Origin of the sequence: Novipirellula sp. (assembly GCF_041583735.1) — a bacterium.
In the GTDB taxonomy this organism is placed as follows: domain Bacteria; phylum Planctomycetota; class Planctomycetia; order Pirellulales; family Pirellulaceae; genus Novipirellula.
In genome coordinates, this window is record NZ_JBFHFD010000009.1 from 1 (window position 1) to 47267 (window position 47267).

Consider the following 47267-nt stretch of genomic DNA (forward strand, 5'->3'; position numbering starts at 1 on the left):
AATTCTCTTCTGCGAGCATTGCCGGCCCCGCTTTCACCACGCCGAGCATCGGCACACTCGTCATCGATGCGAGCGTTTGGCTCGGCCGGCGAAGCACCCGCAAACTGCGAGCCTTCCTGGGCTGGCGAGCGACATAGCCTTTGCGTTCCAGTTGCAGAACCAATTGATGGGCGCTGGCGGCGCTGATGCCAAGCCGGTCGCCGAGTTCGGTCATCGTCGGTGCGATGCCATGGCGATCGATCGCGGCGGACAGTACGTCGAGTGCTCGCGATTGGCCTTCGGTGATTTCGGTTTGGCGTGGTCGTCCCCGGCTTGGTTTGGCTCGCTTCATGAATCGGCATCCTTGGCGGTTGAATGTGGCGGCTTGAATTCGCGCTGATAGACTTCGTTTCGTGCTACAACTAATCTAGTCCTACCGATTATTCCGACAAGCTAAATTTTGCTAGCAAACCATTGAGCACCGTAATTTGCAGGGAAAAAATCTTGAATTAGCGCTGATAAACGAAGTGGACATCGGACCGCGATGCGATCCCCGGTCAGTTGAAGGCGGGTTCGTTTGCGCAGCCGACTGACTTCGGCGGTGTGCCGGGTGCAGGTTGGCTTTGAACATCGGTTTGCCGCCGATGTTGGTTGTCTTGATTCCTTCGACGGCCGGTACGAACTCATAGACCGAGGACTGAAACCACGGCCGACCGCTGTGATCGCAAAGCGACCCTAGAAGCAGCGGCATGACGAAGTGAGCACGCGGTTCATTGAGGGCATGGGCCAAAAAGCTCAGTTCGTGTGAACCTCGTTGCTCCATCATCCAATTTGCCCCCGGCGCCGCCGTGTTCTCGATCACGATCTGCTGGTAAACTCCGCTATGTACCCGATGGATGGTACGACCGTGGCGGATCAAGGGTGAACCGAAATGAAGCTACAGCTGTTGCCGACGCCGTGATGGAACACGCAGAAAAGCGTCCGCAAATGTCGCTCGGCGTCGCAACTTTTAGTGCTGCCCAGCGGGATGCAATCATTGACGAGCTTGAAGTTCGTCGAAAAGAGAATCCTTCCGTTGAGGAGTTCTTTACCTTCGGCGGAATGGCACCCTTTTTCGTAAAAAGCCTCGAGAATGTTCAGGGCGATGAACGGGATGTCATCTTCATTTCTGTCGGATACGCAAAAGATCAAGACGGCTATTTCGCCCAAAATTTCGGACCTCTCAATCGCAAAGGCGGAGAACGACGCCTCAATGTGTTGATTAGCCGTGCGTCGGCTGCCTGCGAAGTCTTCACTTCGCTCAAAGCGGACGACATCGACTTAAATCGCACCCAGAGCGAAGGTGTTTCAGCTCTGAAGATGTACCTCAACTACGCGGAGCATGGTCGATTGGATGCGACGCAGTCTCACGGCGACGCGGACAGTATTTTTGAAGAGCAAGTTGCAAAAGCTCTGCGAAATCGAGGGCTTGATGTTGATCATCAGATCGGTGTGGGAGGATTTTTGATTGACTTGGCCATCCGAGACCCGGAGAGACGAGGTCGATACTTGCTGGGCATTGAATGTGACGGTGCCCAGTATCACAGCGCCAGATGGGTACGAGATCGCGATCGAATTCGTCAACAAATCCTTGAGTCGAGAGGGTGGATTATCCACCGAATTTGGAGCACGGATTGGTTCCAGCGACCTGAAGAACAATTGGCAAAAGTGATCGATTCGCTCGCGGATGCGAAAAAACACTGGGACGAAGTCGACAAAGCAGAAGCTGAGGCCGCGACAGTCATTCAACAGAGAGTAACGGTAAAGCCAATCGATGAAGATTCATTCTGGGAGCGGGTCGAGGTTTGCGAATCTGACGAGGACTACAAGGAGGGCAGCAATTCTTACCGAGAGGCAGCATTTGACGTCCGCGGTTTCGACGGTGGACCAGCAGATCTAGCAGAAAACCAACTTGCTGCACTAATCGATCGAGTCGTTCAGATCGAATCACCAATTCACATCGACGAAGCCGGACGTCGGTGCATTTCGATTCTCGGTCGCGGCCGTCTTGTCGCTTCCTTGAAAAGGAAGCTGACAGCGGCTGCAACGTTGTTGGCCGGCCAGCAAAAGCTTGAGCGGCGAGGCGACTTTCTGTATCGCTATCAACAAAAGGATTTTCCTGTGCGAAACCGGCGAGATGCCGACAACGCGGCACTTCGGAAGGTCGAGAATATTGCGCCGGAAGAATTGCGTGCCGCTATCGTCGCGGTGGTTCGCGATCACATAGGGACCGACGAGGCCGAGACATTCAGTTCCGTCGCAAAGGCATTCGGTATGAGCAACAGCCAGCCGTTTCAGGCGGCCATTCGAACTGAGCTAGGTCACTTGGCTGAGGAGAATGCGATCGAGGAGCGAGCTGGCAAATTGTTTGTTGGCTAAGGTCGGACCATCGCCCGACCCAGGCGTGTAAACCGAGACCGGGATGTCAAACAGAGACACAGAGAGTTCTCGGGGTTGTCTCTGGGGTGCGGGACGAACCTGGGTGGTTGGATTCGGCAGCCCGGACTCTCTCCGCGAAAGTTGGGACTTGGGATTTGGTAGCCGTGGTGGCGAAAGACCGCGAAAAAGGGGGCGGAAACGAGAAACGCCCGCGGGTCATGCTGGACCGACGGGCGTTAACTGGTTCGCGAGAGTTTTCGCTTTTTGAAATTTAGCTCCCCGATCCCAGCCGTCTCCGGAACAAGTCTCGGTTTGCTAAATCTTGTAAACCAATTAACGGTAAGGTATTACAGCATATCCGTCCGGTTCGATCAATGCCTTTTTCGATCTGGAAGTTCGAGGAAGTTTGCTGGGCGGGTTAACAGTAATCTGTTAACCAGATGCAAAATTGTCTTGCCCAACAGACAAACCGCGTTGGGGTTAACAGCCAGAGACTCCAGGAACACACACGCGAGCGTGACGATTCCCCAAGTTGTGACGTATGCTGTTCGTTGATTGATGGGCGTTCAACCTGATTTGAGCTCGCCCGATTTGGATCGTCGCTTAGCCTCTTCGCTTCATCGCGGTACAGCCATTAGTGAGCTCTGCTGTGCCACGAGGCCCGCTTATGCAACGTTCAGTTTTCGAATGTTGCGGACGGCTTCCTTAATGGCTTGGAATTCTCCGGGCGTACTTCCGATCACCAGACGCATCAGTTCCGGCATGTCCTTAGGATGCCGCTTCACCATTCCGTCAACGTCCTCCGGAACGCGATCGGCAAGAGCAATCCATAGATCGGCGTCCTCACCGAGGATTTTGGCAATTCGCCGAACGCGATTGGCCGTCGGTGGGTTGAAGTGTCCTTTCTCGACTTGGGATAGATACGTAGGCGACACCCCAATCATGCCTGCGAACTTCCGAAGCGTGATCCGCTTCTCCATCCGTCTTTCTCGCAACCGAGCTCCAAACGTAGTCGTTCGCACTTTCTCTCTCAATGTTGTATACACGTTATTGGCCTCTTTTTCCTAACAAATTCATCCGATCTGCTCATTGAACACGGCTGCGTTGACACGTTTGGTCACATTGATTCACTTTTCGATTGTTCGTTGTAGTTCGTTTCACATTTGATGGCGCTCGCAATTCGGATGGACGAAATGCTGCGGCGCGGCGAGGCACAGGACACGATCGAACTTGCCGAGTTAGGCAAAGTCTCGCAACCCCGTCTCACTCAGATCCTCAACCTATCGCTGCCGAGTTATCGAGATTCTTTGCATCATGAAACGTGATGACGACCCGCACGTTACGACGAGTAGAATAGCATCATGACTCCGCAAGAATGATTCATTCGTGAACGGATGCATGCCGGCGTGTGATTAATCGTTGCAGTTTTAGGGTAACCATCATTTAGGAACTGCTATCTCTGGGGCACACTCACGTTTTTGTTGAGTTTTTGGCTGCTTTTTAGAGGTGCAGATGGAAACGCCCCCGATCTTGGACGAGATGATTCGACGTGTTGTCGCTGGTGACCTTGACGCTTTCGCGGAAATTATTCGTGTTTGTCAGCGACCGGTTCGTGCTTGGATTGTTTCGCGATGTCCACCGGGCGGCGATGCAGATGATGTTGCGCAGCAAACCTTCGTAGCGGCTTTCAATCGGATTGACGAGTACGAGATCGGGACTGACTTTCGGGCGTGGCTGTTCACGATCGCTCGCTATCAATTGATGGCTGAATGCACTCGACTTAGAAGGATGGCTGACTACCACAGCCGATACGTGCCGCATGCACTGAGTCAGGAACTAGATCGGCGAGCGGAAGGCGTTGCTGAAGAACTCGCTCGTTTGTCACACCTACGTGAGTGTTTGCAAACGGTCGAAGGCAACGCACGAGACATTCTCGACTTGCGTTACGCCAAGGAACTCTCTCTGGCCGAGATCGCCGAGCGGTCGAATCGGAGTGTTGGGGCTATCAAGAAGCACTTGTTCGTTCTGCGGCAGAAATTGCACGACTGTATCGAAAAGAAGTTCGCCGAGGAGGCAGTCTAATGTCTCAGCAATTTGACGAGTTGTGGACGCGATTCCTGGAAGGCGAATTGGACGAGGAGGGCCTAGCCTCGTTGCAGGATTTGTTGGCGTCTGATTCCGAGCTGCTTGTGCGTGCGGGCGACCTTTACGAAGAGCACAGGCTACTTGGATTCGCCCTACAACCGTTTGACGATAAGCAATTTATCAACGACACGGTTTCAATTGTCGAAAATGACGGCCAGCAATTCGTTGGGGACGTCCTTTCGGAGCTTCGCGGAAGGCCGGGAACCGTAGTGCCGAAAGTAAACACCTGGGGGTGGCAGCAGTCTTTTCTGGCGGTCGCCGTAGCGGTTTCCATTTTTTTTGGTGGGCTGGCTTGGTTCTTTGCTAGTCGTGTACATGAGCCAGCCGGTGGCAACCTTTTCGCACAGTCAACAGCAGAACGCTACATTGCAACCGTGCTACTTGAGGACAATTGCACCTGGGGCGCAAGCGGCTCTCCTGCCGAGGGCCGACGTCTTTCATCGCAAATGCTCAATTTAAAGTCGGGCCTAGCTGTGATCCGGTTTGACGGCGGCGCAGAAATTGTGATGACTGGCGAAACCTCTCTTCTGCTCCAATCGGCCGGCAGTGCTGAATTGTTGTTGGGCGATGTTGTGGTCAGAGCGGAGGAGGAAGCGGAAGGGTTTACGCTTACAACACCGACAAGCGAAGTGATCGATCTTGGAACGGAGTTCGCGGTCAAGGTGAATCGTGTTGGCGACACGGAAGTGCATGTGCTGGATGGCGAAGTCAGCTATCGGCCAATTGATGCTGCGGACGAACTAGCCAAAATCTTGCAGGCCGGTGAAGGCATTGCCATCGACAAAAGCGGCCGCCCGCGTGCGGTTCCAATGAATTCGCCACGGTTTCAAGAATTCATTCGGCGTGTGAATCCAACTTCGCGATCTGATTTACTGACCGCCTATGAAGGATTCAACTATTCGCCTGGCATCCTTCCCTTAAAAGACAGCGTGGTTGGCAAAGGCTGGGCTGGACCATGGCGAAAGCGTTTACCAAAGGAGCGTACACTTCCGGCAGAGGATTTCTCGCCTGATCATTTTGAAATCGTTCATGGCGAGATGAACGTTACATGGCCCGTTCCTGGCGGTCGGCTTGGTTCGCTCAAGTTACCCGAAGGGGGAGTCTACTATGTGCGACCTCTGGCGGAGCAGATCAGGCTTGACCGCGATGGCGTCGCGTTCTTCAGTCTAATGGTTCGAGAAACCGAGCGTCGAACGGACAGCGATCAGCCGCGAGAACGTTTGCGACTGACATTGCGTTCGTCAGCCGATTTTGACGGTCAAGCGATCAGTTTCGGACACGGCCCCGGTTATCGACCAACCGTCAGGACAGGTGCTGGCATTTTACATACCAGTCCCCTGGTACTCCCAGCCGAACAAACCACGCTTTGGATCGGCAAGATTGTGGCACGGAAGCAAGGCGAGGATGAGATCTATTTCCGTGTCTACGGAGAATCGGATGTCTTGGACTATGCCGAACCAGCGACGTGGCATGTCGTGACGCGCGATGTGCAATTGGACGCGAATTTGGATCTCATCCTGCTCAGCAGTGAAGGCAAGACAGCCCGTTTAGTGGATGAACTGCGAATCGGCCCCACGTGGCGAAGTGTGGCTCCGATGGTGGAGAACGTAAAATGAAAAGACTGTCTCTACGTTCCTTCCGGGAGAGCCCGGCTCTCATGCCCGCAGAGGGCTCTCCCCGACCAGTTGCCCTGCGCCCGACCCTCCCGCGTGGCGGGAGGGCGAAGCAAAATCGCAAGCTCGAAACCTGCAAGTCGGGCTACGCGATCAATCGCATCGACGACATCCCGCCACTGCATGCGCAAGACCAACAGCGAGAGGCTGCCGACACCATGTTGCGTTTTTCAAGTATTGCGAGATTGACCGTCGTCATGTCGGTCCTTCTCACCATGTTTACGTTTCCAATGCCCGAAACGTTTGGCGAAGAAATCAACGCCATTGAACGCTCCGAGATTCTGTTCGTTCGCCGCATCGCTCCTTTACTTCGCGACAAGTGTGTCGCCTGCCACGGCAGTGATCCAGAGTTCATTGAAGGTTCGTTGGACCTCCGATCTGCCAGCGCGTTGAAGCGAGGCGGTGATAGTGGCGAGTCTGCAGTCGTGCCGAACAAACCTGATGAAAGTCCGATCTATCTTGCATCGCGGCGAGATCACGACGACTGGTCAGCGATGCCGCCGAAAGAATCGGAGAAGTTGAGCGACGAACAACTTCAGTGGCTGCATGATTGGATCGAGTCGGGTGCCAGGTGGCCTTCCCAAGAACGACAGGCAGCGATTCATGCGGAGTACACAGATGCCTGGTCAGTCGAGGATGGCATTAGCGTCAAAACATCCGGCGGTTTGGCCGACGACTGGTCAAATCGAAAATACGACCCGGCAGGGTTGTGGGCGTATCAGCCGATCCGCAAAACCGAGTTCACTGATGCAGAACTTCGCGACCGAAACCCTATCGACATTTTTATCGAACGCGCGTTGCCGAAGGGACTCTCAGTCGCGCCGTCGGCGTCGCGTCGCACGCTCATTCGGCGAGCAACATTTGACCTGACCGGGTTGCCGCCAAAGCCGGAAGAAGTCACTGCGTTCGTCGATGACGAACGATCGGATACAGATGCCTTCGCTGATGTCGTCGACCGTTTGCTGAAGTCGCCTCACTACGGCGAGCGGATGGCGCAGCACTGGCTGGATGTCGTGCGTTACGCCGATTCGTCGGGATTTGCCAACGACTACGAACGCGGCAACGCGTGGCGCTATCGAGACTATGTCATTCGTTCGTTCAACGACGACAAGCCTTACGATCAGTTCGTGCGTGAACAGATCGCGGGCGATGAAATCATGCCTCACGATCCGGAGGGTCAGGTCGCGGTTGGTTTTCTGCGAATGGGGCCGTGGGAATTGACCGGAATGGAAGTCCCCAAAATCGCGCGACAGCGGTTTCTGGATGATGTCACCAACAGCGTTGGCGAGACGTTTCTGGGGCACTCACTGCAATGTGCTCGCTGTCACGATCACAAGTTCGATCCCGTGCCAACGCGTGACTACTACAGCATTCAAGCAGTCTTCGCGACCACGCAACTGGCCGATCGCGAAACCCCGTTCAGCGAAAAGGAAAACGTCGCGGGTTTCGACGAACAGCGATTCCTTGGGCAGCGGCGCGAGGCACATATCGATGTGCTGATTCGGACACACGAGCGTCTGCTTGAGAATGGACAAAAGTGGTTCACGGAGAAGATCGAGCAGGGCGATACCGAATTTGTCGAGTATCGCCGGCGCTGGGACGAGGCGATTGCAAAGGCTCAGAACGAGAAACGTATTGAACCGTTCGGCCACGTTCGTAACCTGTTCGTCGAGCAGGGTATTCCGCAGGATCAATTTCCGTCAAAGCACGTTGGTTTGACGCCTGACGAGATCGGCAGCATGACGGTCGCTCGCAAGGGAATGGAGCGATTGAAGTGGGAACTGGACCGCTATCAGCCGGTCGCACTTTCGGTTTACAACGGGCACACACCCGATATCGACGCGGTGTATGCTCCGTTGCGAATGCCGAAAGATCCAAAAAAGGGTGAGTTGGAAGAATCGTGCATTCTGACCGGCGGCGATCCATTTGGTTCCGGCCCGCTGGTGACTCCGGCGGTGTTGAGCGTCATCGAAGATCAGGCGGCGGCCGATATTCCGACGGACGTGGAAGGTCGCCGAACGCAGTTCGCTCGGTGGGTGACCAATCCCGCGAACCCATTGACATCGCGCGTGATCGCCAATCGCGTGTGGCTGTGGCACTTCGGTTCACCGATCGCCGGAAACCCCAACAACTTCGGTTCCACCGGCGGACGACCGACGCATCCTGAGTTGCTCGATTATCTGGCAGCGACATTTGTTGATGAGGGTTGGTCGTTCAAATCGCTGCACCGACGCGTCATGCTGTCGGAAGCATACCGACGCAGCAGTTCGCATCCCGATCCCGAATCACTTGGGAAGCTCGATCCGGAGGGAAAGTCGATCGCCGTCTTCCGTCCGCGACGCCTATCCGCCGAAGAACTGCGTGATTCGATGCTCGCGGTCACCGGCGAATTGAACCCAACCCTCGGCGGCATCCCGTGTCGGCCGGAAATCAACATCGAAGTCGCACTTCAGCCGCGGATGGTGATGGGAACGTTCGCGCCGGCGTGGATACCCAACCCAAAACCGCAGCAGCGACACCGCCGCAGCATCTACGCCATGAAACTTCGCGGTCTGATGCACCCGATGCTGGAAGTCTTCAACTCGCCCGCTCCCGATTTCTCCTGCGAACGGCGAGAAGCATCCACCGTCACGCCACAGGTCTTCAGCCTGTTCAACGGACAAAACTCGTACTCCCGCGCGTTGGCGCTGGCGAATCGAGTGTCGAAGGAAGTCGACGGCAATAACTTCCAGAACAACGTGCAAGAGAGTGAGCACGCGATCCGACGTTGCTTTGAACTGGTTCTGAGCCGCCAACCCTTCGACGACGAAGCCACCGAATTTATGGCTCACTGGCAGAAGCTGAAATCCACTTTGCCCCAGCAGGCTCGCCCCAGCCCGCCGGTGCTGACGACGGTAAAGCGCGAGGCGGTGGAAGAGAACACGGGCGAACGTTTCACATTCGACGAACAACTCTTTTCCAACCACGAGTTTGAACCCGACCTGCAACCAAGTGATGTCAATCGAAACATCCGAGCACTCGCCGACATTTGTCTGGTGATGCTCAACTCCAACGAATTTGTCTATGTGTACTGATTGGCAATAACATGAACACGAACTACCTCAATCGACGCGAAAGCCTGTTTCGTCTCGGCACATCTTTGGGAAGCATTGCCTTCGCTTCGCTGCTCGCCGAACACTCTGGGGCCGATGACAAGCCGAACCCGCTTGCACCGAAAAAGGGTCACTTCCCCGCGAAGGCCAAAAACTGCATCTTTCTGATGATGGAAGGCGGGCCGTCACACGTCGACACTTTCGACCCCAAGCCCGCGCTCGAAAAACTGCACCTCAAGGAATTCACTCGTGAAGGTGAAATGAAGTCCGCGATGGAAAGCGGTAAACGCTACTATGTGCAAAGTCCGTTCAAATTCCGTAAGCACGGTCAGAGCGGAGCCGACATGGCGGACAACTGGGAACGTCTTTCCGAGGTTGCCGACGACCTGTGCTTCTTTCGCGGTTGCCAAGTCGACAGCGTCAATCACCCGACCGCGATGTACCAGATGAACTGCGGAAATCGCTTTGGCGGCGATCCGGGACTAGGTGCGTGGGTCACCTATGGACTAGGCAGCGAAAATCAGGACTTGCCCGGTTTTGTGGTCCTGCCGGAAATCTCCTATCCGCAGGGCGGCGCGGCGAACTGGAGCAACGGATACCTTCCCGCGTTCTATCAGGGCACGCCGCTGCGACCGAAGGGATCGCCGATCCTTGACCTGTCACCGCCGGAAGGCATTTCGCCCGAGCGGCAGCGCATGAACCTTGACTTACTCACGTCGATGAATCGCCGTCACGCTCAGCAGCATCCTCAACATGAAGAACTGGCTGCGCGACTGGAGAGCTACGAACTTGCCTTTCGCATGCAGACGGAAGTGCCCAACGCCATCGACATTTCTGACGAATCACAAAAGACGCTCGAAATGTACGGCGTCGGCAACGACGCCACCGATGCGTTCGGTCGAAAGTGTCTGCTGGCTCGTAAGATGGTCGAAAAAGGTGTTCGCTTCGTACAGCTGTTCAACGGTTCGTGGGACAGTCACGACTACATCGAACGAGCCCACGGAAACCTTGTACGCGGAGTCGACCAGCCGATTGCGGCATTGATCAAAGACCTCAAAGAACGCGGCCTGCTGGAGAGCACGCTCATCGTCTGGTGCGGTGAATTCGGAAGAACACCCGACAATGGTGTTCGCGGAGGAGTCGCCTACGGACGCGATCACAACCCTCACGCCATGACGATCTGGCTGGCCGGCGGAGGCTGCAACGCAGGCCACACCATTGGAGCAACCGACGAGTTAGGGATGACGGCTGTCGACGAAGTTCATCACGTTCGCGATTTCCACGTGACGCTCCTGCGACTCCTTGGCCTCGACGACAACAAGCTCACCTACTACCACGCTGGCCGTTTCAAGCAGCTGAGTCAATTTGGCGGCAAGGTCATTGAGGATCTTATCGCATGAATACGGTAACAACGAAGGACGATTACGGTTTGTGCCTGCAGATCATGCGGACAAGTCGCATGATCACATGGCTGGGCATTATCTGCGGATATTGCCTGCTGCCGCCAGCAGTTTGCGCGGAAGACGAAACTGGATCACCAGTTGGTCATGCGTTTATTCAACAGCACTGTGTTCACTGTCACGAGAATGGAAACGCAGAAGGTGGGTTGATTCTGGCCGACATGAAGCTGGATGCTGATGACCCGGTGAATCTTGCGAAGTGGGCGAAGGTTCATGATCGCGTTGCTGCTGGGGAAATGCCACCGGAAGATGAGGAGCGGCCAGACAAGGAAGACATCGCGAGTTTTGTTCGGAAGACGGCGGAAGCTCTGAACGCAGCATGGATGCAGCGATATGCAAATCGCGGACGAGTCGGCGGGCGTCGACTCAATCCAATTGAATACGAAAATACGATGCGGGATCTTTTGGCAGCTCCGTGGTTGGAACTCAAAGAGATGCTGCCTCCCGATCCGGAGTCGCACGGGTTCGACAATGTGGCCGCGGCACAAGAGATTTCTTATGTGCAACTCGCTCGCTACCTGGAAGCCGCTGAAGTGGCGATTGACGGTGCGATGCGCTTGCGACCCGCGCCCAAGCCGACGACCGTCCGTACGTGGTTCAGCGAAGAAGGTCGCTACCTCGGCAAGGATTGGCGCGAACGAATCGGCAGCCTGGAAAACAAGCCCGAGTGGACTTGGTTTTGGCAGGAACCCAACAGTGCGCAAACGCCGCGACACATTCGCAACACGTCGCAACGAATTCCGGGATGGTATCGCTTCCGCGTTCGGTGTCGGGCGGCGCTGTGGGACAAAGGCGAGCTGCTGCCACCCGAAGAAGGACAAGTCGCGTGGATGTTAACCGCCGCAAAACGCGTGTTGGCAAAATTCGATGTGCCTGAAGGCGAAGACGGAGGCATTGTCGAATTCACGGCGTGGCAACGCGAAAACGAGTTACTGGACTTCTTTTGTGCGACGATGGACGATCGACAGGTTTCGTTCAAAACAAAAGAAAAGGATCCCAAGAGCCAACGGGAAGCTCACGAAGGGTTCATGCAAACCTATCGTGGTCACGGCATCGCGGTTGATTGGTTTGAAATCGAAGGCCCATTCGCCGATGAATCTTGCGAAGGAGATGCGGATAGTCAAACGTGGCCCTCCGAAAGTTACCGGCGACTGTTCGGTGAATTGCCAATGCGCAAGTGGACAGAAGACAGCGGCTTGCGCCCACCCGAACCGCTCAATCGGCCTGACCTTACCGCCAACAAACACGGGCTTCGAGAAACGTTTCAGTTGCCGCCTGACATGATGATGGTGGTCTCGGAGCATCCACTCGAAGATGCTGAGCGACTTTTGCGGTCATTTATGAAGCGAGCGTATCGACGAGCACCGGAGGAATCTGAAGTGCAGCGTTGTCTTGCGTTCGCCAAAGGTCCCATCAATGACAAGGCGTGCTTTCAGGACGCGATGCGATTGGCTTATAAGGCCGCGCTCTGCTCACCTGACTTTTTGTATCTGCAAGAGAACACCGGCGAACTCGATGGCAATGCGCTCGCGTCTCGGCTTTCCTATTTGCTGTGGCGTTCGTTGCCAGACGAAGAGCTTTTGGCAGCCGCGTCCTCCGGAGAATTGCTGACCGACGCGGGACTGAAAAGCCAGTTTGATCGAATGCTCGGCGACCCGAGATCGCAGCGTTTTGTTGGTGACTTCACTGGCCAGTGGCTTGATTTGCGAAACGTACACGACACATCGCCGGATCGGTATTTGTTTCCCGAATACTTTTCGGACAACCACGTGGTTGATTCGGGAGTCGCTGAAACCGAAGCAACGTTCACAAAAATGCTTCGAGACAACCTGCCAGCGAAGACAATTGTCGATTCCGATTTCGTGATGATTAACGAGCGTTTGGCGACGCTGTATGGACTCGACGGCGTGAAGGGACAAGCAATCCGACCAGTCGCACTACCGCCCGATTCACCATACGGCGGACTCCTGACGCAATCGAGTGTGATGAAGGTGACGGCCAATGGTCTGACAACATCACCGGTGCTGCGAGGTGTGTGGGTGATGGATCGTATTCTCGGAAATCCGCCATCGCCACCGCCGCCGGGGGCTGGTTCGATTGAACCCGACACGCGAGGTGCAACCACCGTGCGCGAGCTGTTAGCGAAACACAGCCGAGACGTATCGTGTGCAAGCTGCCACAAAGCGATCGACCCACCGGGCTTCGCGCTAGAAAACTTTGACGTGATGGGCAAGTGGAGAGATCACTATCGCAGTTTCGAGAAGGGCGAGAACGTTGATTTGATAGTTGCCCTTCGCAAGGTTCAATACAAACGGGGGCTGCCTGTCGATGCGTCGGGCGTGACTCAGGAAGGGCAAGCCTTCAAAGACATCCACGAATTCCGTCGCTACCTCGCCGGGCAAGATGAACAACTTGCTCGCAACTTGACGCAGCGGTTCATGACATTCGCGACCGGTGCGGGCATCTCGTTCGCCGATCGCAGCGTTATCGAGGGCATTCTGCTTGAAACCAAGGACGATGGTTTTCCGGTTCGCTCATTGCTCCAGCAAGTCGTCCTTAGCAACACATTTCGATCTAAGTAGGAAGCGAACTCATGACCAAAGTCTCTCAACCTTCAATCAGTCGTCGAACGGTCCTGCGTGGCCTAGGCGTTGGAATAGCGCTTCCGCTGCTCGACGCGATGACTCCGGCGTGTGCTGCAAGCGAAGCATCGGCAGGGACGCAACGCCTCATTGCAATCCAAACGAATCAAGGCATTTTGCCGAAGTACTTCTTCCCCAAGGGTAACGGCCGCGACTACGAAGCGTCACCGTACTTGCAAATTCTGGACAAGTTCCGAGACTCGATGACGGTCTTTTCAGGCGTCTCGCATCCGGAGGTCGACGGAGGGCACTCCGCCGAGAAGTGCTTCCTTACAGCAGCACCGCATCCGGGGATGGGCGGATTCCGCAATTCCATTTCTGTCGATCAGTACGCTGCAGAACGGATCGGTCACCTGACTCGATTTCCCTCACTAGCACTGTCGGTGGGCACAAAGCAGAGCCTGTCGTACACGCAGTCTGGTGTTCAGATTCCCGGCGAAGAATCTCCCTCGCGACTATTCCGCAGACTGTTTGTGCAAGGATCAAAACAGGAAGTAGACGCTCAAGTCGCCAAGCTACGCAGCGGACGCAGCATCTTGGACTCCGTCGGCGAACGAGCTCGCCAGTTGGGACGTCGAGTCGGGCCATCGGATCGCGAGAAGCTGGACCAGTTCTACACCGGTGTACGCGACTTGGAGAAACGCCTGCATAAGAGTGAGCAGTGGGAGCAGCAACCCAAGGTCAAAGTATCGATGGAGACGCCTCAAGACTTCAAAGACCCCGGCGCATTGATCGAGCGAACTCGAGTGATGTTCGATCTGGCCCGCATCGCGATGGAGACCGATTCGACACGTTTGATTTCGATCTACATTCACCAGAACGACGCCAAGCCAAACATAGCTGGCGTCGACACTGGGACGCACCCGCTGACACACCATGGCAACCAGCCTGAAAAACTTGACCAACTGAAACTGATCGAAGAAGCCCAGTTCAAAGAACTTGCAAATCTGCTGGCAGGTTTGGCTGATTCCGACGTTGGGGCCGGTTCACTGCTCGATCAAACATCCGTCATCTACGGCACATCACTCGGCAACGGCAACTCACACGCCAACAACAACCTACCAGTGTTAATCGCGGGTGGCGGATTCCGCCATGCCCAGCATCTCTCTCTTGGTGGCAGCCACGATTATCCACTGCCAAATTTGTTTGTCAGTGTGCTGCAGCGACTGGGAATAGAAACCGATCAGTTTGCCACTGCTACAGGCACCATGCGTGGATTGGAGTTGGCATGAAAAACCGAAAATTAGTTACCCATCTCTCTACAGCAGTTGTTCTGTTTGTAATGACCGGCGTCACCGTCCCTGTCGCATACGGAGACGAACATTCTCTTGCCGAGCCTAATCACTGGAATCAACTCTTCAACGGACAGAATCTCACCGGCTGGACCGTTCGCAGCGGCACCGCCAAGTTTGAAGTCGTTGACGGCATGATCGTCGGCACCACGGTTCGAATGAGCCCCAATTCGTTTCTTTGCAGCGAACGTGAGTACGCGGACTTTGAATTGGAGTTAGAGATGCACTGCGATCCCGGATTGAATTCTGGCATTCAGGTCCGTAGCCAAATCGCTGACGACGGAACGCAGGTCACAATCACTAAGAACCCGAAGCAGCCAAAGACGATTACTCTGCCGAAGGATCGCGTTTACGGATATCAAATCGAAATCGCAAAAGCCGAGTCCGGTCGCAGCGGCGGCGTCTATGACGAAGCGCGTCGATTCGTCTTTCTTGATGACTTGGATGGAAAGCCCGAAGCCCAAGCCGCGTTCAAGGATGACCAATGGAATCGCATTCGCATCCGCTGCGTTGGCGACCGTATCCAAACGTGGGTGAACGATATCGCGTGCGCCGACGTGCGAGACAAGATGGACCGAAAGGGCATCATTGGTTTACAGGTTCACGGCAACATCGCGGTGACTGGCCGCGTCATCAACAAGGAATACCACAAGCACCAAATTCGATTTCGCAACATTCGGATTCGCGAACTGGAAACTGCGGCAGCCGACGGACGCAAGGCCACACCGTTTTCAGGAACACCATTCAAACTGCCCGGTCGCGTTGAAGCTGAGGAATTCGACCACGGTGGTGAAGGTGTGGCTTATCACGACACCGAAGCACTGAACAAGGGCAGCGGGAAGCTAAATCTATCCCGTGGTGATGACGAGGCTTCATTTCGTCGAAGCGAAGGCGTTGACCTTTCTTTTACGAAAAAGCCGCACGGTCGATTTTCGGGTGATATCACCTTTTCAGGCGATGCAGAACCACCGGGATCGCTCTATCTGGGATGGACCGCGCCGGGCGAGTGGCTTCGATACTCCATCGACGTTCAGCAAGCCGGCCGCTACGTCGTGTCTGGGCATGCCTCGGCGAACAATCAGGACTCAACGTTGGAGCTGCATTTCAGCGGTAACAACCAGAGCTGTACGGTCGCGTTGCCGCATACCGGCAGTGCTCATCGATGGGCGACCGCAGAGAATCTTGGCAGCGTCGAGCTTTCTTCCGGTCTCCAAACCATGACGCTGAAGGTTGGCGATACGGGTGGCTTCAATGTCGACTGGCTGGAGTTTACTCGCCAACCTGAGCCCACCGCCAACACCGAGAAAGATGATCGGCGTCCCAACATTCTGCTGATCGTAGCGGACGATTTGGGTTTCAGTGACTTGGGTTGCTATGGCAGTGAAATCGAAACGCCAAATCTGGATCAACTTGCTAAGAATGGCCTGCGGCTGACTCAGTTTTACACGACAGGCCGTTGTTGCCCTTCGCGTGCGAGTTTGCTTACCGGGCGGTATCCGCACAGCGTGGGCCTTGGTCACATGACCAAAGACATCGGTCAGCCTGGCTATCGAGGACAAGTCTCAAAGGACGCAGGGACCATCGCCCAGCAAATTTCCGGTGCAGGATACCGTTCGTTCCTATCTGGCAAGTGGCATCTCGGAACCGATGACCCGACTCAGCACGGCTTTGAGGAATTCTACGGTACGCTGACCAGCGCGAAGACATTCTGGGATGCGGATCATTACTTGCGCTTGCCGGAAGAACGAAAGTCGCGGCGATACGGAAACGATGAATTCTACGGAACGGACGCTCTCGCCGACCACGCGATCGATTTTCTGGATGCGGCACGCGAGACGCCTGACAAGCCTTGGTTTCTATACGTTGCGTTCAATGCTCCTCACTTCCCGCTGCAAGCTCCGAAGCCGCTCATTGCCAAGTACGCCGACCGCTATGTCGATGGTTGGGATGTAGCGCGTCAGCGGCGATTCGATCGCATGAAGAAACTTGGCATTGTTCCGAAAGACACTGCCTTGACTCCGCGTAGCCCCCATTTCGATTGGGGCGAATCTGAGCCCGCTGAAAACCCGCCGTGGGACTCGCTTGATAAAGACCGACAGGCCGATTTAGCCAGACGCATGGCGATCTATGCCGCGATGGTCGATTCGATGGACCAGAACATCGGTCGCGTGCTTGACGGCTTACGTGAATGTGGCGAGCTAGAGAACACCTTGATTATTTTTACGTCCGACAACGGAGCCTGTGCGGAATGGGATCACTTTGGATTCGATGTGAAATCAAGTCCGAACAACAAGCTTCATCTTGGTCACGAGATTGAGAAGATGGGATCGCCCGGTACCTTCCACAGTGCCGGATCGGGATGGGCCAATGTTTCCAACACTCCGTGGCGGCTTTACAAGCACTACAACCACGAAGGTGGCATTGCCGTCTCTTGCATCGTGCATTGGCCAGCGCGAATGCGAGAAAAATCCTCGCGTCGCGGGGCGATCGACGACACGCCATCACACCTCATCGACGTCCTACCGACGTTGCTGGATGCTGCGTATCGGCGGCATCCTGCCGCCGGAAAGGATCGGGAAACGGCGGCTGGAAGCCACCGAGACGAGGGCGAGAGCCTCCTGCCATTGCTTGACGGAAAGACGGTCGCTCGGCGCAGACTTTTCTTTGAACACGAAGGGAACCGTGCGGTTCGTGATGGGCAGTGGAAGTTGGTAGCACTGAGGAATCAGCCGTGGGAACTGTACGACATGCAGGGGGACCGTACCGAGTTGAACAACCTGGTCGCCATGCTTCCAAATACGGTAGCAAGACTGTCAAACGCTTGGGATGAATGGGCCGCGAAGAACCATGTCACGCCACTTCCTGATGATTATCAAGTCGATTATGTGCCGGCACGAGCATCGAAAGAATTAAAGCCAGAACAGCTCACGTCCGGCCCGGTCCGTAGACTTGCTGATGGGTTCCGGTTCACCGAAGGCCCGGCATGGGATGGTGACGGCAATTGGTACTTTTCTGATATCCCCAACAAAACGCTCCATCGCATGTCTGAAGACGGCAAGTTTGAGCTGGTTCGCATTGGCGAGCAGGCGTCCAACGGAATCGTTGTCGATACCGAGGGTCGATTGATCTTTTGCGAAGTGGGTGGGCGGCGCATCGTGTCGCGATCGGTTGACGGCAAAGAAACGACGCTCGCGGATTCTTGCGATGGCAAACCGATTGGGATGCCAAATGATCTGTGGCTTGCTCCTTCCGGTGGCATCTACTTCACCATTCCAGTGACCAACAAGCAGCGCGCGAAGGTCGTTCCGCCAGAAGCCGTCAACGCGACCGTTTGCTTCATCTCGCCGGATCGCAAAACTGTGCGTGAGGTCGGATACGATCTGAAGAACGCAAATGGCATTGTCGGCAGCAGTGACGGCAAAAGCTTGTACGTCGCCGATCCGCGATCACAAATGTGTTTTCGCTACTCGATTGGTGCTGACGGAAATCTTTCTAATCAGCAAATCGCGGCGACACGGTTTTCGGATGGTCTGACGCTCGATGAAGCGGGCAACCTGTACACGACATCAAAAGAAGGCGTTCGAGTGTTCTCACCGGACGCCAAAGAGATCGCATTGATTCAAGTTCCTGAAACCCCGGCCAACATGACCTTCGGCGGCATCGACGGACGAACTCTACTCATCACTGCGAGAACAGGCATCTACGCCGTTCAGATGCAGGTGCGCGGAGATTTCAGAAAACAACCGGTCGGAGCCAACAAACAATGAATCGCAAATCACGATATTTGAATCGCCAACGCTTGCTACAAGGCGAGGGCATGACGCAAATCTGCCTTTCACATTGGCTGTGTGCCGCGTTTCTCGTTCTAGCTTGTTCAGTCCCTGCGCTGGCCGCTGATCGGCCCAATGTTCTGTTCATCGCCGTCGATGATCTGCGACCGGAACTTGGCTGCTATGGAAACAGAGCGATCACACCGAATATCGATCGGCTGGCCGCCAGCGGGATGCGTTTCGATCGTGCTTACTGCAACCAAGCGGTTTGTGGTGCTTCGCGCATCTCATTGATGACGGGTCTCTATCCCGAATCAACCGGCCTGCGGAGCTACCACGTTAAAGACTGGCGGAAAAAGCTCGCGGATGTGACGACACTCAACCAGCATCTCAAGAACCATGGTTACCTGACAGTCGGTCTTGGAAAAATCTATCACGAACGAGTGGGACACGACGCGGTCGATGGCGACAACTGGGACCGTTGGTTTGATCTCGCGCACGAGACTCATTGGGTCGATCCTGAAAACATCGCAACGCATTATCGCAATGACAAGCAATCTCTGGAAACGGGAAAAGGCCCCAAACGAGGCCCTGTGACTGAGTCAATTGATGTTGCAGACAATGCGTACATCGATGGCGGGCGAGCGGACCTTGCTGTCCGATTGATCAACCAGCTTGGCGGTCGCTCGGAGAGTTTCGTCGACGTGTCGCTTGATACGAAAATGTTGGCTGAGAACAAGCCGTTCTTTCTCGCCGTTGGTTTTACGAAGCCGCACCTTCCGTTCAACGCGCCGCAAAGGTACTGGGAGCTTTACGAGCGAGAGGGTTTTCGTATGCCGCCGAATTCCGGAGTTCCCACCGGATACCCAGTCGGGGCTGCCAACCTGAATCCCGGTGAGATCAAGTATTATGGCGACATTCCAACGGACGAAGCTCCAACCGAATGGGCGGGCGAACTCAACCAGCGACTGCTGCACGGCTATCACGCCTGTGTTTCTTTCACCGATGCGCACATCGGGCGACTGCTGGACGCATTGGACGAAAACAGTCTTGCGGACAATACGATTGTCATTCTGTGGGGTGACCACGGTTGGAAACTTGGTGATCATTCTTCGTGGTGCAAGCACACCAACTTTGAAGTCGACACCCGTGTACCGCTCATCATCCGCCATCCCGGGGCGGCACAGCCAAGAGGAACGAGATCGTCCTCACTCGTCGAGTTGATTGACCTTTATCCCACTCTCTGCGAACTCGCGGGGATTCCCCTTCCATCGCATCTCCAAGGACGATCGATCGCGCCGATTCTTCGTGAGCCTTCCGCCGAGATCCGTGACAGCGCCTATTCGTCCTATCCAGCCAGCGTCGGCAAGGCCAGCACGATTGGTCACTCGATCCGCACGGCAAACCATCGTTATACGCAGTGGTGGGACAAGAACGACGCGGAGTCTGTCGTTGCGGCGGTCGCGACTGATCTTTCTATTGATCCGGGCGAAACGACGGCACTCGCAGATGACGATCCCTTGCTGTCGAAACTGGCAATGCAGCTACGATCACGAGTGATGGCGGCTCGCAAACCTCCGCAACAGGAAGCCCCGGCTGATGATGACAAAAAAGAAGTCGGCGAATTCTCGATTCCCGATGTCAGTCCGCTCACCGCTGCGCAGCTCGCCAAGTTGCGGAAGCTTGTGAAGACTGATCCCGAAGCTGCGGCGTTGGCGGCTTCGATTGGGGAGCAGGCGACTCCGTTGCTTGAGACTGAGCCGCGGCCAATCGTCGTGATTGAGTACGAGGGGCTGGTCAACACAGATCCAAAGCGGATCAAAACTGTCGAACACTTGAATCAGATGAGCGAGATCGCGCTGTTGATGCGACACTGGCAAGCGACCGGCGACGAACTTACCGCCAAGACGCTGCGGCATTTAATTGCTGGCTGGGCGGCGACTTACGAGCCCACCGGCAACGACGTCAACGAAAACAAATTTCATCCACTGCTGGTGGCGTACCTTGCACTGCGAGATTCGTTTGACGAGCTTCGACGGCGACGCGTTGACGCATGGGTTCAGCAGATTGGTGAATTGCATGAACCGGCTGTCGCGAAGTCCGAGCATGTGACCAACCGGTACTCCAAGAGTGTCCGGCTGTTGGCAATGGCGGGACTGATTCTGCAGCGAGACGACTGGGCGGAAGCGGCCAACGAAGGTGTGAGGCGATTTGTTCGCAAAAGCCTCTACGCCGACGGAAGCAGTCGCGACCTGAAACATCGTGACAGTTTGACCTACCACGGCAGTTCACTGAAACCGCCGATGGAACTGGCAATGCTCGCGGGCGACGACGGGCTGGCGTTGTACTCGTGGGCATCTCCAGATGGCGGCTCGCTGAAAAAATCTGTCGACTTCATGGTGCCGTATGCCATGGGCAAGAAGACTCATGCCGAATGGGTCAACACGCAAGTCGATCTCGACCGCCGCCGTGCCGCTGAGGGAATTGAAAAGTACCGTGCGGGTCGATTGTATGAACCGAAAGATGCGTTGGGAGTGATGGAGTACGCCAGTTACTTTGACCCCGACTTGATGCAAGTCGTGCGACATCTGACAGAGGGCGATGCGAAGCGTTTCCCGACTTGGCGAACGCTAATTAACGCAGCCGCTGATACGAAGGACAAACAATGAACTCACAGCCTCTGAATCGCCGTCGTTTGTTGCAAGGTGCTGGTGTGACGCTCGCGTTGCCACTGCTGCAATCATTGTCGCCAGTTGATGCTGCCGAAAAGGAACGACGTGTGACGCCGGAGTCAGACGGCAAACCGCGCCGGATGGTGTTCATTTGCAACAACCTCGGTCTGCACATGCCGTACTTTGTACCGGAGCAGACGGGCTTCGACTACACGCCTTCGCCATATCTGGAAGTGCTTGGCGGTCTTCGCAGGAAGCTGACCGTTTTCTCAGGCGTCTCCCACCCGCACGTTGACGGTGGCCATGCCGCTGAAAAATCCTTCCTGACTGCGGCACCGCATCCGGGCAGCGGGAGTTTCCGCAACAGCATTTCTGTCGACCAATTGGTGGCCGAATCGATCGGCAAGCAGACGCGTATCTCATCGTTGATTCTGAGTGCTAACGGTGGTGGTTCGCTGTCTTGGACGCGAAGTGGCGTCCCGATTCCCGGCGAAGAATCCCCGTCAAAGGTGTTTCGTAAGCTGTTCACGCCCGGTTCTTCCTCCGAAGTCTCTCAGCAGATCACACGCCTTCGGCAAGGGGCGAGCGTGATGGACATGGTAATGGGCGAAGCAAAGAAGCTGCAAAAAAATCTCAGTCGCGATGATCGGCAGAAGTTCGATGAATACACGACCAGCGTTCGCGAAGTGGAGCAGGAGATGGTTCGCCAGCAGGAGTGGGAACGCAAACCGAAGCCGAAGGTTGTTGCCAAGGAGCCGGCCGACATTCGCGATCAGGCCGACACCATTGGCCGATCCAAGCTGATGTACGACCTGATCGCCCTCGCTTTGCAAACCGATTCCACACGGCTTGCCACGGTCATGTCCGTTGGTTTTTTTGCGGTCCCGCCGATCGATGGAGTCACCGAGGGCTATCACACGCTTTCCCATCATGGCAAAGATGCGGACAAGCTCGCTCAGCTTGCTGTGATCGAGAAGCAACACATGGGAATCCTGCGAGATTTCCTTGCCAAACTGGATGCGACTCGGGAAGAGGACGACACGCTGCTGGATCGCACGATGGTTCTGTTTGGTAGCGACATGGGGAATGCGTCCAGTCACAACACGACGAACGTACCGATCGTGTTGGCGGGCGGCGGCTTTAATCACGGACAGCATCTCGCATTCGACAATTTCAATAACGAACCGCTGTGCAATGTCTATGTGAGCATGTTGCAGCGGATGGGACTGCCAATTGACCGCTTTGGTAGCAGCACTGGGACGATTCGAGGATTGGAGTTTCAATCATGAGTCGTATTCAAACAGGCGGCACGCCTTTTGGTAACCCGAAGCGTATGCGAGGGACCGATACGGCGTGGTCCCTCGCTTACGCTGCGGGTTACCTACTCCTTGCGTTCTCGCCATGCAGCCTAGCCCAAGCCGATGACCTGCGCGCGTCCAAACAGTTGCTGAATCAATACTGTGGTGAATGCCACGGCGATGGTGCCGACGAAGGCGAGTTTGAACTCAAGTTCTTGCAAGGTGATTTGGCCGAGCCTGCCAACTTCGACGCTTGGAAACTGGTGCATGACCGAATCAATACCGGAGTGATGCCCCCGCCTGACGCGGAACAGCCCACTGCGGAAGAAGTCGAAACAGTGCTGGCTCCGCTCGCCGATGCGCTGGCCGCTGCACAGAAAACGCAGCAGGCAGAGTTGGGGCGAGTCACCGCAAGGCGATTGAATGCGATTGAGTTTGAAACAACGCTTTCGGACCTACTGCAAACGCCACTCGACATCGCCGATCTCTTGCCTGCCGATGCGAAGGCCGAAGGTTTTTCAACCGTTGGTTCAGCGCTCAATATCTCCAGCGTTCAGATGGAGGCCTACCTGCAAGCGATTGACTCAGCCATCGACCAAGCGGTGCAGTTCACGGAGAAACCGGAGACACAGAAATTCCGGCTCTCGTTGCTCAACAGCAACGGCTACATGCAAGTCTACCGAGCCGAACACCCAACTCTGCCTGTCGTCGATGGGATGATCCTCTACGCCACCGAATCCATGTCCGCTCACAACGCACTTTGGGGCCAGTATGTCGTTCCGCGAACCGGCAAGTATCGAATCAAGGTGTCGGCCTACAAGGTCAATAGCAAAGAGCCAATTGCACTGACCATGCGTGTCGGCGGCAATGGACACAAGGAGTCATTGCGCGTCAAACACCGCTTGTTGGAGCATTTGGAGATTGCGTCGGACAGACCGGAGGTCCACGAGTGGGAAGGCGAATTGTTACGTGGACATTTCTTGCATCTTTATCCGTCTGAGTTACCGGTCAAACGATTCCCGAAGAACCAAAAGTACGAGCAAGTCACATGGGACGGCCCCGGTGTTTGTGTGCAATGGCTTGAGATCGAGGGGCCGATCACTGAATCGTGGCCTCCGCAGGGACAGGAAGTTCTGTTCGGTGGAGTCACAACAGAACCGATCACCGGGGCGAGCAACCCTGATCCAAACGTACAACTGCATTCGCCACCGATCATTCCGGCAGACCCAATCACCCTGCCGGACGATTGGCCAAAGGGCGGCAATAAGTGGGAGCGACTGGCTGGACAACTCGACGAAGATGCGAAGTTCGTCGCACAGGACTATTCTCGCCGGCGAGGCAAGGTCGTTCGAGAGATATTGGAGGGAAAACGAAAAGGTACTGAGCCGTTGCCGGACTACCAAATGGCTCCTTATCACTTGCCCATCGGTAGCCCGCTGCCATCCTATGGCGGCGAACCCATTTACAAAGACGCGCAGCATCCCGGTGATTTGGTTCGCACCATGGCACTGGCACCGAAGAACCCGAAGGCGGATGCGGAACGCTTGGTTCGTCGCATCCTGCCGCTGGCGTTTCGCAGAGCGGTTACTAAAAGCGAAGCCGATCGTTATGTCGCGTTCGTACATGACTGGCTCGATGAAGGCGTGAGGTTCGAGTCGGCAATGAGGACGGGTTACAAGGCGATCTTTACATCCCCTCAGTTTCTGTTTCACCAATCGACGTTGTCCGCTGATGAGTCCACTGGCGACTTTGCGTTAGCCGAGCGACTGGCCTATTTCCTGTGGTGCAGCACTCCAGATCGCGAACTGCTGCGATTGGCGCAGTCGGGCGAGCTCGCAAAGCCCGAGGTACTCAGGCAACAAACCGAGCGGATGATCAGTGATAAGCGATCCGGGCGCTTTATTGAAGATTTCCTCGGCCAGTGGCTCGACTTGTATGAAATCGAATTCACCACTCCCGACTTGGCGTTGTTCCCGGAATACGACCCGGTGCTGCATTGGTCGATGCTAAGCGAATCACATGCGTTCTTTCAACACTTGCTCAACAACAATTTGCCGGCTCGAAATCTCATCGACTCAGATTTCATTACCATCAACCGCCGACTCGCCGAGCACTACGGTATCTCCGGTGTCACAGGAATGCAGCCAAGTGTAGTGAAGGTTCCCCGTGACTCCATGCGTGGCGGCGTGATGACTCAAGCGGCAGTATTGAAGGTGACCGCGAACGGCACCAACACCTCGCCGGTTGTACGCGGAACGTGGGTTCTTGAACGCATTCTCGGCACGCCTTCGCCTCCTCCGCCGCCGGGCGTTCCGGCCGTGGAACCCGACATTCGTGGAGCAGTGACGCTCCGCGAACAACTAGAAAAGCACCGTAGCGATTCAGCCTGTGCATCCTGTCACGCAAAGATTGATCCACCGGGCATTGCTCTGGAGAGCTTCGATCCCGTGGGGCGTTTCCGGACGAACTACCGAATTCTCAATCCAGAACTTGCTGGGCTAAAGAAGTACGACCGTCGGATTCGCTACGACAAAGGCTTGCCCGTTGACCCGTCTTATCGGTTACCAAGCGGGCAAGAGTTTGCCGACGTCCGTGAGCTGAAACGCATCTACACCGCGAACGAGCGGGAGATCGCGCGGATGATGGTTGATCGACTCTTGGTCTATTCGACGGGTGCGACGACGACGTTTGCCGATCGATCCGCGATTGAAGAGATCGTTGCGAGAACGGAGGTGGAGCAATTTGGTGTGCGTTCGATCATACATGCCGTTGTTCAAAGTGAGTTGTTCCGCAGCCGATAGTTTTTAACGAGTTGATATTATGAGATTGCAAAATTACGTTCTGGCATTCATTGCGGCTATGGCCATTGGGATTCTCGCCAACGTCAGCCTTGCTGCCAACGGACCAAACGTTGTCCTGATCATGGCGGATGACTTCGGCTACGAATGCGTTGGGGCTAATGGCGGGCTGTCATACGCAACGCCTAATATTGATCGGCTCGCGAAGGATGGTGCACGGTTCACGCACTGTTACGCTCAACCGTTGTGCACGCCCACACGCGTACAACTGATGACCGGACTCTACAACTTTCGGAACTACACTCGGTTCTCTGAACTAGCGTCCGACCAACAGACGTTTGGCCACCTTTTGAAGGACGCGGGCTATGCAACATGCTTTGCCCACAAATGGCAGCTCGGGAAGGAACGCCCCGATCACTTTGGATTCGATGAGTACGCTATTCACAGTCCGGGGCGAAGTCACTGGGGAATGAAGGTCATCAACAACGGCACGACCATTGAGTTGCCGAAAGAGAACTATGGCCCCGACTATTTTGCAGATTTCGTTTGTGACTTTATCACACGCCACAAAGACGAACCGTTTTTTGTTTACTTCCCGATCTGGCTGACACATGAACCGTTCGATGCCACTCCTGATTCCGATGATCCATCAGGCAGGCAGGACAGAAGGCACTTCGGTGACATGGTTGAGTACCTCGACAAATGTGTTGGTCGCGTCGATGAGACGTTGGCGAAACTTGATTTGAGTGACAATACGCTGTTCATCTTTACCGGCGACAATGGAACCGTGAAAGGAATTGAATCGAAAACGAACGAAGGAATCGTTGTCGGGGGCAAGTCGCGTTTGACGAACGCGGGCACGCACGTACCGCTGATGGTGAGATGGCCAGACCGAATTCCACGCGGCACAGAGTCCGCAGACCTTGTCGATTTCACCGACTTTGTCCCCACACTCGCCGAAGCCGCTGGTGTCTCACTTCCGCAGACCGTGCCGTACGATGGACAGAGCTTCCTCACAAGGCTAACCGGCGGGCATGCCGAACCGCGTAAGTGGGTTTACCTTTCGCTCGACCCGCGAAAGCCCGACCAGCGTCTGCCGCCGGGGAAGCGTGGAACTTCCCCGACTGTCGGACCGGTTGACTGGTGTGTGCGAAACCACCGATGGAAGCTGTATCAGAATGGTGCGTTCTACGATGTCCAGGCCGACCCACTTGAAGAGCACTCAATCGCAAACGATCTCACCCCCGAGGCGGAAGAAGCGAAACAATTCCTGGCGTCAACACTTGGCAGATTTCCCGACCTCAAAAAACTGAAGAGGCAATCAAAGTAATGCCGTCCAGATACTTCATCTACGGAATCTTGTACGTCTGCTGTGTGGTGTCATTCGCATCGAGCGTCTACGCCGACGTGGACTTCAATCGCGACGTTCGACCGATCCTTGCCGACAACTGTTTTGAGTGCCACGGGCCAGACGAAGAAAGTCGTGAGGCTGATTTACGGCTGGACGTTTTGGACGAAGCCATTGACTGGGTGATCGAACCGGGAAAGGCAGATGACAGTTCACTGATTGACCGGTTGCTTTCCGACGATCCCGACGCTGTGATGCCGCCGCCACATTCCAAACGCAGGCCGACGAAGAAGCAGATTCAAATACTGAAAGACTGGATTGAGCAAGGTGCCGAGTACGAGGGACACTGGGCGTTTGCAGCACCAACGCGACCATCTGTTCCGGCAGTTGCTGATGAGGACTGGCCACGCAACACAATCGACAACTTTGTCGCCTCGCACCTTGATGCGGAATCTTTGAAACCGCGTCGTGATGCTGAGCCGCGCGTGCTTGCACGCCGCTTGAGCCTCGCTTTGACTGGACTGCCGATCCTTCCCGAAGAAGGTGATGCGTTTGCCGATGATTTCCAGCATAACGCAGAGCGAGCTGTGTCGTCACTGGTCGACAAGTTGTTGGCGTCAGAAGCCTACGGTGAACATCAAGCGTGGTATTGGATGGATGCGGCGCGCTACGCAGACACGAACGGGTATCAAGCCGATGGGCACCGCGTCATGTGGCCATGGCGAGATTGGTTGATCCGCAACCTGAATGCCAATCTACCTTTTGACAAACTGACTGAGCAGATGCTGGCCGGTGACTTGCTGATCCCCGAAGACCAGCAGGACTGGCAGTCCGCTGATTGGATTGCGGACGACGAAGCCAGAGAGTATCTGATCGCAACAGGGTTCCTGCGGAATCATCGTTATGACACGGGCAGCGGGACGATTCCCGCCGAGTCCAAGTTTGAAAACGCTGCGGACCGAATGGAAACGGTTGCCACGGTCTGGATGGGCATGACGATACTGTGCGCGCGTTGTCACACACACAAGTACGACCCGATCGAGAATCGTGAGTACTACGAATTGCTGTCGTTCTTCGACAATGTCCGAGAAGCCGGTTCCGCGCTCAAGATTGCTTCGCACCCTTACATCCACACGCCGACTCAGAAAGAACAAGCCAGACTGACGCAGTTACAGCAAGCCGCAAGGAACGCGGATGCGACCATGCTTGCAGCCGAGTCGAAAATTGCGGAAGCCCAGACGGCATGGGAGGAAGGCGGCAGACAGGCATCCACGCGTGTCACTCGCGGATTGAAATTTCACTACGCAGAAACGCCTCTTCATTTTGATGGCAAAGAATCGGTCGAAAAACCAAACGACGCGATCGCCTTATGTGCTGGTAACCGGCGTTGGACGATTTCGTTCTGGTTTCGGCCAAAATCGGACAAGGACTGTGCGATCTTTTCGAGCGTCGAAGAACCGGAACGCTACCGACAGGGAATTCAAGCCGATTGGGTCAATGAGAGAATCCGAGTTCGCCATGTTTGTCGGTGGGTGAACAGCTACATCGAATTTGAATCGACGGAGGCGCTCGCGGTCGGCAAATGGCACCATGTGACCTTCCGCTGCGATGGACGGATGCAAGGTATTGCGTATTCCGCGTCCGTCAATGGCAGCGACATTGCGATGGCCTGCACGCATCCAGTCACCAACGACTCGGCCGATAATGCTGGTAAGGCAAAGCTGGTTTTGGGCAGCAGTCCGTTCCTTCCGAGCTTCACAGGCGAGCTTCGAGACTTACGATTCTATGATCGAGAACTGAATGTCATCGAGGTGCGTTCGCTCGCCGATGCAAGGACCATCGATGAGATTGCCCGTATTCCGGCAGGCAAGCGAACTCGTACCGAAATGGAGACTTTGCGACTTGCATTTCTTGAGGATGACGGCTTCCCAGCAAATCTACGCGAACTTCGCAATGCTCGGTTAGCAGCCCAAGCCGAACTCGATGAAGCGATTCTCGAATCACCCACAACGATGGTGATGAAAGAAGGACGAACCAAACACACACGAATACGCTTGGCCGGGGTGTTTGATTCGCTTGGTGACAAAGTCGCAACCGACACGCCTGACTTCCTCCCTCCGCTTCCAGAAGAACAGCGAAACCGTTTGGCTCTCGCACACTGGCTCACACATCCCGATCACCCGTTGACTGCTCGCGTTGCCGTCAATCGTATTTGGCAAACGCTGTGGGGACGAGGTTTTGTCGATTCGCCTGAGAACTTCGGAACACAAACCGGTGAACCGTTGCACGCTGACCTACTGGACTGGTTGGCAACCGAATATGTTCGGCTTGGGTGGGACACCAAAGCACTGATCAAGCTGATTGTCACCAGTCGAACTTATCGACAAAGCTCAGACGCAAGCGAAGAGATGTGGCAGAGGGATCCACAGAATCGCAACCTCGCTCGCGGCCCTCGCTTCCGACTTCCTGTTCATACCGTCCGAGATCAAGCACTCTTTCTGAGCGGTCTTCTTGACGAAACAATCGGCGGTCCGCCGGTCATCATTGATGAAGTGATCGGTCAAAACGGCAAGATTGTGAAGCTGCCTTTTGAAACGTCGAACCGTCGACGCACGCTCTACACGTTTTGGAAACGCAACTCGCCGCACCCGATGTTGGCGGTCTTTGACGTTGCCGATCGCAATCAGTGTGAAGTCCGCACGATGCGAACCAACACGCCTTTGCAAGCGCTGGTCACGCTTAACGAACCCGGCTTTGCAGCATCCGCGAGAGAACTTTCAGACCGAGCACAGCAAGTGGCTCAAACCGAACCCGAGCAGCTTCGCTGGTTGTGGCGCGCCTGCACAGGGCGCATTCCAAGCGATGAAGAACTGCAGCACCTTCAAACCATTCGTAAGGACTACCTTGCGATTGCCGACGGCAATGAATCACAAGCATGGACGGCACTCTGCAACGTGCTGCTGAATCTCGATGCAACGATGACACTGGAGTAATGATGGGTCCTAACAATCAGCACAATCCGAGCTTGTCTCGTCGAGGAATCCTGAAAGGGCTTGGCGGCGTGATGGCAACCGGAGCGCTCAGCCAGCTACTCGGCGGTTTCCATGTCGAGGCCGCGTTTCGGCGTGCCAATCCGCCAGCCATCACCGGCTTCCCGGAATTCCCTGCCAAGGCAAAGCGAGTCATCTATCTGTTTCAGGCTGGTGGTCCCTCACAGATTGACCTGTTCGATCACAAGCCGCTGTTGGAAAAGTGGGATGGGACGGACTTGCCCAAGTCGGTGATGGGTGGCGTAAAGTTTACGGGAATGGTCAACGGCCAATCTCGCTTTCCAGTCGTCGCGTCACGATGGAAGTTCGCCAGACACGGCAAATGTGGTGCATGGGTCAGTGAGCTGATGCCCGAGTTCGCGAAAGTCGTGGACGATGTTTGCTTCATCAAGTCGATGACGACCACGCAAGTCGATCACGACGCTGCGATCACGTACATCCAGACTGGTCATCAAATCGCAGGCCGACCCACGATCGGAGCGTGGGCCGCGTACGGACTTGGAAGCGAGTGCGATGATTTGCCTGCTTTCGTCGTGCTACGAACGAAAGAAGGCGGCTCGTTTCTGATTGACCGCCACTGGGGATCGGGGTTTCTTCCGTCCCGATATCAAGGCATTCGCATCGGCGGATCGGATAAGGAACCCGTGCAGTACCTGAGCAACCCGGAAGGCATCTCGGACGCGATGCGCAGGCGAACGATTGCCGACATTGCGGAACTCAATCGCGAACATCGCCAACGAGTCAATGATCCGGAGATTGACACCCGTATCGCTCAGTTCGAGATGGCGGCGCGGATGCAGATGAGCGTTCCTGAATTGGCTGACTTCAGCGACGAACCGCAACACATTCTCGATCTATACGGCGAAGACGTCACACAGCCGGGCACATACGCTTACAACGCGCTGATGGCACGACGATTGGCTGAACGGGGTGTCCGTTTCGTTCAACTATTCCAAGGCGGCTGGGACCAGCACTCCAACTTGCCGAAGCAGATCGAACAATATTCGGCCTACTCGGATCGCGCCAACGCGGCGCTAATTCAGGATTTGAAACAACGCGGGATGCTCGACGACACACTCGTGATCTGGGGCGGCGAATTTGGACGAACCGTATTCTGTCAAGGCAAGCTGACGAAAACAAACTTCGGTCGCGAACATCATCATCTCGGATTCACGATGTGGATGGCCGGAGCAGGCGTGAAGCCGGGATTTACGTACGGCCAAACCGACGAGTGGAGTTTCCACACGGTGGAGAATCCTGTTCCTGTTCACGACATGAACGCCACGGTGTTGCACCAACTTGGTATTGATCACAAGCACTTGACGTACCGCTTTCAAGGCCGCGACTTTCGCTTGACCGACCTTGCGGGAGACGTAGTGAAGGAGATTCTTTCGTGAGAAACCGTTTCGCCGTGCTGCGGGAACGTTGCTGCCAGAAGTTCGAGTTGGCGGTAGTGGATCTTGTTAAAGATCCCGATGCGGCAGGATCTTTAACAAGATCCACTATGGTTAGGTCGTCAATGATTGTTCTGATGGTCCTAAGCCTGTCGGTATCAGTTCCACTTAGCGCTGAAGTTCCACCGAAGGTCGCGACGTTTATCGACAACCATTGCCTGGATTGTCACAGCGGCGATGACTCGGAACGAGGGTTCGATCTGGACGGTCTTTCGTTTGACCTTGCCGACACCGTGACTCACGACAAATGGGGGCGTGCGCTCGACCGCGTTCAGAACGGTGAAATGCCTCCTGCCGACGCCGGGAAACCCGATCAAGCCGACGTCAACGCATTTCTAAATGTACTTCAACCTCGATTGGTCTCAGCGGAAACGGAGCGTGTTGCCAAAGAAGGACGGGCAACAGTTCGCCGACTGAGCCGCGCCGAGCACATCAATGCACTCCGTGATCTGTTGAAGATGCCACTTCTCGACGCAGGCGACAAACTGCCGCCCGATCCTTTGTCTGATGGGTTCGGCAAGTCTTCATCGTCGTTGCCGTTTTCGCATGTTCAGGTCGATCGATATTTGGAAGTCGCCGATGACGCCTTACGAGCAGCGATGGCTCCACAGCGTGAAAAGCCTGAGTCAAAAAAGACCAGCGTCTGGATCAACGAACTTCGTGGGCAAACCATCGTTCTGGATAAAGGAAAGCCCAAGGAACAGAAGACGCTACGGTTGATACGTGAGGCGCAAGATGTCTATCTCGAATTCAAGCACGGCAGTGGATTACCGCTGATAGGACGCGAGCGAGACACTACGTTTGAAAGCCATCCTGGTAACTTCCAGACCAAGAAGCATGGCTATGTGTTAGACGAGAAGCCCTACATTGACGCCATCGGCATTGTCTCCAACGCCCCAATGAAGATCGGGCGAGCTAGCAAAGCCGGTCGCTATACGATTCGCATTGATGCGTTTGCGTTTCAGGCAAACAAAGGAACCGTCGAACCAACGCAGCGCACGGAAGTGATTGCAGTTTACGGCGATACTTCTTTGCTGGGCACGTTTGATGTGACCTCAAAAGACGGTCTTCAAGTTTCGGATGTTGAACTGAAGGCTGGCGAGACAATCAGTATCGCGATGGCAACATTGCCGTTGTGGCGAATCGAGGTTGGCGGCAAGACGGCCAAATATCTTTCCGTTGACGTTCCCGCCGTTGCGATCAAGGGGTTCGAGATTGAAGGGCCATTCGTTGATGTCTGGCCGCCGGAAAGTCATCGGCGTTTATTTGGAGATTTGGTTTTACAGCCGAATGACAAATCTGTTGCGAAGGTCAACTCGCCGTTGGACTACCAGATTGTGTCAGACACGCCGCCGAAGGACGCCCGTCGCCTGTTAACGACTTTCATGAACGAAGCCTATCGCCGCGAAATCTCTCCACACGATTTTGTGATTCCGATGGGCATGTTTGAGCGTCGACTGGCCAGTGGTGCTTCATTTCAGGATGCGATGATCTCTGCGTACAGTTCCGTATTGGGTTCGCCGAGCTTTATTCTTGTCGAGTTGCACGTGGGCGAATTGCCATCAAACGAGTTGGCTAATCGTTTGGCGTTGTTTCTTTGGAACGCACCAGCCGACGGTCGGCTTCGTGGATCGTTGAGTAAGGCGTTGAAGGATGATCGCTACCTTGCTTTCGTCGATGAGATGCTTGCTGATCCACGCTCGGATCGGTTCGTCGAACACTTTCTCGACCACTGGTTGAACCTGCGTGATATCGGAGTGACCGAACCGGACGAGAACTTGTATCGCGGCTACTCGACATGGACGCTGGAATCCATGCTGATGGAGACGCGGGCGTTCTTTAAAGAGATTATTCGCTGGGATTTGCCTGTTCGCAATGTGGTTGACTCTAACTTTCTGATGCTCAACGGCGAATTGGCTGAGCTTTATGGCATCGAAGGTCCAGCCGGTGCGAATGTGGCGCGAGTGGCCATCGAGGAGAATTCGATTCGTGGCGGCTTGTTGACGCAGGCAAGTGTGTTGAAAGTCAGTGCCAATGGCACGACAACGTCGCCCGTTGTACGTGGCGTCTATGTTATGGACCGATTACTTGGTGATCCGCCTCCACCACCGCCCGAAGCCGTCGCGGCGGTGGAGCCGGACATCAGTGGAGTGACCACGATTCGCGAGCAACTGGCCCGCCACCGTGCAGATCCCTCTTGTGCCTCCTGCCATCGTAAGATTGACCCACCGGGCTTTGCCTTAGAATCGTTCGACGTGATGGGCCGCTTTCGCGAGCGATACCATTCGCTGGAGAAAGGTGAACCAGTCGAGGGCATCAATCGACGAGCCAAGCCCATCAGATTCAAACTGGGGCTATCGGTCGATTCAAGCGGTGAGATGGAAGACGGTCGGCCATTCGCCGGTATCGAACAGTTTCGACGGTATATCGTGAAGGATGAACGAGCGATCGCTCGGAATCTACTTGAGCGATTGGTCATTTATGCGACCGGGCATCCAGTCGGCATCAGTGACCGACAGCATCTCGAATCGATTTTGGATGCCACCGCGAATGGTGGATACGGGCTTCGATCATTGATCCATGGCCTCGTCCAAAGTCCGTTGCTTCGGAATAAGTGAATACTCAACAAAGCCAACTCAAATGAAGAACGTCTATTTTCCAAAGCGTAAATCGCTCAAGCGTCGCACGCTGTTGAGAGCCACAGGTGCTAGCCTTGCGTTGCCTTTCCTTGACGCGATGCGTCCAGCGTTTTCTGCGGAACAGGATTCTCCGCTGCCGAAGCGGATGGTGGCAATCAATGTCGACCTTGGATTCATGCCCGAGCTGTTCTTTCCCAAGCAATCAGGCCGCGACTACGAGTTGTCCCCGTATCTTGCGCCACTCAATGATCTGCGTGATGATTTCACCGTCTTCTCAGGTCTCCATCATCCCGGAACCGGCGGACTGCATGCTGCGGATGTGTGCTTTCTGACGGGAGCGACTCATCCAACTCGGCCCGGCTTCAAGAATACGCTTTCGCTTGATCAACGGATCGCTCAGGAGGTTGGACATCTCACGCGGTTTGCATCCCTTTCGCTACGAGTCGGACCCGGTTCCAAATCACTGTCGTACACCGCCGATGGTGTTTCGCTTCCGGCGATCGAACGACCTAGCGAAGTGTATCGCCTGCTGTTCATGGAAGGATCGGCAGAACAGATTCAGAATCAAGTCCAACGGTTGCGAGACGGTCGCAGTTTGATGGACCAATTCGGTGACGAGATTCAGTCGCTTCAGCGCAGTGTCGGATACGCAGACAACCAGCGACTGCAACAGTACTTCGATTCGCTTCGTGAACTCGAAAAACGCCTCGAAATTCAGGAAGCTTGGTCGCAGCGTCCGAAACCGAAGGCCGACGTTTCCATGCCCCAAGACAATACGTCGCCGGGCGGGTTGATTCCGAAGACTCGAATGTTGTTCGACATGGCTCGGCTAGCCTTGGAAACCGATTCGACACGAGCAATCACGGTGCTGATCAACGAGGACTTTAATCCTACCGTCGACCTGCCCGGTGTGAACGCACCGCACCACGCGTTGACACACCAGTCATCGCAGAAGGAATCCGCCGAGGAGCTGGCAACGATCGAGAAGGCTCAAATGGATTGCCTCGCAGAATTGCTGCGAGAATTGCGCGACGTCAAAGAAGACGGAGTCACGCTGTTGAACCAGACGATGGTGTTGCAAGGCAGCAACCTTGGCAATGCAGCGCGGCACGATGGATTCAATTTGCCGGTGGTGCTCGCTGGCGGCGGATTCAAGCACGGATCGCATCTGGCGTTTGATCAGAAACGCAATGAGCCGTTGGCGAACGTATTCGTCAGCATGCTGCAGAATTTGGGTATCGAAGACGACGCTTTCGCCAGCAGCACCGGAACGCTGAGAGGGTTGAAGACATGAACAATGAACAGTGGAAAGTACTAAGGCAACGTCTATCTATACCGACAATCGCCGTTCTGTTGTCTTGCGTTATGTGCCCAGCTTCCTATGCCGATGAACCCGCGTTCTTTCGCGTTGAACAAATCGATGGCGATTGGAAGCTGCTTGATCCAAGTGGTCAGCCGTTCTACATGCGCGGTGTGAATCACTACGGCGACGGATCAGGTATGCCGTGGAACTTGAAGGAGAAATACGGGTCCGTCGCGAATTGGCGGGTATCGCTTCGAGACCGCAACAAGGCTTGGGGATTCAATTACTTGCCGCCTTCAATTGGGCCAACGGCACTCGATCCCAAAACAGTGCCGAAACCGCATGGACGCCATAACCTGATCAAGCGAACGCCGGAATGGTCGCCGGAGCAATATCTTGAGCTGGAGTTTCCCTTCACACTGTTTCTGGAATACCCAAAGCAGTACATGAGCGGGAACAACCTTCCTGATGTCTTCTCGAAAGAGTTCGAGCAGGGCGTTGAGCTCCGGTGTCGGGACGTCTGTCTGCCGCTCAAGAACAATCCCCACCTGATCGGATATCACTACACCCAAAACCCGCCTTGGCATCCGCAAGCGGAGAGTTTCAATCTTTGGATCGACGACATCACGCGACCCGGCATGGCTGGGCGAACAGCGTGGATTGCATTGATGCGTCAAATCTATGGGTCGACCGATCGTTGGTCTGCGGTCTACGGAATCCCAATCGAGTCATGGGAAGAAATCGAAACTTTGGACAACCCTCTGCGCGGCTATGTCAACGAGCGAAAACACTTGTCCGATCGAGAAGCGTTTATGCAACGCATTTGCGAACGCTGGTACAAAGTCCATCACGACGCTATACGCCGATATGACTCGAATCATCTGATCCTTGGTGATCGCAATACGCTGCACCTTCAACCGCTTCCAGAATATGCAATCCGAGTGATGAAACCCTACATCGACGTGCTGTCGATCAATGTCATGGGCCCACCGCCGATCGCGTACGAAGTTCTGGAAGATGCAACGAGAGTTTGGGACGGTCCGGTTCATCTGGCCGACACCGGGGCGGGCATCTACGCTGGCGAGCCACCCAAATCAACCTACCAAGCTCGCGACATCGCTGAGTTTGAACGAGTCTATGCGGGCATGATGCATATGGGGGTCGAGCATCCGCAAATCATCGGATTCGGCTGGTGCGGTTTCTACGAAACGCCACACCCCGGCGGTAGAGCCGGACTGGTCGATGTCGCCACCGGTGAACCACTGCCCGATCGGCTTGATGTTGTCAAACGTTGGAATCAATGGATGAGAGAAAAGTACGAAAGCTCTCGCTGACATTTTTTTAATATACGTTCTCTTTGAACACCAATTCAAACTTCTTCTATTCGGATTACTCATGACACGATGGCCCGGTATTGCTCAATTTCAACTCACCGACAACGTCGCAATCGTGACTGGCGGCTCGAAAGGGCTTGGCGAAGCGATGGCGGCCGGATTGGCTTCCGCGGGTGCGAACCTGTTGCTCGTCAGCCGAAACGAAGACGAAGCGAAAGCGGCTGCAGCAATCATTGCGGACGAGTATCCCGTGAAAGCCATCGGCATGGCCGCCGATGTGTCAAGCGAAGAACAAGTCGAAGCGATGGTCGCTCGCTGCATGGAAGAGTTCGGGCGTATCGACATCCTGATCAATAGTGCGGGTATCAACATTCGCGGCCCGATCGAAGAACTGTCGCTGGAAGATTTTCGCAAAGTCCAGAGCATTAACGTCGACGCGATGTGGCTGTGCTGCAAGCACGTTGCTGCCGTGATGAAAGAGCGTGAGTACGGACGAATCATCAACATGGCAAGCACACTGGGATTAGTTGGCTTGGCGAATCGCACGCCGTACGCGACCAGCAAGGGGGCGGTCGTGCAGATGACGCGAGCGTTGGGATTGGAATTCGCGCTCGACAAAATCACGGTCAACGCGATTTGCCCCGGGCCTTTCCTGACGCCAATGAACGTGCCAATCGCAGAAAGCGAGGAGGCGAAGAAGTTCATCGTCGGCGCGACTGCGGTCGAACGGTGGGGCGAAATGAAAGAAATTCAGGGAGCTTCGTTGTTCTTGGCCAGTCCTGCGTCCAGTTACATGACCGGAAGCATGCTGACTGTCGATGGCGGCTGGACAGCAAGGTAAGCATTCAACTTGGTGCCATAAATTGAGAGAACGCAATATGAAAACCATAAATCGACGTAGCGCGGTCAAACGCATTTCCGCGCTTGCTGCCAGCGTTGCACTTGCCAGTGACACCGTTTCCGCAGCCCCGACCAGAACAAAGACTGGTCTCGGCATCGTCATGTACGACTGCAAGTTTCGGCGAACGCTGCTCAGGAAACAGGACAAGTCGGTCAATCTTTATGAGCCGTTTCGGTTCCTTCGTCATTGTCATTCGCTCGGCGCGGGCGGCTCGCACGTTGGACTGGGAGCGATGAGTTCTGCTGAGGCAGGTAAGTTTCGCGAGGAAGCGAACAAGTATGGAATGTTCGTCGATGCGATCTTGAGCCCGCCGAAAGACGAGAACGATCTGCCGCGATTTGAAGCCGAGGTCAAGACCGCCAGCGAAGTGGGAGTTCAATCCGCTCGAACGGTGATCATCCCCGGACGCCGTTACGAGCGATTCAAGACCTTTGAGGACTTCCAAGAGTTCGAGCGACGTGGTCGACGTATGGTTGAACTGGCCGCCCCGATTGTTGAAAAGCACCGCGTGCCGCTGGCGATCGAGAACCACAAAGACCAACGCGTCGAAGACCGTCTCAAATTGTATGAGCACATCGACAGCGAATACGTTGGTGCATGCGTCGATACGGGGAACAGCTTCGCCTTGCTCGACGATGTCTACGGCAGCATCGAAGCACTTTCTCCCTACGCCTTTTCCGTACACTTCAAAGACCAAGCACTCACGGAATACGAAGAAGGATTCCTGTTGGGCGATATTCCGCTTGGTCAGGGCAGTTTCGATCTGAGAAGGATGATGAACATCCTGCGGATGAAGAAGCCTGATCTGAAATTCTCACTCGAGGTCATCACTCGCGATCCGTTGAAGGTGCCTTGTTTGAAGGATGACTACTGGAAGTCCGTAGCTGAGGCCAGCGGCAGCGATTTGGCTCGGTCGCTGCGTTTCGTTCGGAATCATCCTGCGAATGGGCAGACAATCAGCACACTGCCCCTTGAAAAACAAGTTGAGATCGAAGACGCGAACATTGTGGCAAGTCTGAACTACGCAAGTCAGGAGCTTGGACTATGAATCTATCCCGACGAAAACTGCTCATTGCAAGCGGCGTTGCGGGAACGACTCTGACTGCTCGTAGTTGGACGTCACTTGTCCGCGGTAATGTTCCCTCCAATCGCATCCGCGTCGGTGTGATCGGCACGGGCGTTCGCGGGAAGTACCTGATTGGAAACTTGCCGGAGTCGGCTCGCGTTGAGGCCATTTGTGACTGTGCGACTTCACGCATGGCCGACACGCTTAAACCGAAAGCTGAGTTCAAAGAAATACTCGCTGGTTTTGAATCGGAGCAAGCACGCCATTGCTCCACGCATCACGACTATCGGAAGATGCTCGACGAGGTCAAGCTCGACGCCGTCATCATCGCGACGCCTGACCATCATCACGTGCAAGCAGCGATGCAGGCACTTCATGCCGGCTTGGACGTTTACCTTGAGAAACCGCTGTCACTGACCATCCGGGAAGGCCGCTTGCTGGCCGACGCGGTCAAAGCAACGGGGCGGGTCCTACAAGTCGGTAGCCAACAACGCACGATGGCGGTGAATCGTTTCGCCTGTGAGTTCATTCGCGACGGGGGCCTTGGAAAGATCACGCGTGTTGATGTTCCCAACTATCCCGGCCCAATGACCATGCCAAGCTTTGCTGAACAGCCGGCTCCCGACGGCCTTCACTGGGATTTGTTTCTCGGTGCCGCACCTCAGCGTCCTCATCATCGCAAGTTATGGATCAAAGATGAATTCAAAGTTGGCGGCTTGCTTTGGCGAGGATGGGATTTGTATCGCGACTATTCCGGTCATTTGATGACCAACTGGGGCGGTCACAACATCGACATGGTTCAGTACGCACTGGGAATGGACGATGCAGGGCCGATCAAAGTGGAACTACTCCGTGATGTGAGCGAAGCTGCTCTGGCGAAGGACTGGGAGAAGAAATGGCACAAGAAAACGCCGAAGCCTGATGGGGCGTTTGCCGACGACTCGCGTTTCGCACCCATTCGCATGACCTACGCTGGCGGCATTGAAATGAACTTCATGCCGGATGTCGCCACCGCGACGTTCTATGGCGAGCGTGGCCACATGACGATCGCTCGAAATAAATACAAATGCACCCCGCAGAATCTCATCAAGAATGCTCCTGATTCATCCGCCATGGAGCAATGGGACGCTGGTGGACACGTCGCCCGTCCACACCTACAGAACTGGCTCGACTGCATCCGCTCGCGACGAGAGCCAAATGCACCGGTCGAAGTCGGTCATCGCTCGGCAACAGTCTGTCACCTTGCCAACATCGCTCGTGATTTAGGCCGCACATTGCACTGGAATCCCGAGTCCGAACAGTTCACCAGTGACGCTGAAGCGAATCGCCTTCTCGAACGACCTCGCCGCGAAGGCTATCAACTTCCCGGTGTCAGTTAGTCCTGTTCGCTCATTCAAGGACGACAATGAAATACACCGTTCTACTCTTCATCACTCTTTGTACCGTTTGCAGCGGTCAGGAGTGTCGCGGGGCGCTTCAAAAGGGACCACCGATGGGCGCTTCTGGTCCCTTTTGAATTTGGTGGTCGAGATTTCGGCGATTGGTCGCCGGTTCTATGAATTCTTTTCGGCAGGCGAGCCGGTGGGCGCTTTGGTCCCTTTTGAACTTTCTGGACCTTTTCCGAGTCGATAGCTTCGACCGGTGATCTTCATGATCTCGGCCGACTGCAAGAAGCGATCTAGGATTGCACTGGCGCTCGGTACGTCGCCAATCAGTTTGCCCCAATCTTCCAATGGTCGATTGCTCGTCATCATCGTGCTGCGCACCTCATGGCGACGCATGATGATCTCGAACAGGTACTCCCCACTTCGCTTTGGAAGTTGCTTCATTCCCATGTCGTCGATGATCAGCAGGTCTGGCTTGAGATAGCGGTTCATCACTTTTTCTTCCCCGCCGATCGCTTCGTCGTGCAGGAAGTCACGCACAACATCGAAGATACTTCGGTAGTACACCGATGCGCCACTACGGATCACTGCGTGACCGACCGCTTGGGCAAGATGGCTTTTACCCGTACCGGGAGGACCGCATAGCAGTATGTCGCGTGATTGACGCAGGAAGTGACCACTCGCCAAGTCAAAGATCCTTGCTCGATCGATGCTTTTATTGAATGAAAAATCAAAGTCTTCTAAGCGACGAAGATCGCGAAAGCCGGCGCGTTTGACGCCACGAGCGATGCGCCGATCGCCACGCACAAGTGACTCGTCGGCGAGCACCAGTTCCAAGAACTCTAAGTGCGTCAACTTGCTCGACACCGCTTCGGCCAGACGCACTTCCAGCGTCTCAGCTAAGCCGCTCAAACGAAGTTCGCGAAGCGTGCGGGTTAATGATTCATTCATCAGTCATTCCTCCTTGAGATTGATACAGATTCCTTTGCACACACTCGTGTACGAATTGGTCGTAGCTTGCCAACGGACGGATCAATTCATGATCTTCCAAGAATGGCATCAGTTGTTGAACAGCTTCTTTACGTTTGATTAAGTTCCGAAGTGTGCGGAGGTGGAAGTCGCCGTGACGCCATGCGATGTCGCACGCCTGTTCGATTTGGTCGTAGCGATGTTTGTTCGCAAGTTGGATCAGGCCTTGCAGGACGCGGTGTCCGGTGATCCCGCGTTGTTCCAGCATCGTTTCACTCCAACGCGCACTATAGATACCGATTGACGACGCTTTTCGCAGTAAATACGCGCTTCCACGCTCGATCGAATTGATCTTCGTGCTGGCGATATGCTGAGGCTTTGTGTTGTGTTTTCCATCAGCGCTTCGAGCAAAAACTGCGATCTGCGTCAGTTCGTTATCGAGTAGTCGAACCGTGCGTGAATCCCATCGCACCCAGACGGAGTGACCGACGTATTCAGGTGGCGCGCTGTAATAGGCGTTCTTCACTGCGACGTGGCCGTCGCGACTGACCTTCCGCCGTCCCTCGGAAAAGTTTGGGAATCGATCGATCCGAAGCGTTTGCAATGCCGGCTTCTCGATCGTTTCGAAATGTGTTCCGACTTGCTTACGAGTCGTCCCGTGAATTCGCTTGTCGGCGACGTTCGCTTCCCAATTGGTCAGGTAGTCATTCTCTTCACAGAGCGATGCAAACGACATTCCTTTGAGTCCGTTCTCTTGGACGTAGTCGACGCCACGCTCGACCTTGCCCTTGTGCCTTGGTGTGTAAGGACGCGTCGGCAAGATTGTGGTGTTGTAGTGCTCGGCGAATGCTCGGAGCTTCGGTACCAACTCTGGGTCATACCAGTCCGGATTCTTGACGGCCGCCTTGAGGTTGTCGATCACGACGACCTTGGGCACTCCACCGAAGGCAACGAAAGCGTTCTCGAGTGCGGTGATGAACTCGTCGGTGGTTTGGCGGTAAACGACTTCGGCATATCCCTTTCGTGAATGACTCAGTACGACGCGCAGCACATGCGTTTTACGTCGTCGACCATTAGCATCGATGACTGGCGCACCGGTACCGAAATCGACTTGCGCTTCGAAGCCAGGCTCGACGTCGAGACGGCGAAATGCTTCGGGCTTTTCGGTGCGAAGTTTCTTGACGAATCGACGGACGCTGTAATAGCTACCCTGGTAAGCGTGCTCTGTCTGCAAGTCTTGGAAGACACGTTGAGCCGATAGGCCTGCGATGAGCATCTGCTCGATCGCCTCGCGAAACGGCTGGCATTGGCTGGGCGAATTGGGCACCGTCTGCTCGCTTGGTGCGGCCAAATCCGCCAACTCCGCGACCGGTTCCGCGGCCGCAATCCCGGTGGGCGCGCTGGTCCCTTTTGGATCTGCATTGGCGGCGGTTTCGGCCTCAATAGCAGCCAATTGCCGTCTGACGGTCTTGCGATCGACGCCGACCGCTGCCGCGATCTGCCTCTGAGACAATCCCTGTTGATGTAACTGCTTTATCGAATTGGACTTAGTCACGCTTAAATGATTGGCCACCGGATACCATTTCTCCGTTTCGCGGAACGCAAAACGAGATACGGTAGTTCGGCCAATCCCCTCACAGTGTGGAGGACTTTGAAGCGCCCATTACTGGTCCCTTTTGGGCGCCCCGTGACATCTAATCAAATTCCCTTACCGGGACATCAGAAGGCCGACAAAGTTGTGGTGTTCGATGGATCCACGTGTTTCCAGATCCGCGGATCGATCGCAATGCGGACAGCCAACGATTGCAACTCTTTGACGTGCAGTACACCAATCCCTATTCCCCGACCGAACTGACACACCGTGAACGGGACTCAACGCCCGAACCACCTGAATCGGTTTGGGTTCGCAACCTAAAAGCGTTGGTGGCAGTCGTCACTGCTTATTCAATGCTGTGCGTCGTGTACGCGATCTCGGGTAGGGCGATGCCTGAATCGCTCGTTGTGGCGCTGCTGGTGGTCGGATCGGTCGCATCCGCATGGGCAAACTTGACGCTAGGTCCAAGAATTGGCTGGGATCGCGGCGGACTTCCCGTTGCATTCGTTGTGTTTTTTCTCGCGTTGGCCGCGTATTCGGGGTGCGCACTTGTTGCGGGTGGCATGTTATACCGTGCACTCAACCCAGTGACAATCTATACTCCGATGCGAGTTGACCCCGACACCATCTGAGTAGACCCATTCGCCGCAGGTGCGAGCACGGAGTCGATGTCAATTGAAAATACCATGTTATTCACCGTGCCGTGGTGCACGGCGGGCTTTCTGCTTTTGGGAACAACTCGGAGAGGCTTGGCGTGCATAACTTCATTGTGTATTCGTTGCTTCTATTGCTGAGTACGACGGTGCTGCCCTCATGTCTGTTCGCGCAGACGACACAGTCGCCTGAAGAAGTCCAGGTGATCATCACGGGCACAGGGCAACGAGGTAAACACCTTATCACGCAAACTCTGTTCTTGGACTGCAAGGACAATACAGTGCTCTGGCAGATCCGAGGTGACGGCACGCTTCCTGAAACGTCGTCGGGAACGCTTGAGCTTGAGTCTAGCCGGTTGGAGCGGTTTATCGCTCAACTGAAGCTTGATCTTGATCCGGATCGGTTGATGCCGTTTCACGATGAAGAGCACTCGTGTCGGTATACCTTTGCAGTGATTCGAAATCATCGACTGGAGTGGAGCGGGTCGATTGGCGAAGGCGATTTTCGATTCGGACTGAAGAGTAGCAGGATCATGACACCTGTACTGCATGCAATTCAAACCAAACGCGTGATCCGCGGCGGCTTCCTTTACTACTATTTCTTGTCCGACTATTCCTTCAAGTACCGGGCCAGAGGTTACCTTGTCGACGAACAAGAGTCTACCAGTTCGCCAGCGGAGATCGGTTCGGACGAAACAGAATGATCGAGTCCACTAAAGTCGCCGCGTCAATGTTGTATCAGTGTGATTTTCGCTATTGGTGGATCGCTGCGCTTCATCGAATTGCTATCCGCTTAGATGTTCAACGTTCAGTCATGGGGGCGAGTTTGCGCGGGAGTTTGCCTGTCAGCTGGACGCCAACTGTTTGAATCCACTGGCCGCAGATCGTCAGCGTTCTAGTGCGGACGCCGTCTTGATCTCTTGTGGCCCTTCGTGTGATCCGCAGTCGCATGACTCCCCCGTCACTCGCGCCGTGTGGTCTGAGGGTGTTTTTCTCTGATTAAAAGACGAATCCGACCGAACACACGACGCGACGTTCCTGGAGAGTCGAGCGCCTTTGAATGTTGGAAGTGCACCAATGAGATCAAGACGCTGTTACCAGACCCGCCAAATGACCGGCGGCCCGATCAGCGATTATCGGATCACGGCAGCGGATACCGAGAGTGTGACGTCGTTGCCCGTGAAGGCCGCACGGCGGGCGGGGAAGACGTGCGGGTTCCCTACACATTAACGTGCGAAGGGGGCGGAGCTCGAACCGGACTTTGCGATTTCAATTCAACTCGAGTTCGCCTGGGGCTAAAACGCTGGCACGCACTGGCAGGATTCGTTCTAATCGAGTTCCATCACCGGCCCAAGTGAATGCCGATAAAGTTCTGACGCCGATCTATCCCCGTTCCTACGCATGCGCGGATAGATCGCAACTCGTTCGCCGAATCGATCAGATCAAGATGCCACACGCTCCATTGATGCTTCTGCTGATCGTGTTGCCAGTGATAGCCTCATGGAAGCACCAGCAGTTTGACAATGAACTCGCAATGCTTGAAAACGCGATTGATCGACAACGCACGATTTGCGCCAAAGCGGAACGCGTCGAATACGTCCCGCTCTATCACTGCAGTTTGCAGCAAACCACCGCAATGATCCAAGGCACCACCTTGCCTACTCACCAGAAGTACGTTTCACGCGGTCCCGAATGGCAACGCGCGAATCGATTCCTCGGCGTACTGCGCGCCGATCACGTTGAAGTGAGGAAAGACGCGCACACCTGGCTGGCCAGATTAATTTCAGTTTGTATCGCCTCCGGAGTATGCACATTTGCCGTGATCGCCATGAGACAATTGCTTCTCGTCAGCTCCGCCGAGTTCAAGCGGAAGAAGGCTCGACCAACCCGCGGATGCACGCGGAGCCGCGCGGTCGTCGTTTTACTGTGATCAGATCGCTCGCCGCCGCCCGGTGATCCGTGCCTGTCGCGCTGCTAGCGGACGCCAGTTGCGCCGCAGCACATTCATTCGTGTCATTCGTGCTATTCGTGGACAATCTCTTCTCCGCTGGTTCCGTCAATGCCCAACGCCTGACATCCCGACTGCGTTTGGTGCGCCCAAAGACGCCGTTATCAGCGCAACGCTGATGAACTGTGTGCAAGAGAGTTCGGAAGCGGGCGGTTCGGAGGTCCTCACCTCCGCAACAGCCCTGGAACAGCGACACATCCCATTCGGCGGTCTCGACCCGCTGCGGACTGTGTCGGCCTTTCAGTCTTGCAGCGAAGGTGCATCGGAGTCCAGGCCCTGGCGGGCCCGGCAAGCACGCTGTCAGTCCGCTGGGCTTTCGCATCCCGGGGTGGTGGTCAGGTCGTTTCGCTGGTTCGGTGACGCTTGAAACGCTGGCATCAACCCAAAGGATCCGTTCTAATCCCATCCTGCCGGGCGGCCGATCTATCCCGTTTGTTTTCCTCGAATGCTGCCGTTGGTCGGATCGCAGGTCGCTTTCACGACACACTCATTTACGAATGTCGAAGTACTCAGTTGCCACGTGAATACTGAAGCCAATCCCTATTCGCCCGTAGAGTCTGAATCAGCAAATGAGCCTCACGCTGAACGTCATCGATGGTTGCCGACGGAGATTGTGGTCTTGTATGGCCTTGCATTTTTCTACGGCGTCAGCCAGGTCTTCCGTTACTCCAGCGGCACACTTGATCTGCTAGGAGGAATCCTATTCGCATTTGTGTTGACCGCCTGGGCCGTGGCCGATAGCCGCCGCAGAGGCAATCCGATGGTCTCGATCGTCCGTGTGTTGTATCTACTGTTTTGTCCTCTTTCAACGTTCCTCTATCTCGTCGGTACGCGTGGATTTTGGGGGGTGGGATGGTTTCTTCTCAATGGCGTGTTCCTGTATGCCAGCATCGCGGTTGGCCTGCTCGTGATGTTCTATTTGCTTTACTTCACGGGGCATTGGGAGTTGATGGACCAAGCATTCTTTGAGGAGTGATCCAGCAGCATCGGATTGTGATGGAGGTTCTGGTGCACCACGTATCGCCGGCGAGTGAGGCCAGATGAGACTGAATCCGATCGAACGTCGATTCTCTATCGCGGATCTCTGCGTTGCGGCGGGATTGATTGCGATTCATCTCGCACTCGCAAAAGTCGTGGCGGAGACCGATGCGTCGGCTATTTGGGTTAGTGTCTTTGCATTGCCGTTGGTCCTCTCCGCTTTCATTCAATTTAGACTGTCGCTCTCCTGGCAAACCGCCACATTGCTCCATTACCCGACCGCAGTGTTCTGGGCGTTTTGGTTTGGAGTCGCTGTTTCGAGCTTTTGGCGGCAATCCAGTGGTGATTGGCAACAACGCGAGAGCATTGGTCTTGCGCATCCGATTGAAGCAGGTGCTGCGTTTGCACAAGCGATGTGTGTCGCCGGTATTGTAACAACGATGGTGTATGCTTGGGCATCCTTCATCTTCTCGTCGATCGCGGATCCGATGGTTAAACGATGATCTCCCTTACACTCCCACACGTTTTTCACCTCGTGCGTGGGGCCATGCTGATTGCGTTGGCTTCTTGTTTTGGATGCTCTCACCCGAACCAAGATGACTCCGTGAACGAGCGTTCGCCGATGCTGACGAATCAGTGGGGAATGCAGTTCGTTTTGATTCCGGCTTCGGGCGAAGACTGGAAGATGTATTGCGAACGTCACGGCATCGAATTTCAACCGGTCTCCACGTTTTACCTGCAGCGATCCGAATTGTCCCGACTGGAGTTTGCCGCCGCGTTCCCGGAGGATCAGCGTGGCGATCAGGGGGAAGATCTTCATCCATCGCAATTGATCTCATCTTGGGTCGACGCGGTGAGGCTGGTTCACGCACTGTCCGCCAGAGACTCCTCGTATGAATATCGACTACCAACGGTTGCCCAGTGGCGATACGCGCACTTCCTGTATCTGAAACACGGTCATGGTGGGCCCGCGGAACGTCTGGAGGACATGGCAGGAGGAAATTGGGAATTCGCAGTCCGAACCAGAATGTTCGACGAAGACGCCATTCGGGATACGTATGATCCAGCGTTTAACGCGGAAAGTTTCGTACTGACGGGTTCGCCGCCTGACCACGAACACTCCACCTTCGCGCACTACGCCAGCCCGACGCCTGCGACCGGGGATGATGGAATCGATGAATACACCGGCGTGCGATTGGTGCTGATCACGTCGCTTGTTCACTGACGTTTGTGATGGGTGGTTGGAACTCGCTGCGACCCCGTCCGGCAACGCTGTGAAGCATTTTTTAGCGGTAGGGCGCGAGCCCTCCGGTGTTTCGGGAACGATGAGGGACCGGAGGGCTTGC

Annotated in this window: 31 protein-coding genes; 27 read left to right on the forward strand and 4 right to left on the reverse strand. The window is 55.1% G+C overall.

Annotated features, from left to right (window positions below; all coding sequences use genetic code 11):
* The coding region (locus ABX962_RS01655; protein ID WP_372716001.1) for a LexA family protein at nt 1-331 on the reverse strand (331 nt) is incomplete at its 3' end.
* 569 nt (nt 332-900) lie between these two features.
* On the opposite strand from ABX962_RS01655, the gene ABX962_RS01660 reads away from it, so the two are divergent.
* Complete coding sequence (locus ABX962_RS01660) at nt 901-2397, forward strand: AAA domain-containing protein (protein WP_372716003.1); 1497 nt, start codon at nt 901-903, stop codon at nt 2395-2397.
* Between the two features lie 665 nt (nt 2398-3062).
* Here the strand turns inward: ABX962_RS01660 and ABX962_RS01665 are convergent.
* Complete coding sequence (locus ABX962_RS01665; RefSeq protein WP_372716005.1) at nt 3063-3419, reverse strand: helix-turn-helix domain-containing protein; 357 nt, start codon at nt 3417-3419, stop codon at nt 3063-3065.
* Nucleotides 3420-3563: 144 nt separating this feature from the next.
* Here ABX962_RS01665 and ABX962_RS01670 point away from each other — a divergent pair, with 144 nt between their 5' ends.
* The 20 genes from ABX962_RS01670 (at nt 3564) to ABX962_RS01765 (ending at nt 39713) form a co-directional block, all read left to right on the forward strand.
* Complete coding sequence (locus ABX962_RS01670; protein ID WP_372716007.1) at nt 3564-3722, forward strand: hypothetical protein; 159 nt, start codon at nt 3564-3566, stop codon at nt 3720-3722.
* A gap of 187 nt (nt 3723-3909) precedes the next feature.
* The gene (locus ABX962_RS01675; RefSeq protein ID WP_372716008.1) at nt 3910-4479 is read left to right on the forward strand and encodes an RNA polymerase sigma factor; all 570 of its coding nucleotides are present in this window, start codon (nt 3910-3912) and stop codon (nt 4477-4479) included.
* Nucleotides 4479-6158, forward strand: a complete 1680-nt coding sequence (locus tag ABX962_RS01680) for a FecR domain-containing protein (protein WP_372716010.1) — start codon at nt 4479-4481, stop codon at nt 6156-6158. Before ABX962_RS01675 ends, ABX962_RS01680 begins: the two co-directional genes overlap by 1 nt.
* 272 nt (nt 6159-6430) lie before the next feature.
* On the forward strand, nt 6431-9289 hold the full coding sequence (locus ABX962_RS01685) for a PSD1 and planctomycete cytochrome C domain-containing protein (protein ID WP_372716012.1): 2859 nt from the start codon (nt 6431-6433) through the stop codon (nt 9287-9289).
* An 11-nt stretch (nt 9290-9300) separates the two neighbouring features.
* Complete coding sequence (locus ABX962_RS01690) at nt 9301-10707, forward strand: DUF1501 domain-containing protein (RefSeq protein ID WP_372716014.1); 1407 nt, start codon at nt 9301-9303, stop codon at nt 10705-10707.
* Nucleotides 10704-13349 (forward strand): DUF1592 domain-containing protein, encoded by a 2646-nt coding sequence (locus ABX962_RS01695; protein WP_372716016.1) that lies wholly within the window; start codon nt 10704-10706, stop codon nt 13347-13349. The genes ABX962_RS01690 and ABX962_RS01695 overlap by 4 nt, the downstream gene beginning before the upstream one ends.
* Before the next feature lie 11 nt (nt 13350-13360).
* Nucleotides 13361-14641 carry a DUF1552 domain-containing protein gene (locus tag ABX962_RS01700; protein WP_372716018.1) on the forward strand — a complete coding sequence of 427 codons (1281 nt, stop codon included), beginning with the start codon at nt 13361-13363 and terminating at the stop codon, nt 14639-14641.
* Complete coding sequence (locus ABX962_RS01705; RefSeq protein ID WP_372716020.1) at nt 14638-18468, forward strand: sulfatase-like hydrolase/transferase; 3831 nt, start codon at nt 14638-14640, stop codon at nt 18466-18468. The genes ABX962_RS01700 and ABX962_RS01705 overlap by 4 nt, the downstream gene beginning before the upstream one ends.
* The gene (locus ABX962_RS01710) at nt 18465-21140 is read left to right on the forward strand and encodes a sulfatase-like hydrolase/transferase (RefSeq protein ID WP_372716022.1); all 2676 of its coding nucleotides are present in this window, start codon (nt 18465-18467) and stop codon (nt 21138-21140) included. Before ABX962_RS01705 ends, ABX962_RS01710 begins: the two co-directional genes overlap by 4 nt.
* Nucleotides 21137-22432, forward strand: coding sequence for a DUF1552 domain-containing protein (locus ABX962_RS01715; RefSeq protein WP_372716024.1), 1296 nt, complete (start codon nt 21137-21139; stop codon nt 22430-22432). Before ABX962_RS01710 ends, ABX962_RS01715 begins: the two co-directional genes overlap by 4 nt.
* Nucleotides 22429-25242: a DUF1592 domain-containing protein gene (locus ABX962_RS01720; protein WP_372716026.1), complete on the forward strand. Its 2814-nt coding sequence runs from the start codon at nt 22429-22431 to the stop codon at nt 25240-25242. Before ABX962_RS01715 ends, ABX962_RS01720 begins: the two co-directional genes overlap by 4 nt.
* Nucleotides 25243-25261: 19 nt before the next feature.
* Complete coding sequence (locus ABX962_RS01725; RefSeq protein ID WP_372716028.1) at nt 25262-26569, forward strand: sulfatase-like hydrolase/transferase; 1308 nt, start codon at nt 25262-25264, stop codon at nt 26567-26569.
* Nucleotides 26569-29580, forward strand: a complete 3012-nt coding sequence (locus tag ABX962_RS01730; RefSeq protein ID WP_372716030.1) for a DUF1553 domain-containing protein — start codon at nt 26569-26571, stop codon at nt 29578-29580. Before ABX962_RS01725 ends, ABX962_RS01730 begins: the two co-directional genes overlap by 1 nt.
* On the forward strand, nt 29580-31034 hold the full coding sequence (locus ABX962_RS01735; protein WP_372716032.1) for a DUF1501 domain-containing protein: 1455 nt from the start codon (nt 29580-29582) through the stop codon (nt 31032-31034). The genes ABX962_RS01730 and ABX962_RS01735 overlap by 1 nt, the downstream gene beginning before the upstream one ends.
* Nucleotides 31035-31156: 122 nt before the next feature.
* Nucleotides 31157-33709, forward strand: a complete 2553-nt coding sequence (locus ABX962_RS01740; RefSeq protein ID WP_372716034.1) for a DUF1588 domain-containing protein — start codon at nt 31157-31159, stop codon at nt 33707-33709.
* Between the two features lie 22 nt (nt 33710-33731).
* A complete protein-coding gene (locus ABX962_RS01745) occupies nt 33732-35024 on the forward strand; it encodes a DUF1552 domain-containing protein (protein ID WP_372716036.1) in 1293 nt (430 codons plus the stop codon).
* A 71-nt stretch (nt 35025-35095) separates the two neighbouring features.
* Nucleotides 35096-36367 carry a hypothetical protein gene (locus ABX962_RS01750; RefSeq protein WP_372716038.1) on the forward strand — a complete coding sequence of 424 codons (1272 nt, stop codon included), beginning with the start codon at nt 35096-35098 and terminating at the stop codon, nt 36365-36367.
* Nucleotides 36368-36428: 61 nt separating this feature from the next.
* A complete protein-coding gene (locus tag ABX962_RS01755; protein ID WP_372716040.1) occupies nt 36429-37208 on the forward strand; it encodes an SDR family NAD(P)-dependent oxidoreductase in 780 nt (259 codons plus the stop codon).
* A gap of 37 nt (nt 37209-37245) precedes the next feature.
* Complete coding sequence (locus tag ABX962_RS01760; protein ID WP_372716042.1) at nt 37246-38316, forward strand: sugar phosphate isomerase/epimerase family protein; 1071 nt, start codon at nt 37246-37248, stop codon at nt 38314-38316.
* Nucleotides 38313-39713, forward strand: a complete 1401-nt coding sequence (locus ABX962_RS01765) for a Gfo/Idh/MocA family protein (protein WP_372716044.1) — start codon at nt 38313-38315, stop codon at nt 39711-39713. Before ABX962_RS01760 ends, ABX962_RS01765 begins: the two co-directional genes overlap by 4 nt.
* A gap of 174 nt (nt 39714-39887) precedes the next feature.
* Here the strand turns inward: ABX962_RS01765 and istB are convergent, their stop codons facing one another.
* Nucleotides 39888-40670 carry an IS21-like element helper ATPase IstB gene (gene istB / locus ABX962_RS01770; RefSeq protein ID WP_372716046.1) on the reverse strand — a complete coding sequence of 261 codons (783 nt, stop codon included), beginning with the start codon at nt 40668-40670 and terminating at the stop codon, nt 39888-39890.
* A complete protein-coding gene (istA, locus tag ABX962_RS01775; protein WP_372716048.1) occupies nt 40663-42243 on the reverse strand; it encodes an IS21 family transposase in 1581 nt (526 codons plus the stop codon). Before istA ends, istB begins: the two co-directional genes overlap by 8 nt.
* Before the next feature lie 203 nt (nt 42244-42446).
* Between istA and ABX962_RS01780 the strand changes: the two genes are divergently transcribed.
* The 6 genes from ABX962_RS01780 to ABX962_RS01805 all read left to right on the forward strand — a co-directional run bounded on the left by ABX962_RS01780 (nt 42447) and on the right by ABX962_RS01805 (nt 47146).
* Complete coding sequence (locus ABX962_RS01780; RefSeq protein ID WP_372716050.1) at nt 42447-42914, forward strand: hypothetical protein; 468 nt, start codon at nt 42447-42449, stop codon at nt 42912-42914.
* A 122-nt stretch (nt 42915-43036) separates the two neighbouring features.
* Nucleotides 43037-43639 (forward strand): hypothetical protein, encoded by a 603-nt coding sequence (locus tag ABX962_RS01785; RefSeq protein ID WP_372716052.1) that lies wholly within the window; start codon nt 43037-43039, stop codon nt 43637-43639.
* A gap of 743 nt (nt 43640-44382) precedes the next feature.
* Nucleotides 44383-44865 carry a hypothetical protein gene (locus ABX962_RS01790; protein WP_372716053.1) on the forward strand — a complete coding sequence of 161 codons (483 nt, stop codon included), beginning with the start codon at nt 44383-44385 and terminating at the stop codon, nt 44863-44865.
* Nucleotides 44866-45463: 598 nt separating this feature from the next.
* Nucleotides 45464-45919: a hypothetical protein gene (locus tag ABX962_RS01795; RefSeq protein WP_372716055.1), complete on the forward strand. Its 456-nt coding sequence runs from the start codon at nt 45464-45466 to the stop codon at nt 45917-45919.
* Nucleotides 45920-45983: 64 nt separating this feature from the next.
* Nucleotides 45984-46424 carry a hypothetical protein gene (locus ABX962_RS01800; RefSeq protein WP_372716057.1) on the forward strand — a complete coding sequence of 147 codons (441 nt, stop codon included), beginning with the start codon at nt 45984-45986 and terminating at the stop codon, nt 46422-46424.
* A 101-nt stretch (nt 46425-46525) separates the two neighbouring features.
* Nucleotides 46526-47146, forward strand: coding sequence for a hypothetical protein (locus tag ABX962_RS01805; RefSeq protein ID WP_372716059.1), 621 nt, complete (start codon nt 46526-46528; stop codon nt 47144-47146).
* Nucleotides 47147-47267 lie beyond the last annotated feature (121 nt).

Bases quoted from the DNA above. Each gene is read 5' to 3' on its own strand.
- ABX962_RS01670 (WP_372716007.1), top strand. From the start codon at position 3,564: ATGGCGCTCGCAATTCGGATGGACGAAATGCTGCGGCGCGGCGAGGCA.
- ABX962_RS01675 (WP_372716008.1), top strand. From the start codon at position 3,910: ATGGAAACGCCCCCGATCTTGGACGAGATGATTCGACGTGTTGTCGCT.
- ABX962_RS01680 (WP_372716010.1), top strand. From the start codon at position 4,479: ATGTCTCAGCAATTTGACGAGTTGTGGACGCGATTCCTGGAAGGCGAA.
- ABX962_RS01685 (WP_372716012.1), top strand. From the start codon at position 6,431: ATGTTTACGTTTCCAATGCCCGAAACGTTTGGCGAAGAAATCAACGCC.
- ABX962_RS01690 (WP_372716014.1), top strand. From the start codon at position 9,301: ATGAACACGAACTACCTCAATCGACGCGAAAGCCTGTTTCGTCTCGGC.
- ABX962_RS01695 (WP_372716016.1), top strand. From the start codon at position 10,704: ATGAATACGGTAACAACGAAGGACGATTACGGTTTGTGCCTGCAGATC.
- ABX962_RS01700 (WP_372716018.1), top strand. From the start codon at position 13,361: ATGACCAAAGTCTCTCAACCTTCAATCAGTCGTCGAACGGTCCTGCGT.
- ABX962_RS01705 (WP_372716020.1), top strand. From the start codon at position 14,638: ATGAAAAACCGAAAATTAGTTACCCATCTCTCTACAGCAGTTGTTCTG.
- ABX962_RS01710 (WP_372716022.1), top strand. From the start codon at position 18,465: ATGAATCGCAAATCACGATATTTGAATCGCCAACGCTTGCTACAAGGC.
- ABX962_RS01715 (WP_372716024.1), top strand. From the start codon at position 21,137: ATGAACTCACAGCCTCTGAATCGCCGTCGTTTGTTGCAAGGTGCTGGT.
- ABX962_RS01720 (WP_372716026.1), top strand. From the start codon at position 22,429: ATGAGTCGTATTCAAACAGGCGGCACGCCTTTTGGTAACCCGAAGCGT.
- ABX962_RS01725 (WP_372716028.1), top strand. From the start codon at position 25,262: ATGAGATTGCAAAATTACGTTCTGGCATTCATTGCGGCTATGGCCATT.
- ABX962_RS01730 (WP_372716030.1), top strand. From the start codon at position 26,569: ATGCCGTCCAGATACTTCATCTACGGAATCTTGTACGTCTGCTGTGTG.
- ABX962_RS01735 (WP_372716032.1), top strand. From the start codon at position 29,580: ATGATGGGTCCTAACAATCAGCACAATCCGAGCTTGTCTCGTCGAGGA.
- ABX962_RS01740 (WP_372716034.1), top strand. From the start codon at position 31,157: ATGATTGTTCTGATGGTCCTAAGCCTGTCGGTATCAGTTCCACTTAGC.
- ABX962_RS01745 (WP_372716036.1), top strand. From the start codon at position 33,732: ATGAAGAACGTCTATTTTCCAAAGCGTAAATCGCTCAAGCGTCGCACG.
- ABX962_RS01750 (WP_372716038.1), top strand. From the start codon at position 35,096: ATGTGCCCAGCTTCCTATGCCGATGAACCCGCGTTCTTTCGCGTTGAA.
- ABX962_RS01755 (WP_372716040.1), top strand. From the start codon at position 36,429: ATGACACGATGGCCCGGTATTGCTCAATTTCAACTCACCGACAACGTC.
- ABX962_RS01760 (WP_372716042.1), top strand. From the start codon at position 37,246: ATGAAAACCATAAATCGACGTAGCGCGGTCAAACGCATTTCCGCGCTT.
- ABX962_RS01765 (WP_372716044.1), top strand. From the start codon at position 38,313: ATGAATCTATCCCGACGAAAACTGCTCATTGCAAGCGGCGTTGCGGGA.
- istB (WP_372716046.1), bottom strand. From the start codon at position 40,670: ATGAATGAATCATTAACCCGCACGCTTCGCGAACTTCGTTTGAGCGGC.
- ABX962_RS01790 (WP_372716053.1), top strand. From the start codon at position 44,383: ATGCCACACGCTCCATTGATGCTTCTGCTGATCGTGTTGCCAGTGATA.
- ABX962_RS01800 (WP_372716057.1), top strand. From the start codon at position 45,984: ATGAGACTGAATCCGATCGAACGTCGATTCTCTATCGCGGATCTCTGC.